The 55930-nt window shown below is 73.1% G+C and carries 52 protein-coding genes and 2 pseudogenes (2 of these 54 cut by a window edge); 31 read left to right on the forward strand and 23 right to left on the reverse strand.

Annotation, left to right across the window (positions count from 1 at the left end):
* Both AB0883_RS02530 and AB0883_RS02535 read right to left on the reverse strand, forming a co-directional pair.
* On the reverse strand, positions 1–372 hold the 5' portion of the coding sequence (locus AB0883_RS02530; RefSeq protein WP_366638832.1) for a Type 1 glutamine amidotransferase-like domain-containing protein. It extends 282 nt beyond the left edge of the window; the window shows 372 of its 654 coding nt (coding positions 1–372); the start codon lies at positions 370–372; the stop codon falls past the left edge of the window.
* Positions 373–521: 149 nt separating this feature from the next.
* The gene (locus tag AB0883_RS02535; protein ID WP_366638834.1) at positions 522–1448 is read right to left on the reverse strand and encodes an NmrA family NAD(P)-binding protein; all 927 of its coding nucleotides are present in this window, start codon (positions 1446–1448) and stop codon (positions 522–524) included.
* A gap of 104 nt (positions 1449–1552) precedes the next feature.
* Here AB0883_RS02535 and AB0883_RS02540 point away from each other — a divergent pair, with 104 nt between their 5' ends.
* Positions 1553–2122: a TetR/AcrR family transcriptional regulator gene (locus tag AB0883_RS02540; RefSeq protein WP_357875691.1), complete on the forward strand. Its 570-nt coding sequence runs from the start codon at positions 1553–1555 to the stop codon at positions 2120–2122.
* 411 nt (positions 2123–2533) lie between these two features.
* On the opposite strand, the gene AB0883_RS02545 is transcribed toward AB0883_RS02540, so the two are convergent.
* On the reverse strand, positions 2534–3649 hold the full coding sequence (locus AB0883_RS02545; RefSeq protein WP_366638836.1) for a MerR family transcriptional regulator: 1116 nt from the start codon (positions 3647–3649) through the stop codon (positions 2534–2536).
* Between the two features lie 266 nt (positions 3650–3915).
* Complete coding sequence (locus AB0883_RS02550) at positions 3916–4956, reverse strand: DUF4034 domain-containing protein (protein WP_366638837.1); 1041 nt, start codon at positions 4954–4956, stop codon at positions 3916–3918.
* Positions 4957–5091: 135 nt separating this feature from the next.
* On the opposite strand from AB0883_RS02550, the gene AB0883_RS02555 reads away from it, so the two are divergent.
* Entirely contained in the window at positions 5092–5697 is a 606-nt protein-coding gene (locus AB0883_RS02555) for a YdeI/OmpD-associated family protein (RefSeq protein ID WP_366638839.1), read from the forward strand.
* A 490-nt stretch (positions 5698–6187) separates the two neighbouring features.
* On the opposite strand, the gene AB0883_RS02560 is transcribed toward AB0883_RS02555, so the two are convergent.
* Entirely contained in the window at positions 6188–6832 is a 645-nt protein-coding gene (locus AB0883_RS02560) for a TetR/AcrR family transcriptional regulator (RefSeq protein ID WP_366638841.1), read from the reverse strand.
* A gap of 145 nt (positions 6833–6977) precedes the next feature.
* Here AB0883_RS02560 and AB0883_RS02565 point away from each other — a divergent pair, with 145 nt between their 5' ends.
* The 3 genes and pseudogenes from AB0883_RS02565 to AB0883_RS02575 all read left to right on the forward strand — a co-directional run bounded on the left by AB0883_RS02565 (position 6978) and on the right by AB0883_RS02575 (position 9721).
* Positions 6978–7757 (forward strand): glucose 1-dehydrogenase, encoded by a 780-nt coding sequence (locus AB0883_RS02565; RefSeq protein WP_366638843.1) that lies wholly within the window; start codon positions 6978–6980, stop codon positions 7755–7757.
* Entirely contained in the window at positions 7754–8230 is a 477-nt protein-coding gene (locus AB0883_RS02570) for a nitroreductase/quinone reductase family protein (protein ID WP_364221283.1), read from the forward strand. The genes AB0883_RS02565 and AB0883_RS02570 overlap by 4 nt, the downstream gene beginning before the upstream one ends.
* A gap of 164 nt (positions 8231–8394) precedes the next feature.
* Positions 8395–9721, forward strand: a pseudogene (locus AB0883_RS02575) (ISL3 family transposase).
* A gap of 172 nt (positions 9722–9893) precedes the next feature.
* Here AB0883_RS02575 and AB0883_RS02580 read toward each other — a convergent pair.
* Together AB0883_RS02580 and AB0883_RS02585 are read right to left on the reverse strand one after the other, a co-directional pair.
* Complete coding sequence (locus tag AB0883_RS02580) at positions 9894–10769, reverse strand: alpha/beta hydrolase (RefSeq protein ID WP_366638845.1); 876 nt, start codon at positions 10767–10769, stop codon at positions 9894–9896.
* A 402-nt stretch (positions 10770–11171) separates the two neighbouring features.
* Entirely contained in the window at positions 11172–14477 is a 3306-nt protein-coding gene (locus AB0883_RS02585) for a CHAT domain-containing protein (RefSeq protein ID WP_366638846.1), read from the reverse strand.
* A 45-nt stretch (positions 14478–14522) separates the two neighbouring features.
* Here AB0883_RS02585 and AB0883_RS02590 point away from each other — a divergent pair, with 45 nt between their 5' ends.
* Both AB0883_RS02590 and AB0883_RS02595 read left to right on the forward strand, forming a co-directional pair.
* Positions 14523–14897, forward strand: a complete 375-nt coding sequence (locus AB0883_RS02590; protein ID WP_366638848.1) for a hypothetical protein — start codon at positions 14523–14525, stop codon at positions 14895–14897.
* A 1-nt stretch (position 14898) separates the two neighbouring features.
* A complete protein-coding gene (locus AB0883_RS02595; RefSeq protein ID WP_366638850.1) occupies positions 14899–15840 on the forward strand; it encodes a hypothetical protein in 942 nt (313 codons plus the stop codon).
* On the opposite strand, the gene AB0883_RS02600 is transcribed toward AB0883_RS02595, so the two are convergent.
* Positions 15794–16369 carry a TetR/AcrR family transcriptional regulator gene (locus tag AB0883_RS02600; protein WP_366638851.1) on the reverse strand — a complete coding sequence of 192 codons (576 nt, stop codon included), beginning with the start codon at positions 16367–16369 and terminating at the stop codon, positions 15794–15796. The two genes, AB0883_RS02595 and AB0883_RS02600, sit on opposite strands and share 47 nt — an antisense overlap.
* Positions 16370–16484: 115 nt before the next feature.
* Between AB0883_RS02600 and AB0883_RS02605 the strand changes: the two genes are divergently transcribed.
* From AB0883_RS02605 to AB0883_RS02620, 4 genes are all read left to right on the forward strand, one after another.
* Positions 16485–18020, forward strand: coding sequence for an MFS transporter (locus tag AB0883_RS02605; RefSeq protein WP_366638853.1), 1536 nt, complete (start codon positions 16485–16487; stop codon positions 18018–18020).
* Between the two features lie 179 nt (positions 18021–18199).
* Complete coding sequence (locus tag AB0883_RS02610) at positions 18200–18685, forward strand: GNAT family N-acetyltransferase (protein WP_366638855.1); 486 nt, start codon at positions 18200–18202, stop codon at positions 18683–18685.
* Between the two features lie 276 nt (positions 18686–18961).
* Positions 18962–19813 carry a hypothetical protein gene (locus AB0883_RS02615; RefSeq protein ID WP_366638856.1) on the forward strand — a complete coding sequence of 284 codons (852 nt, stop codon included), beginning with the start codon at positions 18962–18964 and terminating at the stop codon, positions 19811–19813.
* A 109-nt stretch (positions 19814–19922) separates the two neighbouring features.
* Entirely contained in the window at positions 19923–20363 is a 441-nt protein-coding gene (locus AB0883_RS02620; protein WP_366640246.1) for a hypothetical protein, read from the forward strand.
* Positions 20364–20467: 104 nt separating this feature from the next.
* Here AB0883_RS02620 and AB0883_RS02625 read toward each other — a convergent pair whose 3' ends face one another.
* Positions 20468–21214: a hypothetical protein gene (locus tag AB0883_RS02625; RefSeq protein WP_366638858.1), complete on the reverse strand. Its 747-nt coding sequence runs from the start codon at positions 21212–21214 to the stop codon at positions 20468–20470.
* Positions 21215–21383: 169 nt separating this feature from the next.
* On the opposite strand from AB0883_RS02625, the gene AB0883_RS02630 reads away from it, so the two are divergent.
* From AB0883_RS02630 to AB0883_RS02640, 3 genes are all read left to right on the forward strand, one after another.
* Entirely contained in the window at positions 21384–21959 is a 576-nt protein-coding gene (locus tag AB0883_RS02630; RefSeq protein WP_366638859.1) for a TetR/AcrR family transcriptional regulator, read from the forward strand.
* Positions 21956–23584 carry an isovaleryl-CoA dehydrogenase gene (locus tag AB0883_RS02635; protein ID WP_366638860.1) on the forward strand — a complete coding sequence of 543 codons (1629 nt, stop codon included), beginning with the start codon at positions 21956–21958 and terminating at the stop codon, positions 23582–23584. Before AB0883_RS02630 ends, AB0883_RS02635 begins: the two co-directional genes overlap by 4 nt.
* A 218-nt stretch (positions 23585–23802) precedes the next feature.
* Positions 23803–25386, forward strand: coding sequence for a DHA2 family efflux MFS transporter permease subunit (locus AB0883_RS02640; RefSeq protein WP_366638862.1), 1584 nt, complete (start codon positions 23803–23805; stop codon positions 25384–25386).
* A gap of 126 nt (positions 25387–25512) precedes the next feature.
* Here the strand turns inward: AB0883_RS02640 and AB0883_RS02645 are convergent.
* Together AB0883_RS02645 and AB0883_RS02650 are read right to left on the reverse strand one after the other, a co-directional pair.
* Positions 25513–26733, reverse strand: a pseudogene (locus tag AB0883_RS02645) (ABC transporter ATP-binding protein); the annotation flags it as partial.
* Between the two features lie 222 nt (positions 26734–26955).
* Entirely contained in the window at positions 26956–27855 is a 900-nt protein-coding gene (locus AB0883_RS02650; RefSeq protein WP_366638864.1) for a bile acid:sodium symporter family protein, read from the reverse strand.
* Between the two features lie 172 nt (positions 27856–28027).
* On the opposite strand from AB0883_RS02650, the gene AB0883_RS02655 reads away from it, so the two are divergent.
* The 7 genes from AB0883_RS02655 (at position 28028) to AB0883_RS02685 (ending at position 33330) form a co-directional block, all read left to right on the forward strand.
* A complete protein-coding gene (locus AB0883_RS02655) occupies positions 28028–28105 on the forward strand; it encodes a putative leader peptide (RefSeq protein WP_366640248.1) in 78 nt (25 codons plus the stop codon).
* A gap of 198 nt (positions 28106–28303) precedes the next feature.
* Positions 28304–29266, forward strand: a complete 963-nt coding sequence (locus AB0883_RS02660; RefSeq protein WP_366638866.1) for an ABC transporter substrate-binding protein — start codon at positions 28304–28306, stop codon at positions 29264–29266.
* A complete protein-coding gene (locus AB0883_RS02665) occupies positions 29263–30117 on the forward strand; it encodes an ABC transporter permease (protein WP_366638868.1) in 855 nt (284 codons plus the stop codon). The genes AB0883_RS02660 and AB0883_RS02665 overlap by 4 nt, the downstream gene beginning before the upstream one ends.
* Entirely contained in the window at positions 30114–30830 is a 717-nt protein-coding gene (locus tag AB0883_RS02670; protein WP_366638870.1) for an ABC transporter ATP-binding protein, read from the forward strand. Before AB0883_RS02665 ends, AB0883_RS02670 begins: the two co-directional genes overlap by 4 nt.
* The gene (locus AB0883_RS02675; protein WP_366638871.1) at positions 30827–32392 is read left to right on the forward strand and encodes an FAD-binding protein; all 1566 of its coding nucleotides are present in this window, start codon (positions 30827–30829) and stop codon (positions 32390–32392) included. Before AB0883_RS02670 ends, AB0883_RS02675 begins: the two co-directional genes overlap by 4 nt.
* On the forward strand, positions 32389–32733 hold the full coding sequence (locus AB0883_RS02680) for a ferredoxin family protein (RefSeq protein WP_366638872.1): 345 nt from the start codon (positions 32389–32391) through the stop codon (positions 32731–32733). Before AB0883_RS02675 ends, AB0883_RS02680 begins: the two co-directional genes overlap by 4 nt.
* 18 nt (positions 32734–32751) lie before the next feature.
* Positions 32752–33330 carry a thioredoxin family protein gene (locus AB0883_RS02685; protein ID WP_366638873.1) on the forward strand — a complete coding sequence of 193 codons (579 nt, stop codon included), beginning with the start codon at positions 32752–32754 and terminating at the stop codon, positions 33328–33330.
* Positions 33331–33614: 284 nt separating this feature from the next.
* Here AB0883_RS02685 and AB0883_RS02690 read toward each other — a convergent pair whose 3' ends face one another.
* From AB0883_RS02690 to AB0883_RS02700, 3 genes are all read right to left on the reverse strand, one after another.
* Positions 33615–34877 carry a family 16 glycosylhydrolase gene (locus AB0883_RS02690; RefSeq protein WP_366638875.1) on the reverse strand — a complete coding sequence of 421 codons (1263 nt, stop codon included), beginning with the start codon at positions 34875–34877 and terminating at the stop codon, positions 33615–33617.
* 91 nt (positions 34878–34968) lie between these two features.
* Positions 34969–36366, reverse strand: a complete 1398-nt coding sequence (locus AB0883_RS02695; RefSeq protein WP_366640250.1) for a ricin-type beta-trefoil lectin domain protein — start codon at positions 36364–36366, stop codon at positions 34969–34971.
* 395 nt (positions 36367–36761) lie between these two features.
* Complete coding sequence (locus tag AB0883_RS02700; protein ID WP_366638876.1) at positions 36762–37538, reverse strand: IclR family transcriptional regulator; 777 nt, start codon at positions 37536–37538, stop codon at positions 36762–36764.
* 54 nt (positions 37539–37592) lie between these two features.
* Between AB0883_RS02700 and eda the strand changes: the two genes are divergently transcribed.
* Positions 37593–38258 carry a bifunctional 4-hydroxy-2-oxoglutarate aldolase/2-dehydro-3-deoxy-phosphogluconate aldolase gene (eda, locus tag AB0883_RS02705; protein ID WP_366638877.1) on the forward strand — a complete coding sequence of 222 codons (666 nt, stop codon included), beginning with the start codon at positions 37593–37595 and terminating at the stop codon, positions 38256–38258.
* A gap of 3 nt (positions 38259–38261) precedes the next feature.
* Positions 38262–39356, forward strand: coding sequence for a sugar kinase (locus AB0883_RS02710; protein WP_366638879.1), 1095 nt, complete (start codon positions 38262–38264; stop codon positions 39354–39356).
* A gap of 150 nt (positions 39357–39506) precedes the next feature.
* Here AB0883_RS02710 and AB0883_RS02715 read toward each other — a convergent pair whose 3' ends face one another.
* Complete coding sequence (locus AB0883_RS02715; protein ID WP_366638881.1) at positions 39507–40307, reverse strand: crotonase/enoyl-CoA hydratase family protein; 801 nt, start codon at positions 40305–40307, stop codon at positions 39507–39509.
* 214 nt (positions 40308–40521) lie between these two features.
* Here AB0883_RS02715 and AB0883_RS02720 point away from each other — a divergent pair, with 214 nt between their 5' ends.
* From AB0883_RS02720 to AB0883_RS02740, 5 genes are all read left to right on the forward strand, one after another.
* The gene (locus tag AB0883_RS02720) at positions 40522–41553 is read left to right on the forward strand and encodes an MBL fold metallo-hydrolase (RefSeq protein ID WP_366638883.1); all 1032 of its coding nucleotides are present in this window, start codon (positions 40522–40524) and stop codon (positions 41551–41553) included.
* An 82-nt stretch (positions 41554–41635) separates the two neighbouring features.
* A complete protein-coding gene (locus AB0883_RS02725; RefSeq protein WP_366638884.1) occupies positions 41636–42271 on the forward strand; it encodes a hypothetical protein in 636 nt (211 codons plus the stop codon).
* A 503-nt stretch (positions 42272–42774) separates the two neighbouring features.
* Positions 42775–42921, forward strand: a complete 147-nt coding sequence (locus AB0883_RS02730) for a hypothetical protein (protein WP_366638886.1) — start codon at positions 42775–42777, stop codon at positions 42919–42921.
* Positions 42921–44174, forward strand: coding sequence for a putative sulfate exporter family transporter (locus AB0883_RS02735; protein ID WP_366638888.1), 1254 nt, complete (start codon positions 42921–42923; stop codon positions 44172–44174). Before AB0883_RS02730 ends, AB0883_RS02735 begins: the two co-directional genes overlap by 1 nt.
* Positions 44175–44266: 92 nt before the next feature.
* Positions 44267–45454, forward strand: a complete 1188-nt coding sequence (locus tag AB0883_RS02740) for an LLM class flavin-dependent oxidoreductase (RefSeq protein WP_366638890.1) — start codon at positions 44267–44269, stop codon at positions 45452–45454.
* Positions 45455–45529: 75 nt separating this feature from the next.
* Here the strand turns inward: AB0883_RS02740 and AB0883_RS02745 are convergent, their stop codons facing one another.
* The 3 genes from AB0883_RS02745 to AB0883_RS02755 all read right to left on the reverse strand — a co-directional run bounded on the left by AB0883_RS02745 (position 45530) and on the right by AB0883_RS02755 (position 48772).
* Positions 45530–46723 carry an endonuclease gene (locus AB0883_RS02745; protein WP_366638891.1) on the reverse strand — a complete coding sequence of 398 codons (1194 nt, stop codon included), beginning with the start codon at positions 46721–46723 and terminating at the stop codon, positions 45530–45532.
* A 103-nt stretch (positions 46724–46826) separates the two neighbouring features.
* Positions 46827–47495 carry a response regulator transcription factor gene (locus tag AB0883_RS02750; RefSeq protein ID WP_366638893.1) on the reverse strand — a complete coding sequence of 223 codons (669 nt, stop codon included), beginning with the start codon at positions 47493–47495 and terminating at the stop codon, positions 46827–46829.
* Entirely contained in the window at positions 47483–48772 is a 1290-nt protein-coding gene (locus AB0883_RS02755) for a histidine kinase (protein WP_366638895.1), read from the reverse strand. Before AB0883_RS02755 ends, AB0883_RS02750 begins: the two co-directional genes overlap by 13 nt.
* Positions 48773–48935: 163 nt before the next feature.
* On the opposite strand from AB0883_RS02755, the gene AB0883_RS02760 reads away from it, so the two are divergent.
* Complete coding sequence (locus AB0883_RS02760; RefSeq protein ID WP_366638897.1) at positions 48936–50018, forward strand: PIN domain-containing protein; 1083 nt, start codon at positions 48936–48938, stop codon at positions 50016–50018.
* 123 nt (positions 50019–50141) lie between these two features.
* Here the strand turns inward: AB0883_RS02760 and AB0883_RS02765 are convergent, their stop codons facing one another.
* The 5 genes from AB0883_RS02765 to AB0883_RS02785 all read right to left on the reverse strand — a co-directional run bounded on the left by AB0883_RS02765 (position 50142) and on the right by AB0883_RS02785 (position 54537).
* Entirely contained in the window at positions 50142–51011 is an 870-nt protein-coding gene (locus AB0883_RS02765; protein WP_366638899.1) for a S1 family peptidase, read from the reverse strand.
* Between the two features lie 110 nt (positions 51012–51121).
* Positions 51122–51637 (reverse strand): 2'-5' RNA ligase family protein, encoded by a 516-nt coding sequence (locus AB0883_RS02770; RefSeq protein ID WP_121395712.1) that lies wholly within the window; start codon positions 51635–51637, stop codon positions 51122–51124.
* A 24-nt stretch (positions 51638–51661) separates the two neighbouring features.
* The gene (locus tag AB0883_RS02775; protein ID WP_366638901.1) at positions 51662–52708 is read right to left on the reverse strand and encodes an NAD(P)-dependent alcohol dehydrogenase; all 1047 of its coding nucleotides are present in this window, start codon (positions 52706–52708) and stop codon (positions 51662–51664) included.
* Between the two features lie 120 nt (positions 52709–52828).
* The gene (locus AB0883_RS02780; protein WP_366638903.1) at positions 52829–53542 is read right to left on the reverse strand and encodes a Pr6Pr family membrane protein; all 714 of its coding nucleotides are present in this window, start codon (positions 53540–53542) and stop codon (positions 52829–52831) included.
* Positions 53543–53652: 110 nt separating this feature from the next.
* Positions 53653–54537 (reverse strand): hypothetical protein, encoded by an 885-nt coding sequence (locus AB0883_RS02785; RefSeq protein ID WP_366638905.1) that lies wholly within the window; start codon positions 54535–54537, stop codon positions 53653–53655.
* 277 nt (positions 54538–54814) lie between these two features.
* Here AB0883_RS02785 and AB0883_RS02790 point away from each other — a divergent pair, with 277 nt between their 5' ends.
* Both AB0883_RS02790 and AB0883_RS02795 read left to right on the forward strand, forming a co-directional pair.
* Positions 54815–55726, forward strand: coding sequence for a DUF72 domain-containing protein (locus tag AB0883_RS02790; protein WP_366638907.1), 912 nt, complete (start codon positions 54815–54817; stop codon positions 55724–55726).
* Positions 55727–55818: 92 nt separating this feature from the next.
* Positions 55819–55930, forward strand: the 5' portion of a protein-coding gene (locus tag AB0883_RS02795; protein ID WP_366638909.1) for a hypothetical protein. 80 nt of this gene lie beyond the right edge of the window; 112 of the gene's 192 nt are visible here — the first part of the coding sequence; its start codon is at positions 55819–55821; its stop codon lies off the right edge, out of view.

The raw sequence follows: 55930 nt of genomic DNA on the forward strand, positions 1-55930 counted from the left end.
GACGGTGTCCCGCAGTGACGGCAGGAGGTCCGCCAGCCCGGATTGCCGCATCCAGTGGCACAGGTACGTCGCATCACCGCCGGCCACGAGGATGACGTCAGCCTCCCGGACCCAGGGGACCCACCGCTCCTCGCCGATGCTTGGCAGCGCTGTCAACTCGAGGACGCCCAGCGACTTCCAGCCCAGACCACACATGGGTAGCGGCGTCTGCCCGGTGATGAAGCGCCAGGCCGAGGCTGGCCCGCCCATGGGGTGGGCCGCCGTAGGGATGCAGAGGGCACTGGAGTCGGAGATCGGCTTGCCCAGCAGGTCGACCAGCGCATCGCGGATGCTCGGGTTCGTGACGCCCGCGGAGGTGAGAAGAAGCTTCACGCTTGCCTCCGGTGCGTAGCGCTCATGACGTTCTCCTCGAGAGGCGCGAGATCGGGTGTATGGAATACAGACTGGACACCGTAACGCGCGCCCGGGAGCGCTGAGGATGACGGCTGGACCGGTGGACAGAGCGAGTGCCCCGGACCGGGTCAGGCTGTGGCCCGGAGGTGTTCGTGCGTCCATTCCTCGAAGGTCGTGAGGGGGATGCCGAGGGCTCGGGCGAATTCCGGGCGGGCGGGTTGCCCGGCCACGTTCATGTGTGCGTGTGAGACGCCTGCCCACACCGGCATCCCCGCGGCGATCGCTTCCTCCTCGGTCATCTCCGGCGCGGTCAGCTCGGTGCCCAGTGCATGGGACAGGATCTTGGAGATTTCCGTCATGGTCAGGTAGTCGCTGGCCAGTTCCAGCTCGACCCCGTTGAACCGATCGGGTTCGGCGATGGCTGCGGCGGCCGCACTGCCGATGTCATCGACCGCGACGAGGGAGAGCCGGGTCTGCGGCTTCAGCACAGTCGCCAGGCCGCCCTCGACGCCCCGGGGGAAGAGGTACGCCGAGGAGGGCAGGAAGTTCTCCATGAACCAGCCCGGCTTGATGAGCGTCCAGTGCGTGAAGCCCGCCTCGCGTACCCGGTTCTGGATGCTGGTCTTGGTGGCGTAGTAGGGCTCCAGGGGCGCCCAGCGCCCTTCGGCCCAGCCGGTGGTCTCGGTGTGCTGTCCGGCGCCGGAGACGGACGTGTGCACGAACTGCGGCACTTTCGCGGCCAGCGCGCCCTCGATCAGGTTGACGGCCTGGATCAGCTCACCCTCGAAGTCGATGGAGGCCCCGTTCATCGCGGGCATCTGCACCGAGAAGACGGCTCGGGCTCCTTGCGCGGCCCTGACCAGCGAGTCGCGATCGTCGAGGTCGCCGATGACCAGTTCGGCACCGAGCGCTTCGACGGCCCTCGCCCGGTCGGTGGCGGGGTTGCGGACCAGCGCCCGGACGGGAACGCCCGCCGCGAGCAGGGCACGGGTGGTGGCGCCACCCTGCTGTCCGGTGGCGCCGATGACCAGGACGGGTGCGGGATCGGTGGGCATGAGGGCTCCTCCGGGATTGCGCGGCCATTAAACGGCGGGGCCCACCGTTTGCGCTTGGCTACTATACGGAGGGCCCCGCCACTTAGCAAACCTCGAGGTGCCCAATGCCAGTCCAGCGTGCAGACGCCCGGCGCAACTACGCGCGCCTGCTCGCCGTGGCCGAGCAGGAGATCGCCGCGCACGGCGCCGACGCATCCCTGGAACAGATCGCCCGCCTTGCGGGAGTCGGGTCAGCCACGGTGCGCCGGCACTTTCCCAGCCGCCACGCACTGCTGGAGGCGGTCTTCCGTGAACGGATCGAGACCCTGTGCGCGCACGCCCGCAACCTGGGCGGCAGAGCCGATACCCGGGCCGCGCTGCTGGAATGGCTCAGCGCCGTCACCGCGTCCGCCGCGACCATCCGAGGACTGGCCATCGCACTGACCCGCGACAGCGCGGCGGACCCCGCCGAGGCGCACGAGCACTGCGCTTCGGCGCAGCTCACGGAGGCGGGCGAACCACTGGTACGCCGCGCAACGGACGATGGCGCGCTGACGCCCGGCGTGACCATCACCGACCTGATCATGCTGATCACCGGTATCGCCCTGGCCACGGAACACCATCCGGACCCCGCTACCGAGGCGGACCGACTACTCGCCCTGACCGTGGTGGGAGTCAGTCCCCGTCAGAGGTGAGCGCAGAGCGTACGGGTGTTGGTTGGCGCACGCCGCGAACCTGTCAAGGCGGTGCCCTCACACAGATGTCAGAGGGCGCTTCGGAAGTTCCGGAGGTCGTACTCGCCTGGTGGCCCGAGACCGAGACGCGCTTGGCCTTCCATGCCTCCAGGAACGGGCCGATCAACGACCACTGCTCGTCGGTGACATCGCTGGGATACGGCTTTCGATCACCCATGCCTGGCCTAACGCCGCTACCGCCCGGCGGTCACGACGGAGATTCACTTTCCGCGGTTCAGTGATCGACATCCATGGCGAACCGCTCCGAACGATCTACAAGCGGACCCCCCGCGCGTTTCCTCGCTGAATGCCCGGACGGCGGCATGAGCGTGCGCGGGAGCTGCGTCTCGCGCCCGGATGCCGCACGGCGGTTCAGGCTACGAGCAGGCGGAGGCCGAGCTCTGCCGTGTCGAGGGCGACGAGGTCGCGGTTTCGCTCGGCCCACCGGCCTGAGGCGAGGTCTTCGCGGAGAGTGCTGACGGCCCGTTGCTCAGCCTGCGGTCCGACTCTGGTCCATACCGAGACCGCGCGGCGGACACGTTCGTCCAGGTATGCCTCGGGCCGGCGCCAGTGCGCCTCGAAGAAGCCGTCGGCGCAGTCCCACGGGACGAGCAACGGCTCCGCGCGTCCTCCGATCGCGCCGGTCAGGTCGGCCAGTGAGGGCCAGCCGACGAGAAGGTCCGCGAATTCGGGCAGGTAGTCGCGGGTGAGCCAGAACCGTTCACGCCAGCCGGTGTCGTCGGCGTCGTACGTGAAAACCACCACGCGGCGGGCCACCCGCCGCATCTCACGCAGCCCGGCGACGGGGTCCGGCCAGTGGTGGACGGTGCTGACGGCCATCGCGGCGTCGAAGGACTGGTCCTCGAACGGCAGGTTCTCCGCATGGGCGGCCACGCACGGCGCCGCGCCCACGGGACGCTGCGCCCGCATGACCGCCGACGGTTCCACCGCCGTCACGTCCCGGTCGGGTGGTTCGTAGGAGCCGGTGCCGGCCCCGACGTTCAGCACCGTTCGTGCGTCCCCCAGCGCATCCCAGATGCGTGCGGCGATCCGCGGCTCGGTGCGCCGCGTCGCTGGGTAGGCAGATCCGATGGCGTCGTACAACTGTGCGCCGAACACCTTCAGCTGCTCCTCCGGGGTCGTCCTGATCCCCATCGCCCGTGCCTCCAGTTCCCTGTCTATGGCCGTCACCATGGCGGCAGCGCGGTCGCGCTGGTCCATCAGCAGGCCGCGCAGCCGGCACAGGTGCGCGACCGCGTCGGTGGCCGGATCGTCGACCAGATCCGCGATCTCCCGCAATCCGAAGCCGAGCCGCCGGTAGGCGAGCACCTCCCGCAGCCGCTCCACATCGCGCGGGGAGTAGGCCCGGTGCCCGGCTGCGGTCCGCGTGGACGGCTCCAGGAGGCCGATCTCGTCGTAGTGATGCAGGGTGCGGACGCTGACGCCGGCCAGTTCCGCCACACGCCCCACGGTCAGGTGCTCCTCCACGCCCCCGACTATGTGGCATGACGTCGCGTGAGGAGCAAGCGCTTCGCTGCCGGCGGCTGGCGGGCGGCGACTCGCACGGCGGCCGTCGGCGTTCGCGCAGCTGGCTGCCGTGCCGGCGGCCCGGCCCGGCTGGCGCGGCGGCCGGCCGTCTCCAGCGGCGAACCGTCGGACGCGGGGATGCTCGCCCGCGGGAATCGACCGCGACGGCGGCAGCTGCCCCGGATCAGCGGGGTGAACTGACGTAGCCAGGGCGGTGTCGCCGGGGGTCAGGCAGCGCGGCGGGCGCGGCGGCGGGCTCGGAGGAAGGCGGTGTCGCCGCGTACGCGGTCCCACCAGGACCACGGCACGCTGGTCATGTACCGGCCGATCGACGCGAAGACCGGCGCGGCGTCGGCGTCGCGGCCGGTGCGCGCCAGCCCGTACGCCAGGAAGTTCGCGTCGTTGAGCCAGTCGGCGTGCCGGGTGGCCGGCTGGTGGAACCACCGGGACAGCGCGTTGTCGAGGTCGGACTGCATGACCGGATCCTGCCGCCACCGCTGGCCGATCTCATCGCCCGTGCCGCCCTGGGATGCGCGCTCCTGCTCCCACAGGGCCCACTCGGCGGCGGCCCGCACCGGCAGCACGTGCAGCGGCGAGCCCGCGGGCGCCGCTTCGGCGACCGACCGGGCGAAGCCGAACATCGCCTCGTGCGAGCCGCTCCACTTCCTGCAGTGGTAGGTCAGCTTGAGGATGTGCCCCTGGTGGTGCCGGGGGTCGCGCCGGGTCAGCTCACGCCACGTCTCCTCGACGTCCTCCGGTGGCGCACTCTGGTCGATCATGAGGTCCAGCCGGCTCACCCACGGCGTGGGGTCCTCGGGCGCGAGCCGCATCGCCAGGTCGTTCACCTGCCGGGCCAGTTGCAGCAGGCGGTTGAACTCGGTCCACTGCTCTGGACGGACGCTGGCGGCCCAGTCCCCGCCGCGCACCTCCCAGGCTCGTGCCATCAGGGAACGAGCCCGTACGAGCTGGGCGTCCGGATCGCTGGGCGAGCGCGCTGCCCAGCGGTCGGTCCAGGCGGCTGCGGTGTCGACCCGACCGGTCGTACGGTCGACCCGGGATCCCAGCCCGCCAGCGGTCGATTCGGCCAGCACGCGGACGTAGCGTGCCCGACGGTCGTAGTCACCTCGGGTGGTGGCCAGAGCCTTCCGGGCCGGTTCGATGTCGGAGCCGTACCGCGCCTGCGTGCATGCCTCGCGCAGCACGGTGTCGTCCTGCGCCAGGTTGGTGTCGATCTGGCGGGTGAGCAGCCGCCACACGGTCGAGATCATAATCAGCGATGGTAGGCGTGGGCTGGCGTCCGCCTCAGGCCCGGACCGGCGAACGACCTGCGCGCCGGCAGCCCGACGAGCCGGAGCGTCCCATGGGCAGAGGCTGCGGCCACGGCGCAGCGATAGCCTGCCGTCATGGCGAGCGCTGAACTGGATGAGTTGATCGTCGCGGACGCCGACGCGCTGCGCGCGTGGTTGTCGGCCAATTACGCCACGTCGCCCGGCGTCTGGCTCGCCCTGAGCAGGAAGGGCGGCACGGTCACGACGCTGACCTGGCAGCAGGCGGTCGACGAGGCCCTGTGTTTCGGCTGGATCGACGGGCAGGCCCGTAAACGGGATCAGGAGACCTCCTGGATCCGGTTCACCCCTCGCCGGCCCCGCAGTTCCTGGTCACAACGCAACGTCGCCCACGTGGCCCGGCTGGAGGCGCAGGGGCGGATGCAGCCCTCGGGCCGCGCCGCGGTGGAAGCCGCAAAGGCGGACGGGCGGTGGGCAGCCGCCTACGCCCCGCCGTCGGAAGCCGAGGTGCCGGCCGACCTCCTCGCCGCCATCGCTGCCGACCCTGCCGCCCAGGCCATGTTCGACGTACTCACCAAGACCAACCGGTTCGCCCTCATCCACCGCGTCAACGCCGTCAAACGGGCGCAGACCCGCGAGCGGAAGATCGGCGAGTTCGTCGCGATGCTGGCCCGTCACGAGACGATCTACCCGCAGAAGGCCAGGCCTCCGCACTCGTCGTGATCGGCGTCCTCATGATCATGTGCGCCCACCTGCCGCCGGCTCGCCGGCTACCAGCGAGCCGTGCACGTACAGGCCCAGGAGCCTGCCGGCCAGCGCGGGACCCCATGCTTCACGAAGATCGGACAGAACCATCCCGGGCGGTGTCACCAGGTCATCCTGCGCTGCGGGCCGGAAGCCCGCCACGGAGTAACGCGGGGTCGCCGCCGAAACGGGCTCTGCACAGATGAGGGTGTAGCTGCGGGGGCTGGGCTTGCGGGTCTTGGGTCACCCCTCTTGCTGCCGTCGGGAGTCTCCACCCCGAGAGGGCAGCCTTGCACGTTTGGGCCCGCTGCTGAGACCTCTTGTCGGGCCGTGCTGATGCCAGGCTGATCGAGGTGGGTCAACACATCGACACTCCCTCCTTCGGTGTCCGCCCCGGGATGCCCCGCGAACGCCCTTGGTGCCGACGGCCTCGATTGCTAGGCATCAGCTCCTTTAGTGGCGGCGGGACTCAGTCGTTGGTGGACGCCCCTGGTCCAGTCGCGGCGTACCGGGCGGCGATGGTGCGGACGGCCTCGTCGACTACCTGAGCGACGCGTTCGGCGCTCACCTCCCAGCCCGGCACTAGGAGTGTTGGCCAGAAGACGTAGTTGGAGATCATGCCCAGGAACTGGGTGGCTGCGAGGTCCACGTCCTCGACCCGCACCGTTCCCGCCTCGTGCTCAGCCAGGAGGTAGCTGCGTACGGACTCGAAGTAGGGCATCTTCCCGTGCGAGAACTGCGCATGGGCCAGCTCCGGGAACCGCGGCAGCTCGGCGATGACGATCCGGAACAGGTCGGTCATCTGGGCACGGCCTAGCAGCTCGGCGTAACGGCGACCGATGGCGCTGAGCCCGTCAACGACGTTGCCTGCCGGCGGAGGATCCTCCTCGTCAGCGGTTGACCAGGACTCGGTGACGATGGCGTCGAACAGGGCAGCCTTGCTCGGAAATTGCTTGAACAAGGTGGCCCGCGAGACACCCGAGCGCTCTGCGATCCGCGCCAGCGATGTCCGGTCGTAGCCCAACTCGAGGAACAGTGCGGTCGCGGCCGTCACGATCAGCGCGCGCTTTTCCTGGGCGACGCGCTGGTGGTACGTCGGTACGACCCTGCTCATGGACTGAGCATACGAGGTGAGTGGCTTGACTCGCCACTGCCGCCAACCTAGTGTCAACGCAGTGGTGAGTCGCTCGGCTCGCCATCGGCCGGCCGTTCATCGCCGATGATCCCGGTCAGTCACCCACGTACCGAAGGAACATCTGATGAACCGCTTCGACAACCAGACCGTGCTCGTGACCGGTGGGACCGGTGGCCAGGGATCGAGCCACGTGCGCGCCTTTCACGCGGAGGGAGCGAACGTGGTGATCGGCGACATCGACACCGAACGCGGCGCCGCTCTCGCCGACGAACTCGGGACCCGCGCTCACTTCACCCGCCTCGACGTCACCGACGAGAGTTCGTGGTCCGCCGCTGTGCTAGCCGCCGAGAGCGCCTTCGGCGCCCTGAACGTGCTCGTCAACAACGCGGGCGTCCAGAACCCGCCGGCGCCGATTGAGAACACGGACCAGGCCACGTGGTCGCGCATCCTCGACATCAACCTCACAGGGACCTTCCTCGGCATCAAGGTCGCCGCCCCCGCTCTGCGCCGCGCAACAGGGGGAGTAATCGTCAACATCGCCTCGACGATGGGCTTGGGCGGCACGGCGCACTACGCGCCGTACGTCGCCAGCAAGTGGGCCGTGCGAGGCCTTACCCGAACGGCAGCGCTCGAACTCGGCCGGGACCACATCCGCGTGAACACCATCCACCCCGGCGTGATCGCGACCCCCTTCATCCAAGAACCAGCAGCCGGCGCCACCGCGGCAATCGCCGACTTCTACTCACCCGAGCCGTTCGCCATCCCCCGACTTGGAGAGCCGACCGACGTCACCCGGCTTCTCCTGTTCCTCACGTCATCAGACGCGTCGTTCATCACGGGGTCGGAGTACGTCATCGACGGTGGACTCCTCCTCGGGCCCGCCCTTCAGACCGAGACCGCATGAGCAGTCCAGACACGACCGGATGGAACGACTCCGCACGTGACGCGTCTTTGTCGCACCTGCCCGATCACATCCGGCGAGCCATCGAGATCACACCCGCCGCAGGCACCAGCGAACGGATCATCGACATCACGACGCTGGGGCGCCGCACCGGCCGGCCACGCCGTATCGAGATCTTCTTCTACCGAGCTGCGGGCACCACCTACCTGTGTAGCGGCGCCGGCGGTGCCGCGACCGACTGGCATGCGAACCTTCTCGCCAATCCCAACTTCACCTTCCACCTCAAGAACGGGATCCGCGCAGATCTGCCTGCACGGGCCACGCCTGTCACCGACCCAGCTGAACGTCAGGCCGTGCTGGCGGAGATCGTCGCGGATCTCAATCAGCCCCACGACCCCGGCACCATCCGGCCGACTCGGCTCGAAGACTGGGCTGACAGTCGGCTGATGCGCATCAGCTTCCGCCATCGGCCGTGATCGCGGATCCCTCGACAGATGACCTACTCCCAGGGACTGGGGTGTAGTCGCGGCTAGGGCAGCTCATCGCCAGATGAGGGTGTAGCTGGCGCGGCGGTCCCAGATGGATGTCGAGGTTTCCAGAGGGAAAGTCTCCTACACGCTCATCCTGAAAGAACCGCCACGTGTCCGACGCTACCGCCGGCGACCGCTCGCACGCGTTCGCCCACCAGATCTAACGACCTTCTGCAGACTCGACGAGCTCGGCCTCGTCGTCACCGGGCAACGCCTCGAGCCCGACCGCGCGGTCCTCGCGTGCCGGGTCCTCGAACCCGACCAATGGTGCCGCCGCTGCGGCTGCGAAGGGACCCCCCGGGACACGGTCACCAGGCAACTTGTCCACGAGCCGCTCGGCTGGCGGCCCACGACGCTGCTGGTCACGATCCGCCGCTACCGATGCGGTGGCTGCGGGCATGTCTGGCACCAGGACACCTCCCAGGTGGCCGAGCCCCGGTCGAAGTTGTCACGGCGCGGGCTGCGGTGGGCACTCGAAGGGATTGTGGTCGGACACCTCACCGTCGCCCGGGTCGCCGAAGGTCTCGGCGTCGCGTGGAACACCGCCAACGACGCAGTCCTCGCCGAGGACAAGCGGGTCCTGATCGACGACCCGGCACGGTTCGACGCCGTCCGGGTCGTCGGCGTCGATGAGCACGTCTGGCGCCACACCAGCCGTGGTGACAAGTACGTCACGGTCATCATCGACCTCACCCCGATCCGCGACAAGACGGGCCCAGCACGGCTCCTCGACATGGTCGAGGGCCGCTCCAAGCAAGTGTTCAAGACCTGGCTGGTCGCCCGCACCGACGCCTGGCGTGACGCGGTCGAGGTCGTCGCGATGGACGGGGTCAGCGGCTTCAAGACCGCCACCACCGAAGAGCTCCCTGACGCGGTCGCGGTGATGGATCCCTTCCACGTGGTCCGCTTGGCCGGCGACGCGCTCGACCGGTGCCGACGCAGGGTCCAGCAAGCCATCCACGGTCACCGCGGCATGAAGGGCGACCCGCTCTACTCGGCGCGGCGGACCCTGCACACCGGCGCCGACCTCCTCACCGACAAGCAGCGCAGTCGTCTGCGGGCGCTGTTCGCGGTCGATGACCATGTGCAGGTCGAGGCGACCTGGGGGATCTACCAGCGGATGATCGCGGCCTACCGAGAGCCCGACCGAGCTCGTGGCCGCGTGTTGATGACCGCGCTGATCGATTCGGTCAGCGCCGGCGTCCCGGCCGCGCTGAGCGAGGTCATCACGCTGGGCCGGACGTTGAAGAAGCGTGCCGACGACGTGCTGGCCTACTTCGACCGGCCCGGCACATCCAACGGCCCGACCGAGGGATCAACGGACGGCTCGAACACCTCCGCGGCTCCGCGCTCGGATTCCGCAACATCACCAACTACATCGCCAGGTCCTTGCTCGAGACCGGCGGCTTCAGGCCACGACTACACCCTGGTCTGTGAAGAGCCCCGAAACGACCCGCACCGACCAACGGCCTCACCCCGATCACCCGACGATCCGGCGGCAGTATCACTGAAGCCTGGATCCGGAGTCCGGCGCGGCCATCGGCGATCCTCGGAGGCGCAGTCGTCAGGGATCTGATCCGACGCCGTAGGCGTGAAGCGGTGGATCAGCTCAAGCGTTGTCGAGCACGAACGCCCGCATGAGCTCGGCGCACTCGGCCGCGTGTGTCTCCAGTAGGAGGTGCCCGCCGTCGTAGATGTGCGCGTCCATGCGGTCGAGGGCGCGGTGGTAGGCGATGACCTCGTCCACGTCGAAGTACGGGTCGTGCCGTCCCCACAGCACGAGCGCTGGCGGCTGGTGGGCGCGGTGGTATTCGGCGAGCTCATCGAAGCGGGCGACGTGGTTGGCGTAGTCGGTGAACAGCGCGAACTGCGCGTCGATGTTGCCGGGTCGACTCATGCGCTCCCAATCGAGGTGCCACGACTCGGGAGCATGCAGGGTGCGCAGGTGCTCGGGCAGCCCGGCCAGGTACTGGTCGCGGGTGCCGGCGAAGTTCAACCAGTCCGGCAGTCCGGCGCGCTTCTCGTCGGTCGGATCGGCCCAGTAGGCCCGGGCGCTGTCCCACTGCTCGCCGAGGCCGTCCTCGTGCGCGTTGCCACTCTGCACGATCAGACCGCGGATGCGAGCCGGGGCCCGGGTGGCCAGGTGGTATCCGACTGGTGCCCCGAAGTCGTGCAGGTAGACGAAGAAGCGCTCGATCCCAAGCTGGTCGAGCAGGGTCTCGATCGTCCGCGAGAGGTTCTCGAAGGTGTAGTCGTAGTCGCCGGTGGTTGGCGACGAAGACATGCCGAAGCCGGGCAGATCGGGTGCGACCACGTGCGCCACCTCGGCGACTGCGGGCATGATCTCGCGGAATGTGTGCGACGAGCTGGGGAACCCGTGCAGCAGCAGTACCGTCGGCTGGCCGGGGCGCCCGGCCTCGCGGAAGAACACCCCCAGGCCGTTGACGTCGGCCCGTCGATGCCGGACCTTCTGGTCGGCCTGCATCTCGTTTCCTCCTACTTCCTGGCCAGGGTCACCCGCCGGTATCGGCTCAGCTCACACACCAGCCCCATCGTGCCGGACCCGAACCGGGATCGTCCGACCGTCTCGACATCAGACGGGCGTAGCGAAGCGGCAAGGCGCCGCGCGACGGAGCCGTGGCCACCCCGGTGGACACCACGGCACCAGCCGCCGCCACGGCCCATGCCACCACCCGCCGCCACATCCCCTTCGGCGGAGACCGCAGCGCAGCAAAGGCCACCTGGCCCGACGGCGAAGGCTTCGGCGGCGGCACCAAGTGCCCCACCGGCCACACCCACCCCTGCGCCGCGAGTGCGACCCGCCACCGGCCGTCTCGCGGGCGTCGTCACCGCCGGCCGGAAGCTGGCGCCGGAGATGCTTCAGGCGTCAACGCCCGGCACCGGCGTGGAGATGGGCCGCCCACAGCGAGGGGGTGTGCGGGAACCGGTCGCGGAGTCCGCGTACGGTCACGTGCAGGGCACGGGCCGCGCCCACCTGACCGAGGGCCCGGTAGAAGTCGGCGGAGACCTTCGCCGCGATCTCGTCCTGGATCTCCCACAGCGTGCCGATGACCTGGGTGAAGCCGGCCAGCTGGAAGGCCGAGGTCAGGTGGATCGCCTCGTCGGCGAGGTCGGCGACGTCGATGGCAGCGGTACGGCAGGCCGACAGGTAGGCCAGGTCGGCGTCGTCCAGGCGGACGGCATGCAGATCGGCCACGCTGAGCGGTACGTCGAGCCGCAGGTGGCTGCGGGACGGGTCGACGGGGTCGCTGTGGCCGTGGCAGGCGAAATGGGCGATCCGGTAGGACGCGAGCTTCGCGAGGACGTCCTTCCTGACGGCGGGAACGGTCACCACGCCGGGCAGGTGCTCGCGCAGAGTGGACACCTCGGCCTCCGCGTGAGGCAGGCCCGGGTCCGCGACGGCCAGTGCGCGTTGTGGACCGACTCGTAGCGGGCGGTGCAGCGCGCGCAGGGTCGGTGTGTACGAGGAGACCACGCGATCCAGCACGGTCCGCCCTGAACCGTCGTGGTGGTGGCCGGCCGCGTGCAGCGGGAGCAGACCGAGGAGGCCGCCCGGCGCCCACCACAGGCGCGGCCATTCGTCGTCCAGGCTGCGGTGATGTCCGAGCGCCAGGAGGATCGGCTCGGCGACGCTGTCCCACAGCCATTCCAGGGTCGAGGTCAGCCGGCGCTGCGCCTGCTGGCGATCGGCGATGGTGCGGCCCGCCCGTGCCTCGGCGAGCGACGCGTGGAAGTCGGCGACGCGATCGATCAGGTCGTCACGGGTCATCCGGGTCAGTGGCACGCAGGTGACGCCTGCGGAACCGACCAGTAGGGCGTCACTGCGGTAGGAGGTGATGTTGCAGACGGCGACCGGTCCCCGGTCGAGCAGATCCTCGATCGCGGGCGGCAGGCCGAAGCGGGCGAATCCGTCCTTGGCGCGGATCTGGGTGAGGACGGCGGCGAACTCGTCGGCCAGGTCGTGCCGGTCGTCGGCCTGCCGCGTGCCGCCGAGCAGGGCCAGCAGTTCCGGCGACACGGCCGGTTCGTCCAGCCGGTCGCGCAGTTTCTCGTAGCGCGCGGCGAGGGCGGGCTGGGCCACGCGCAGGTCGGTGAGGTCGTCCCGGGTGTTCAGCGCCTGGCTGAGCAGCACGGCCCGGCCTTCCTCCAGCAGCCGCAGCGCGTCCCGTGCCCTGGTGGCCGGATCGCGCTCGGGATCGTCCAGCGTGAGGGCCGCCGCGTCCGAGGCGAGGCCGCTGAAGGCACCCAGCGCGTGGTAGTGGTCGTCGCGGGTGAACCGCGCCGCGGCGAGTTCGGGCAGCAGGTGCACCGCGGTCTCGAGCAGCCGGGCGGCCTGGCCCGGGGCGCTGGGAGCAACGATCGTGGCGGCGGTGCGGGCGGCTTGGATGCGCCAGGTGGGTGCGGCGGTCGCCAGCGTCGTCGCCCTGAGGAAGTAGACCATCGCTTCGGTGAGGTCGGCCTCGTCCCGGGTGCGCGCGTACCGGGAGCCCAGGAGGTTGCCGAGAGCGGTGAGGCGCGGCCCCAGGTCGGGGCCGCCGCCGAGATCGACGCGGGAGGCCGCGACCGCCTCGTCCAGATCGGACAGGTTCCCGGTACGGGCGTAGCGCGCCTTCAGCAGCAACCCCAGCAGCATGCCGATGACGTGTCGGTTGGGGTCGTCGTCCGGGATCGCCAGGGCCGTCCGGCAGGCGTCGATGCCCTGATCGACGTCCGCCAGGTCTCCGGTCAACTCGGACCGGAGGCGGAGGCTGTTGCCGTAGAAGGCCAGTGCCTCGTTGCGGGCGGGCTGGCCGGGGTGCCACCCGTCGATCCCGGTGCGGAAGGCCGCAATCGACGCGTCGAGGTCGGCCGGGTCACTCGTGCGCTGGTATCGGAGCTGAAGCGCCGTGCCCAGATCGCTGAAGAAGCTGCCCCGGCTCGGATGGTCGGGCGGCCCGGTGTCGACTGCGACGCGGAGGGCGTCGATCGCGGCGTCGAGGTCGGCGATCGCGCCGACATAGCCGAAGCGGAGCATCAGGGCGTTGCCGAGGGCGGCCTGCGTCATCGGGTCGTCCGGGTCCAGGGCCACGGCCTCACGGCCGGTGGCGACGCTGCGGTTGAGGTCGGCGCGGTCACCGGCGGCGAGGAACCGCATTCTCCACGTACGGGCCAGGTCGATCAGGTGCGTCGTGCGCTCCGGCGTCCTGGCGTCGGCCGCGCCGGTCAGCAGCGTGACGGCCTCGTCCAGGTCGGCGCGGCGGTCGACGCGAACGTACCGGTCGGTGAGGACGCGTCCGAGGTCGCCCTTCAGCTCTGCCTTGCGGCGGGCGGACGCGATGCCGACGGCCTCACGAAAGTGCTTGATCGCCTCATCGAGATCCTGACTGCTGCCGTTGACGCTGGCCCGGATGGCGAGCGTCCGGGCCAGCGTCTGGAGGCGGGTGGCCCGCTGCGGATCGCCCGGCGGGGTGGCATCGAGGACTCGGCGGTAGGCGGCGACGGCCCGGTCGAGGTCGGCGATGCTGCCGGTCTCGGTGAACCGTGCTCCGGCCGCGTCCCCGGCCCTCGCCGCGGGATCCACCGGCGTCTCGCGCTGAACGGCCAGGGCCGCGTCGAGGCGGCGCACCATCGCCGCACGGGAGGGAAGCTTGGCGTCCGTGAGCTGCACGGCGCGCCGGTAGGCGGCGATGACGTGCTCGAGGTCGGCGGGATCTCCGCCGGCGGCGTAGCGCCAACCCAGCAGGTCGCCGAGGGCGGCCTGGCAGTTGGCCGCATTGAAGCCGGGAGACGTTCGTGCCGCCTCCAGCGCCGCCCGGCAGGTCTCAATCGCCTCGTCGAGGTCGGCGGTGTTCCTGGTGGCCTCGTATCGCCGGCCCAGCAGGATCGTCAGGTGTTCGAGGTGCGAGGCCCGGCGCCGGTCGCCGACCGGGGTGGCGGCGACGCCCTGCCGGCAGTACCCGATCGCCTCGTCCAGGATCGCCGGACTGCGGGTCTGCTCGTATCCCGCCATCAGCAGGTTGGCGCCGAGGTTCATAAGCGCGTTCGCGCGGCCCGGGTCACCCGGCGGCGGAAGCAGCGGAACCAGTTCGTTACGGATCAGGTCCAGCACCGGTTCCGATGCCTGCTGCCCGCCTTCCTGCTCCTTGCGTTCCCGCTGTCTTCGGCCCTGCCGGCGCCAACCGAACATGACCATCTCCCCACGGTGGACACCCCCACGATACTGAAGAACGTGGACATCATGAGTCAGCGTGACGACAAGGTGCCATCGATTCGGGACACACTCGCGTACGTCTGCGCCCACGCGGACGAGATCCGCACGGTGCCGGGTGCGGCCGCACTGCTGGACGAGGTCCGGGCCGGCGCTGACGTGGCGCACAAGCTGGACCGCCTGCACACCACGCTACAGCGCGCCGGTGACGCACTCGGCGTCCACGGCGCGACCGAACGCGGACTCCACCCGACCGGCGTGCCACGCCGCTCGATCCCCGCCGCGGACGAGGTCGTCTACCTGTGCCCGGCCGACGTCTGCTCCCGTTACTGGCTGCCGCAGGGCGACTCCGACCCGCCCCGCTGCGGACTGCACGGCAGCGCCCTGCGCAGGGACCGTCTCTGACGTGGGTGGCCTCTTCAGCGAGCTGGCCAAGCAGTTGGCGGAGCGGTGGCTTTCCCTGCTGGTGCTGCCCGGTGCCCTCTATCTGGCGGTGGCGGGGGCCGCGCACACGCTGGGGCACGCGCACCCGTTCGCCGTGGGCCTGCTCGTCGAGCACATCACGGCCGTGGCTTCCGTGGACGGCGCGGGCGCCCAGATCGCGCTGCTGCTGGCGACTCTGGCCGGTGCGGCCGTCGTGGGCGCCATCGCGCAGGCCGTGGGCTCCGGCATCGAGCGGGTCGTGCTCGCGGCCGACTGGCACGACTGGCCGACTCCCGTTCGGCGCCTGGCGCAGTGGGCGGTGCGGCGGCGGCAACGGCGGTGGGAGGCGGCAGCCCGCGTCTACCTGGAACGGCGGACCGAGGCCGCCCGGCAGCGTGGTCAGGGCGAGCACCCGGATCCGGCGCCGCGAAGCGACGCATGGCGACGGATGACGCGCATCTCGGCGGAACGACCGGGCCGTCCCACGGCTCTGGGCGACCGCATCCACGCCGTCGCCACACGGCTCGACCGCGATCTGCGCGTCGACCTGGCGCTGGTGTGGCCGTACCTCTGGCTGACCCTGCCGGAGACGACCCGTACGGAAATCACGGCCGCTCGGCAGAACGTCACCCGGGCCACGGTGCTCGGCGCCTGGTCCGTGCTCTACCTGTCCCTGACGGTGTGGTGGTGGCCGGCCGCACTCGCGGCCCTCGTGCTGGCAATCGTCGCCGGCGTACGCCTGCGCTCCGCGACCGACACGTACGCGCTTCTCCTGGAGGCCGCCACCCGCCTGCACCTCGGTGACCTCACCCGGAGCCTGGGCCTCGACCCCGGCGGCCCCGTCACCGCCGAGGTCGCGGACCAGACCATGCAGCTGCTCAGCCCGGGTCGACGAGCGGACCCTCGCTGCGGGACAGCCGGATGAGCAGGTCGCGTAGGCGGCGCGTGTCCTGCGGGTCCCTGCCGCCCCCGTAGAGGCTGGCCACGGCGGCTCCGTCCGCGGCGAGTGTGATCAGCCGCGCGCGGTCGGGGTCCAGCCCGTCGGCGTCCAGGGCCTCGGTCCAGCGCCGGTCGTCCTCCTGCAGGAACTCGGCCACGCCCGGTACGCCGGCCAGCGAGGCGGCCAGGATGACGTGCTCCGGAACGGTCGACCCGTCGCCCAGCCCGTCGAGAGTGGCCCTGACGTAGCCGCGTACCAGCCGGCCCCGGGCGTGGTCGCGCGGATCGACGGCGGCGTGCACGGCGGCGGTGAACTGCTCCGCCAGGTCGCGGGCCAGCTCCAGCAGCAGCTGTTCCCGGCTGCGGAAGTGGTGCAGCAGCCCGCCCTTGGAAACCCCGGCGGTGCGGGCGATGAGGTCCAGACTGACCCCCGCGCCGTGTACGACGACGGCACGGGCGGCAGCATCCAGCACCGCCCGGCGGGTCCTGGCGGTGTCACGCTCGCGAGGCGGCATGCCCGTGTCCTTTCGTTCCTGGGCCGGCCGTGCCGGCGGGGGTGTCGGGCGCATCACCACCTTAACCGACCAAGCGGCTTGCACAGCCGACCATATGGTCCGTAGCGTGGGCGGCGTGAGCGACGCGGATCTGGCCCCTGACCCCGCCACCGCCGGCGCCGGCCCCGCCGGGCTGCGGCAGTGGGCCGCCCTGTCCGCGTTGACCCTGGCCGTCACTCTGCTGGCCGTCGACGGCACCGTGCTGGCGCTGGCCGTCCCCGCGCTGGTCGCCGAGTTGCAGCCCACGGCCACGCAACTGCTGTGGATCGGCGACGCCTACTCCTTCGCCCTGGCCGGCCTGCTGATCAGCATGGGCACCCTGGCCGACCGCATCGGGCGCAGGCGGCTGCTGCTGATCGGCGTCACCGGCTTCGGCGCCGCGTCGCTGCTGGCGGCCTTCGCCCCCAGCGCCGGCTGGCTGATCGCCGCCCGGGTCCTGCTCGGCGTGGCGGGCGCGACGCTCATGCCCTCGACGCTGTCGATCGTCCGGAACATCTTCACCGACGCGCGTCAGCGCACCCACGCCATCGCCGTCTGGTCGGCCGGCGCCTCCGGCGGCGCGGCACTGGGCCCCCTGGTCGGTGGTGCCCTGCTGGAGCACTACTGGTGGGGCTCAGTCTTCGTGATCAACGTTCCGGTCATGCTGCTGGTGCTCGTCAGCGTCGCCGCCCTGGTGCCCGAGTCGCGCGACCCGCGTCCCGGGCGGTTCGACCTGCTCAGCGCTCTGCTGTCGGTGGCGGCGATCGTGGCACTGGTCTGGGCCGTCAAGCACGCCGCCAAGGCCGGCGTCGACCTGGCCGGCGTCAGCGCGGCCGCAGCCGGCCTCGTCGGCGGGGTGCTGTTCGTGCGCCGCCAGCGTCGCCTGCCCGCCCCGCTCGTGGACATCACGCTGTTCGCCCGTCCGGTCTTCACCGGCACCGTCGTCGCCAGCCTGATCGCCATCTTCGCCTTCAGCGGCCTGCTGTTCTTCTTCTCCCAGTACCTGCAACTCGTCCGCGGCTACTCCCCGCTCCAGGCGGGCCTCCGGGAACTGCCGCTGACCCTGGCGTCCATCGCGGTCGTCGCCATCGCCGCCGCCGCGCTCAACCGCCTCGGCGTCGGACGTGCCCTCGGCGCCGCGCTGCTGACCGCGGGCGCCGGCATGGTCGTCCTCGCGGTCGGCGAGGGCCACGCGGGCTACGCACCGCTGGCGCTGGGCCTGGTCGTCATCGGCCTGGGCGTCGGCCTCGCCTTCACCGCCGCCACCGACGCGGTGCTCTCCGCGGTGCCGAAGGACCGGGCCGGCTCCGCCTCGGCCATCTCCGAGATGGCGTACGAGTTCGGCGTCGCCTTGGGCATCGCGCTGCTCGGCACCCTGCACACCGTCCTCTACCGGTCGGCCCTGCCCGACCTGTCGCCCCTGCCCGGCCCGACCGGCGACGCGGTGCACGAGTCACTGGCCACCGCCGACCGGGCCCTGACCGGCACCGGGCAGCAGGGCGCCGAGATCCTGGCCGCCGCCCGGGACGCCTTCGTCCACGCCATGCAGACGACCTCGCTGATCGCGGCGGGCCTACTGGTCGCCGCCGGCGTGGTCGCCTGGAAGCTCGTACCGTCACCCCGCGACCGGTGACGCGGCACCGCGGCCGGCGTCGGCTCGGCCACCCGACCGGCGGGCGCCCGCGGCGACCGCGCTCCGGCCGGCCGTGCGCCGCCCCCTGCCCGCGCGGCGGGGCGGCCTCCGCGCGCACCGCCGGCCGGCCGGCGACAAACCCGGTCGCCACCGGGACGTGGCGTCGCCAGACTGTGCCGATGAGCGACGTGCGGGTGCGCCCGACCACCGACGAACGGCACATCGACGAGGCCGCCAGGATCTGGGCGGCGGCGACCGCGGCCCGCGACGGCGACACCGAGATCGCGCCGCTGCGCCTCGCCCGGCCCCTGATCGAGGCGGTGGTCGGCAGCACACCCCGGTCGTTCCTGCTCGTCGCTCTCGACGCGGATCGGGTCGTCGGGTTCGCCGCCGTCGAGCCCGTGCCGACGGACGGGTCGACCGCCGAGATCCGGTACCTCGGGGTCGCGCCCGACAGCTGGGGCCGGGGCGTCGGCCGGCACCTGCTGAGGGCCGCGCCCAACCACCTGGCGGGCGCGGGTTTCGACGGCGCCGAGCTGGGCGTCTACCTGGACAACCCGAGAGCGGTGCGACTGTACGAGAGCGCCGGCTGGCTGCCGTGCGGCGAGGCCGCACCGCACCCGGGCAGCGGTCGTCCGGAGCGGCGGTACCGGCTCGACTGGTGAGCCCACGGTCGCCGTCGTGGCCACCCTCCGGGGGCGTGACCGGGCTGGCCGCCGGTCGTCGAGACCGTGCCGCCGCCGTGCGCCTCGAAGGTGGACACCACCGATCGCCGTACGGGGATAGGGTGCTCGCGACCGGCCCTCACGATCGGACACCCGGATGAATCCCGCCAGGACGACGGCCTCCCCGCCTTGCGACCGCCGATGATCGACCCGCGACAGGCCTCTGCCGTGGCTCACGCGGTCGCCTCGGCGGTCCTGGGCCGAGACCCCGGCCCCATGACCGTCGCTGACAGCCTTTCGCACCACGTCTACCTGGGCGCGGATGTCGTCGTGAAGGTCATCGACGCCGGCCGCCACTCGCGACTGGACCGGGAGATCGCCCTCGCGCCCCACCTGCCCGCCGGCATCACGGCGCCGCTGCTCGACAGCGGGCTCTACGAGCTGGAGACCCGCGAGGTCCGCTACGCCTGCTACGCCCGCGCGCCGGGGGCGACCCCCGGCATGGACATGCCCGGCGTCGACGAGGCGACCGCGTGCCAGCTGGCGGAGGAGGCGGTCCAGCGGCTGCACGTACTGCACAACTGGACGCCTGCGGCCCCCGCCCGGCAGACGCTGGGGGAGACGCTCGACCACGGCGGGTTCGTCAGCCGGGCCGCGCTCGTCGCCGAGGTGGGACAGATCGCCGCCCTGGACCGGGACGGCATCGTCCCCCGCCCGGTGCTCGACGGCCTGACGGCGATAGCGGAGGGCGCCCCGTCGCAGGCACGCGCGGACGTCCCGGTCCACGCGGACTGCCACTGGGGGAACTGGCTCGCTCGCGATCGCGGTGTGACCGCGCTGCTGGACTTCGAGTGGGCGCGCTTCGGCGAACCGATGGACGACTGGTTCTTCCTGGTCCGGTTCAGCGGCCCGCACATGGAGGCCGTCCTCGACGTCGTCGCCGACGCGACGGCGACGTCCCCGACCACCCTGCGCCGGGAGTGCGAGGTGCGCGAGGCGAGCTACCTCGCCGCGGACCTCCGCGTCGCGCTCCAACGCCCGGACACCCCCGCGCAGACGGTTGCCGAGAACGTCCGTGACCTCGAGGAACTCGTCGTCGCAAGCCCCTGGTGGCGCCACGCCCCGTGACGCCGGCCGCGGCAAGCGCGGGTGTCCGCGCGCCTGCGGCCGGGGCGCCGGGGACGCGTCGTGCGATCATGATCCACATCGGAAGACAGTCGACTGTGGATTGGTGACCATGAAGAGAGTGTTCTCGGCCCTGATGGCACTGGTGACCGCCGCGTCGGTCATGACGATCGGCGCACCCGCCGCTCAGGCTGCCGGCTCCTGCTCGGGCACGATCATCTACAGCCAGGTGCAGTCGTCGGGCCTCGGCGAACTGGTGATCTACTACAACAGCAGCAGCGGGGGCACCAACAGCGCGTGCTTCTACCACCGCGGCGCGGCCTACGGGAAGTCGGCACCGACCTTCGTGCAGATCTACCGCTGCGCCGAGCGTTCCGGTGAGGGCGCGCACTGCACCCGCTCGGGTAGCGCGGACACCGACTCCGGTGACTTCAGCTACCACGCCGGCCCGGTCGGCGTCACCGGCACGGCGTCCTACTGCGTCGAGGCGGTCGGCTACATCGGGTGGGCGGGCCAACGCCACCAGATCTACAGCCGGCGGCAGGGCTGCTGACCGCAGCTCATCGGGCCGCGTACCGGCCGCCGCGACAGGGGCACCTCCCGGAGACGGGGGTGCCCCTGTCGCCGTTCGTGGCAGTTCCGCGTGGCGGCCGTGCCCTAGCCGCGCTCGTCCCATCGGTCGGCGTGGGGGAGGGCGAGCCGCCGTACGACGTCGCTCAGTTCGCCGGACGCGTCGTGCTCCCGCAGCACGGGCGGCGCGTGCCGTAGCACCCACATCGACAGTGCGAGGCACGGCGTGTCCTCCTCGTCGCGCCAGCTCGACCAGGGCAGGCGTTCGCTGAGCAGGTCGAACATCCACTCGTCGGCCGCCGCGCCCAGCCGCCGCCGCGCCGTCGGGCCGGCCAGCAGCTGCGCCCAGGTGTTCAGCCACGGGGCGAGCTGACCGGTGACCTCGGCGACGAAGGCCAGGGCCTCGTGGGCGGGGACCTTCGCCTCGGGGTCCATCAGGGTGTGCTGCCACCAGGCGTCCAGGAACTCCCGTACCACGTCGCGTTGCGCGGCGGGCCGGTCCAGCCAGCGACCCCTGACGAACAGGCGGGACAGGGGGTCCATCCCGCAGACGACATCCACCTCACCCGCCACGAGGCGTCTGGTCACCGGGGGCAGGATGCGGCGCAGCAGCGGTCCCGGGTAGCGCCAGTCCGTGGTCCAGTACGTGCGGCGGAGCAGGTCCTCGTCGAGCGGCGCGTCCGGGGTCTTGAGTAGCGCCAGCTCCTCGGCGCTGCCCCAGTGGCACTCACAGTTGGTCTCCCGCCGGTGGGCGGTCATGCCCCGGAAGCTGGCGGCCACGCCCGCCAGCGCCGCGTCCAGGCGGCGGTTCACGTCGGTGAGGTCAGGGGTCACGGCGGGATCGCCTTCAAGGACTCCGGGGGCGTACGCCTGCCGGAGAGAAGGATCCTAGACCGCGTCGCGGGCGGGTCGTCCGCCGGCCGGAGCGCCTGCGGCGGCGCCCTTGCCGGCAAGGATTGAATGATGGTTCAATCCTTGCGTGGTCTACCGGAGCACCGATCGCGTGAGGGCTCGGCTGAGCGCGTCCCGGGAGCGGATCATCGCCGCCGCGCTGGAGATCATGGCCGAGCACGGGTACGCCGGCTGCTCGGTCGCCGCCGTCGCCGAGCGGGCCGGGATGGCGACCGGCAGCGTCTACCGGCACTTCCCCACCAAGGCCGACCTGGTCGCCGAGGTGTTCCGCACGGCCTCGCAGCGCGAGGTGGACGCGGTGGCACGCGCGGCGGCGCTGGAGAGCACCGTCGCCGAGCGGGTCACCGCCGTCATCGAGACGTTCTCCGGCCGGGCGCTGCGGTCGCCACGGTTGGCGTACGCCCTGCTCGCCGAGCCGGCCGACCCGGCGGTCGACGCCGAGCGGCTCGTCTTCCGCCGCGCGTACGCCGAGCTGATCGCCGGCCACGTCGCGGAGGGTGTCGCGAACGGCGAGCTTCCCCCGCAGGATCCCGAGTTGACCGCCACCGCGCTGGTCGGCGCCCTGGCCGAGGCGATGGTCGGCCCCCTGGCGGCCGGGGTCGCCGGGCCGCGCACCATCGAAAACCTGATCACGTTCCTCCATCGCGCGCTGGGAGTGTCGCCGTGACGACGCACGAGGTCCTCAACCAGGTTCCGCCGCTGGTCGGTCACGACGCGGCCGACGATCCGGCACTGCTCGACGCGCTCCACCGCGAGGGCGCCGGCTGGGCCGCCGCCGAGCTGCACGAGCTCGGCCGGCTCGGCGGCGACGAGCAGGCGATCGAGCACGGGCGGCTGGCCAACGAGCACCCGCCGGTCCTGCGCACCCACGACCGGCACGGCAACCGCGTCGACGAGGTGGAGTTCCACCCCGCCTGGCACGAGCTGATGCGGACCGCCGTCACGCACGGCCTGCACGCGGCGCCGTGGGCGGACGACCGGCCGGGCGCGCACGTGGCCCGCGCGGCCAAGTTCTACACCTGGCGTCCCGACGCCGGGCACGGCTGCCCGATCTCGATGACCTACGCCGCCGTGCCGGCGCTGCGGCACGCCCCGGAGCTGGCCGCGCGGTACGAGCCGCTGCTCACCGCCACGTCGTACGACTTCGGGCTGCGCCCGCCGCTGGCCAAGCGGGGACTGCTGGCCGGCATGTCGATGACGGAGAAGCAGGGCGGCTCGGACGTACGCGCCAACACCACCACCGCCCGCCCCGAGCCGGACGGCACCTACCGGCTCCTCGGGCACAAGTGGTTCACCTCGGCGCCGATGTGCGACGTCTTCCTCACCCTCGCCCAGGCGCCGGGCGGGCTCACCTGCTTCCTCGTCCCGCGCGTCCTGCCGGACGGCACGCGCAACCCGATGCGGCTGATGCGCCTCAAGGACAAGCTCGGCAACCGCTCCAACGCCTCGGCCGAGGTCGAGTACGAGCACGCGGTCGCCTGGCGGGTCGGCGACGAGGGCCGTGGCGTGCGCACCATCATCGACATGGTCAACCTGACCCGCCTCGACTGCGTCATCGGCGCGGCGGCCGGGATGCGCCAGGGCGTGATCACCGCCGCCCACCACGCCGCCCACCGGCAGGCCTTCGGCCGGTACCTCGTCGAGGCGCCCCTGATGCGCAACGTGCTCGCCGACCTCGCGGTCGAGTCCGAGGCCGCCACCGTCCTGATGATGCGCCTCGCCGGGGCCACCGACCGGTCCGCGCGCGGCGACGCCGGCGAGACCGCGTTCAAACGGCTCGCCCTCGCCGTCGGCAAGTACTGGGTCTGCAAGCGCTGGCCGGCACACGCCGCCGAGGCCCTCGAATGCCTGGGCGGCAACGGCTACGTCGAGGAGTCGGGCATGCCGAGGCTGTTCCGCGAGTCCCCGCTGAACTCGATCTGGGAGGGCTCCGGCAACGTCGCCGCGCTGGACGTGCTGCGCGCCCTCACCAGGGAACCCCAGGTCATGGAGGCGTTCCGGGCCGAGGTGACCGCCGCCGCCGGAGCCGACGCCCGACTCGACGCCGCCGTACGCCGGGTGCAGGCCGACCTGTCCGACCACGACGACGTCGAGCTGCGGGCCCGCCGGGTCGTCGAGCGGCTCGCCCTGGTCCTGCAGGGCTCGCTGCTGGTGCGGCACGGTCACCCCGCCGTCGCCGACGCCTTCTGCGCCTCCCGGCTCGGCGGCGACCACGGCCAGGCGTACGGCACGCTGCCCCGCGGCGTCGACTTCGCCGCGATCATCGCCCGCGCCGTGCCCAAGGCGGGTTGACCGGAGGCGGCGGGGCCCACGGGCCCGGGCCCGCACGCGGGGAGAACGCCCACACCGGCGGTCGACCCGCTCGCCGGCGTGGCGTCGCCCACACTCCGGCGGTCGGAAATCATACGCCGATCGTCGGTGCCGCTCGTTAGTCTGCCGACGGACACTGCCGGTACGCGACAGGCCGAGGCACGGCTCGCGCCGGCCACCACGGGGACCCAGGAGAATCAGTGACACAGCAATCCATCGCGACCTCGGACAAACTCGACGCCTCGGTGCTCAAGGTGGCCGGGGTCGTCGTCCTCGGCGCGATCATGTCGATCCTCGACGTGACGGTCGTCACCGTCGCCCTGCCGACCTTCCAGCGCGAGTTCGACGCGTCGTACGCCGAGGTCGCCTGGACGATGACCGCCTACACGCTGGCGCTGGCCACGGTGATCCCGCTCAGCGGCTGGGCCGCCGACCGGTTCGGCACCAAGCGGCTCTACATGATCGCCATCGCGCTGTTCACGATCGGGTCGGGGCTGTGCGCCAACGCCGACACGATCGGGCAGCTGATCGGCTACCGCGTGCTCCAGGGCCTCGGCGGCGGCATGCTCCTGCCGCTGGGCATGACGATCATGACCCGGGCGGCCGGGCCGCACCGGATCGGCCGGCTGATGGCCGTCCTGGGCATCCCGATGCTGCTCGGTCCCATCGGAGGGCCGATCCTCGGCGGCTGGCTGATCGACGTCGCGAGCTGGCACTGGATCTTCCTGATCAACCTGCCGATCGGCGCCGTGGCGCTCGTCTACGCCGCCCTGGCACTGCCGAAGGACGCCCCCGAGCCCTCCGAGTCGTTCGACTTCCTCGGCATGCTGATGCTCTCGCCGGGTCTCGCCCTCTTCCTCTACGGCGTCTCCACGCTGCCCGAGACCGGCACGTTCGCCGACACCGAGGTGTGGGTGCCCATGCTGGTGGGCGGCGTGCTCCTCGTGGCCTTCGTCCTCTACTCCTTCCGGACCCTGCACCCCCTGCTCGACCTGCGGCTGTTCGCCAACCGCAACCTCACCGTCGCGGCGGTGACCATGTTCGTGTTCATCATCGCGTTCATGGGCGCCGGCCTGCTGTTCCCGAGCTACTTCCTGCAGATCCGCGGCGAGACGACGCTGGCCGCCGGCCTGCTGATGGCGCCGCAGGGCATCGGCGCGATGGTGACCATGCCGGTGGCCGGGATGCTGGCCGACCGGGTCCCCGTCGGCCGTACCGTGCCGTTCGCGCTGGCACTCATCGCCATCGGGTTCTTCACCTTCACCCAGGTCGACCCGCAGACCTCGTACGTCCTGCTCTGCGGGTCGCTGTTCATCATGGGCCTGGGCATGGGCGGCACCATGATGCCGATCATGACCTCGGCGCTGAAGACCCTGAAGGCCCACGAGGTGGCCCGTGGCTCCACGCTGGTCAACATCCTCCAGCAGATCGGCGGGTCCGTCGGCGCCGCCATGATGTCGGTGATCCTCACCAACGAGCTGAACGGCTCCCGGCCGATCCCCGGAGCGACCGACCCGAGCGGGGAGCCGGTGACGGAGGCCGGCCTCGCCATCGCCGTCCAGCAGCAGCCGGAGCTGGCCGGGCAGTTCCCGGTCGAGCCGTCGCTCATCCAGCGCGGCCTCGACTTCGCCGCCAGCTCCTTCGCCACCACGTTCTGGGTCGCGTTCGCGCTGGTGCTGGTCACGTTCGTCCCGGTGGCGTTCCTGCCTCGCCGGCGGGAGCCGTCGCACCTGCTCGACGGCCAGCAGGAGGGACAGGCGAAGACGCCCGTCATCATCCACTGACCCGACGCGTTGGCCCCCGGCCCCCGGACGTCGTCCGGGGGCCGGGCCGTAGCGGGGTGGGCTCCGAACGACGGCACCGGCGAGAAGGGCTGCCGGTGGGGCGTGCCGTCCTCCGGCCGCAGCGGGTCAGCGCTGCCGTGGCGCGGGGGCGTGGTCGTCGTGGTAACCGGCGGCCTGGAGGGCGAACAGTTCGGCGTACCGGCCGCCGGCGGCGACGAGTTGGGCGTGACTGCCGGCCTCGACCAGCGCGCCGTCGTGCAGGACGAAGATCCGGTCGGCGTGCCGGACGTTGGCCAGCCGATGGGTGATGAGGATGGTGGTCGCCCGACCCCGCCGGTCCCGGATGGCCTGGAACAGGGCGTCCTCGGCGCGCGGGTCGAGGGCGGAGGACGGTTCGTCCATGATCAGCAGTTCGGCGTCGCGGAGGAAGCCGCGGGCGGCGGTGATGCGCTGCCACTGGCCGCCGGAGAGGTCCTGGCCCTTGGCGAACGTCCGGTCGAGCAGCGTCTCGTACCCGTCGGGGAGGTCCTGGATCATCTCGTGCGCGACGGCACGGGCGGCGGCGGCCTCGATCCGGTCCTGCCGGGCCTCGCTCTCGGCGTCGCCGATGGCGATGTTCGTCGCGGCCGTGAAGGGCCACTTGTGGTACTCCTGCGTGACCACCGCGATGCGGGCCCGCAGCCCGTCGAGGTCCCACTCGGGCAGGGGCCGCCCGTTCCAGCAGATGACGCCGTCGGTGGGAGCGCGCAGGGTGGCGATCATCGCGGCGAGGGTGGTCTTGCCCGAGCCGTTCTCGCCCACGAACGCCACCGTCTGCCCCGCCGTGATCGTCAGCGTCACGCCGTCGACGGCGGGCGTGTCCCGGTCGGGGTAGCGCAGGCTGGCCTCCCGCACGGTCAGCTCGCGCAGCGGACCGGGGGCGGCGCCCGCGCTGCCCACGGCCGGGTCGGGCAGGTAGGCGGCGGCGCGGGTCATGAACCCGGTGTAGTCGCCGAAGTGCTGACCCTCGGTGTAGACGCGGTCGACCTGGAAGGTGGTGACGGCCAGCGAGCGCTGCGCGGCCTGCACCGCGACCACGCAGGTCGCCGCCGCCGCGAGCGGGATCCGACCGTCGACGAGCAGCAGTCCGAGCAGGAGGTAGACCGCGGCGGTGGCGATTCCGCCGATCACCGCCCCGACCGTGGTGGTCGTGGTGACCCGGCGGGCGAGGGCCAGCTCGATGTCGGTCTCGACCTCCATCACCCGGTCGTACTGGTCCAGCAGGAAGCGGCGCAGCCCGTAGGAGCGCAGCTCCGGCGCCGAGTCCCGCTCGGCCATCAGCCGGTGCAGCAGCCACAGCCGCCGTCGCTCGCTCGCGGTGACGTGGTCGTCGGTCGCGGCCCGGTCGTGGCACGGCGGCGGCGGGAGTAGCCTCCCACCACCGCACTTCCACTCAGGGCATTCGACCAACTACCAATGGTCACCGCCGGTGACGCGCCGGTCCATCCCCTGGGCGGGGAGAATGGCGCGGATCGCGGCCGGTGCCGCCCCGGCGCCGGGGGCGTCCTCCACCCCCGGCAGCCGGGCCGCTCACGCCGCCGCGGTCGGCTGTCGCGTGGGATCGGCGGCGGCACTGCCGCGCCGTGCGGCGACGAAGCCGAAGACGGCGGCGGTGAAGAACATCAGGGTGCCGTAGATGGCCGACGGCATGGCGATGTCGCTGTTGTCGAGCAGGGCCGGGCTGAGCGCGATCGTGATGGCCAGGGTCGCGTTGTGGATGCCGATCTCGAACGAGGACGCGACGGACTCCCGGTGCCCGACGCGCAGCAGCCGGGGCGCCGCGTACCCGATGGCCAGGCTGATCAGGTTGAACAGCAGGGCGATGAGGCCGACCGCGCCCACGGTGGCGGCGAGTTCGTCCTTGATGCCGATCACCGCGCCGGTGAGCACCACGACGAGGACCACGATGGAGAGGACCTTCACCGGTCGCTGCATGCGGACGGCGAACCCGGGACGGCGCCGGCGCACGGTCATGCCGACCGCGATCGGGATGAGCACCAGGGCGAACACCTGGAGCACCTTGTCGAACTGGAGCCCGAGCGAGCTGTCCGAGCCCATGAACGCGGCGACGGACAGGTTGACGATCAGGGGCAGGGTGAACAGGGCGAGCACCGAGTTGATGGCCGTCAGGGTGACGTTGAGCGCGACGTTGCCCTTGAACAGGTGGCTGTAGAGGCTGGCGGTGCTGCCGCCGGGGGAGGCGGCGAGCAGCATCATCCCGACGGCCAGCTCCGGGCGCAGGTCGGCGGCGAGCACGAGGCCCAGGCAGACGGCCGGCAGGATCAGCATCTGGCAGACCAGGGAGACGAGCACGGCCCGGGGGTAGGCGACGACGCGGCGGAAGTCGTCCACGGTGAGGGTGAGCCCGAGGCCGAGCATGACGATGCCCAGGGCGACGGGGAAGAGCACGATCGACAAACCGGAACTCACGGCGGCGGCCTCCTGATCGCGTACGCCAAGGACCACCGGATCCTCACACCGCGACGGTGCGCCGGACACCTCGTGACGTGCGCAGCCCGCGCCCGACGGGAGTTGCCGGGCGCCGCAGCCGCTATGTGGGACGGCTGTTGCCTTCTCCTATAGGACAAGTAGGGTTTGCGCCATGACGGCGACGAGGGTTCTCATCACCCGACGCCACGTGGACCTCGAGCGGACCGCCAGCAGCCTCTGTAGCCGCTGACGAGGCGCACCACCACGACGGCCGCCGCACGAGACACGGTCCTCACGACGGCCGCCGCACGAGACACGGCCACCGCACGGCAGTCGCCGCGCGACGGCCCGCCGCCTGCCCCGTTACGCGCCAGCCGCTCGCCGACGAGCGGCTGGTCGCCACGCCATGCCCCGTCGACCCCTCGACGCGTCCCCAGGGAGCCTTCGCATGCCCAAGATCAGACTATTCGCGATCCTGTCGACCCTCGTCGTCCTCGCCGGCTGCGGCGGCGAGGCCGCCGGCGCCGGCGGCAGCCAGCAGTTCGTCCTGCGCGTCGGCATGACGTCGGTGACCGGCACCGTGCAGGGCAACCTCGGCTGGGCGGAGGAGCGCGGGCTGCTGCGCGACCGCCTCAGACCGAGCGGCGTCAGGGAGGTGCGCTTCTCGTTCTTCCAGTCCGGCGCCGACGTCAGCTCGGCACTGCTGTCCGGGGCGATCGACGTGGCCGTGACCGGAGACATGCCCGCGCTGCGTACCCGGGCCAAGGGCAACCCCACCCGGTTGCTCGCCCTCACCACCGTCAACGCCGACATCTGGCTGATCGGCCGCAAGGGCGGCCCGTCCGACATCGACGCCCTGGTCGGCGGGACGGTGACGGCCCCCGAGGGCACCATCCGCCACCGCGTGGCGTACGGGCTCCTCCACGCGGCCGGACTCACCGACCGGATCCAGATCAGGAACGTCCCCACGCCCGAGTCGCTGGCCGGCCTGTCCAGCGGCTCCATCGACGCGACGGTGGTCGGCGGTACGCAGGCGTACGAGTTGGAGCGCAAGGGCTTCGTGGTGATCGACAAGGCGTCGCACCACCCGCACCTGCTGAGCACCGAACACAGCACCGCGCTCCAGTCCTTCCTGGACGCGCACCCGGGCTTCGGTGAGGCGTGGGGCACGGCGATCGCCGCCGTCAACCAGGACGTCCGCGACAACATCTCCGCCTACTGGGAGTACGCGGCGAAGAAGGACGCCGTCGACGTGACGCTGGCCGCGAAGGCGGAGCCGGCCGGGCACTTCAACGTCGAACCGTTTCCGGCCGACGGCGTCGCGCAGGTCAGGGCCACGTACGAGTTCCTCCGGCAGCAGAAGCTCATCGACGCCGAGTTCGACATCGACTCCTGGCTGGTGACGTCGTGACGCTCGTACTCGACAAGGGCACCGCGCCCACGGCGGAGCCGGCGCTGCTCGACCTCGCCGGCGGCCCCCGGCGCCGGGCCCGCCCGCGGCGCGTGCCGCGCTGGCTGCGCGCGCTGTCCGGCCCGGCCCTGCTGATCGCCCTCTGGTGGCTGGCCTCCGCCACCGGCCTGCTCGAACCCCAGCTCTTCCCGCCGCCGGCCGCGGTGGCCGCGACCGCGGCCCGGCTCGTCGCCGACGGTGAGCTGCAGACCCACGTCTGGGCGTCGGTGTGGCGGGTGTTGCAGGGCACCGCCTACGGAACGGTGGGCGGGGCGGCCGTCGCCGTGCTCGCCGGCCTGAGTCGCGTCGGCGAGGACCTCATCGACTCCACCATGCAGGTGGCCAAGGCCGTGCCCAACTTCGCCCTCACGCCGCTGCTGATCATGTGGATGGGCATCGACGAGGGGCCGAAGGTGCTGCTGATCGCCCTCGGCGTCGGCATCGCCATCTACATCAACACCTACAGCGCGATCCGCGGCGTCGACGCGCACCTGGTGGAGGCGGCGAGCACGCTCGGCGCGGGCCGGTCGGCCATGGTGCTGCACGTGATCCTGCCCGGGGCGCTGCCCGGCTTCCTGGTCGGGCTGCGGCTCGCGCTGTCCAGCGCGTGGCTCAGCCTGATCTTCGCCGAGACCATCAACACCACCGAGGGCATCGGCTTCCTGATGTCGCGGGCGCAGACGCTGCTGCAGTTCGACCTGTCCGTGCTCGTGCTGCTGCTGTACGCGGTGATCGGCCTGCTGAGCTACGCGCTCGTGCGGTTCCTGGAACGGCGCCTGCTCGGCTGGCGCCACGGATTCGAGGGCGTATGAGCGCCGCGATCGACGTACGCGGCGCCCGGCGACGCTTCGGGGCCCGCGCCGTCCTGGACGGGCTCGACCTGCGCGTCGCGCCGGGCGAGTTCGTGGCCATGCTCGGGCACAGCGGCTCCGGCAAGAGCACCCTGCTGCGCGCGCTGGCCGGGTTGGACCGCGACATCGAGGGCGTCGTGCGGATCCGGCCCCGGCGCTCGGTGGTCTTCCAACAGCCGAGGCTGCTGCCGTGGAAGCGGGTCCTGGCCAACGTCACGTTCCACCTGGGCGGGCCGCAGCCGCGCGAGCGCGGGCTGGCCGCGCTCGCCGAGGTCGGCCTGAGCGGGCACGCCCGCGCCTGGCCCGTCACCCTGTCCGGCGGCGAGGCGCAGCGGGTGGCCCTGGCCCGCGCCCTGGTCCGGGAACCGGACGTGCTGCTGCTGGACGAGCCGTTCGGCGCGCTCGACGCGCTGACCCGGCTCAGGATGTACGCGCTGCTGCGCGAGCTGTGCGCCCGGCACCGGCCGGCCGTGCTCTTCGTGACCCACGACGTCGACGAGGCGGTGCTGCTGGCCGACCGCGTCGTGGTGCTGGGCGGCGGCCGCATCTCGCTGGACCGCCCGGTGGACCTGCCCGGCCCTCGGCAGCGCACCGACCCCGGGTTCGCCGCGCTGCGCGCGGCACTGCTCGGCGAGCTGGGCGTGTCCGAACACCCCGTGGAGGTGACGTCGTGACGGCCGACCGCGCGGTGCGCGACGCGGACGTGCTGGTCGTCGGCGGCGGTCCGGCCGGCGCCTGGGCAGCCTGGAGCGCCGCCACCCACGGCGCCCGGGTGGTGCTGGCCGACAAGGGATACCTCGGCTCCAGCGGCGCGACCGCCCCCGGCGGCTCGAACCTGCTCTACCTGCCGCCCGACGCCGAACTGCGCGAACAGGCGGTGGCCAGGCGGATGGTCGGCGGCGGCGCGCTGTGCGAGCCGCGCTGGATCCACCGGGTCCTCGACGACGTCTACGAGAGCCTGAAACTGGTCGAGCGGTGGGGCTACCCGTTCGTACGCGACGATGACGGCCAGCCGCTGCGCAACCACCTCCAGGGACCGGAGTACATGCGGCTGATGCGCCGCGTGGTGCGCCGGGCCGGCGTCACCGTGCTCGACCAGTCACCGGCCCTGGAACTGCTCGCCGACCGGCACGGCGTCGGCGGCGCGCGGGGCGTCGACCGGCTCAGCGGCGCGGAGTGGGAGGTCCGGGCGCCGGCGGTCGTACTCGCCACGGGTGGGTGCGCCTTCCTCAGCAAGGGGCTGGGCTGCAACGTGCTCACCGGCGACGGGCTGCTGATGGCCGCCGAGGCGGGCGCCGAGCTGTCCGGCATGGAGTTCAGCAACTCCTACGGCACCAGCGCGGAGTACGGCACCGTCACCCGCAACCGGCTGCTGTCGCTGGCCACCATCACCGCCGTCGACGGCACGGTCGTCTACGCCGGGGACGGCGCGTTGCCGCGCGACGGCATCGCCCGGGCGCTGCGGGACGGCCCCGTGCACGCCGTGCTCGACCGGGCGGACACGCCGGAGAAGCGGGCGCTGCTGCGCACCTCGCACGCGGTGTTCTTCCTGCCCTACGACCGGCGCGGCATCGACCCGTTCACCCAGCCGTTCCCGCTGACCATGCGGTTCGAGGGCACCGTGCGCGGCACGGGCGGGATCCGCCTCGTCGGCGACGGCTGCGAGACGTCCGTGCCGGGTCTCTACGCCGCCGGCGACGCCGCCTCGCGGGAACGCAGCCACGGCGGCCAGAGCGGCGGGGGCGCCTTCAACGCGTCCTGGGCCATCTGCTCCGGTCGGTGGTCGGGTGCCGCCGCGGCGGCGTACGGGACCGCCGTCGGCCCGCGCACCCGCCGCCTGGCGCCGGTCGGCGGTGCCGGCGTACGCGCGGACTCGCCCGTCACCGTGGACACCGCGGCGGTGGTCGCGGCCGTCCAGCGGGAGACGCTGCCCCTAAACGTCAGCTACTTCCGCACCGTCGCCCGGCTGCGGCGCGCGCTGGCCGGCACGGACGCGCTGTGGCCCGTCGTCTCGGGCCGGCCGGAACCGGGGGTACGGGGACGCGTGCGCTCCCGCGAGGCCGCCGCGATGGTCGCCACGGCGCGGTGGATGCACGTCGCCGCGCTCGCGCGCACCGAGACGCGGGGGATGCACGTGCTCAGCGAACATCCCGCGCCCGACCCGCGGCAGCGGCACCGCCTGGTGCTCGCCGGGCTGGACCGGGTGACCGTACGCACGGAGGAGGTGCCGGCGTGATCGAGCTCGTCAGCGCGAGCCGCTGCACCGGCTGCGGCATCTGCGTCAAGGTCTGCCCCACCAACGTCTTCGACGGCGTGGTCGGGGAGGTGCCGGTCATCGCCCGGCAGAGCGACTGCCAGACCTGCTTCATGTGCGAGGCGTACTGCCCGGCGGACGCCATGTACGTCTCACCCCTGGCCGACGAGGTCGAACGCGTCGACGAGGACGCGCTCGCCGCAGCGGGGCTGCTGGGCAGCTGGCGGTCGCGGCTGGGCTGGCACAAGGGCGAGACCCGGCTCGCCGCCATCGACACCACCCCGTTCCTGCATCGCGTCGAACCCGTCCGGCTGGACGGCTGAACACCCGAGGAGAGCCACATGCCACCCGTGAACTCGCAGCTCGTCGCGTTGGGCACGCCGCTGCCCGCCTTCGACCTGCCCGACCTCGACGGCAAGCCGGTCACGTCCGGGGACCTCGCCGGGCCCGCCCTGCTGGTCGCCTTCCTGTCCAACCACTGCCCGTTCGTCCGGCACGTCGAGCGGCGGCTCGCCGAGGTGACCACCGAGCTGGCCGGGCGTGGTCTGGCGGTCGTCGCCATCGCCAGCAACGACACCGGCATCCAACCCGACGACGACGTCGACGGCCTGCGCGGGCAGGTCGGGCGGGTCGGCTTCACGTTCCCGTACCTGGTCGACGCCGCCCAGCAGGCCGCCCGGGACTTCCACGCCGCCTGCACCCCCGACTTCTTCCTGTACGACGCCGACCGGAGGCTGGCCTACCGCGGCGCGTTCGACCGGGCGCGGCCCGGCAACGACGTCCCGGTGACCGGCGACCTGCTGGCGACGGCGGTCGACCGGGTGCTGGCCGGCCGCGACGTGCCCGAGCCCCACACCCCGAGCCTGGGGTGCGGCATCAAGTGGTCGCCCGGCAACGAGCCGGACGTCGTCGTCCACTGAGACCGGAGAGCCACCGGTGGAGCCGGCCGTCCCCACGGGGCACGGCCGGCTCCGTCCGTGCCCGCCGACGACCTGGCCGAGCTGGGCCGGATGAGACACCACCAGCCGTCTCGGGGCCTCCCGAGGGCCGTCGCCCCGGTGCGCCCGGTGCGCCGGCACGGACGGGGGCCGGCGGGCGTCGTGCCTGGTCCGTCGGCGGTGCCGGCAGGGCCGGTCGGGGCTGGACGCCCCGACCGGCCCGGTCGGCGGTCGGGCCGACGAGGTGTCGGCCCGCGAGGTTCCGGTCAGACGCGCGACCACTTCTGGTTGGCGTCACCGGTGCAGTCCCACAACTGGAGCTTGCCGCCGTTGCTGGTGTTGCGGTCCCGTACGTCGACGCAGCGGTTCGCGCTGAGGTTGACCAGGTCACCGGCGGCGTTGAGCGTGAAGCGTTGCGCCGGGTTGCCGTTGCAGGTGACGAGGTTGACCTCGGTGCCGTTCGCCGTGCCGGCCCAGGCCGGGTCCATGCACTTGCCCATCGCCCGGATCGTCCCGTCGGCGGCGAACGTCCAGGCCTGCGCGGCGGTGCCGTTGCAGTCCCAGATCTGGAGTTTGGCCCCGTCGACCGGGTTGGCGCTGGGGATGTCGATGCAGCGGCCACTGAGCGCGCCCCGGATCGCGGTGGTGCCCGGCGGCGGGTTGCCGCCCGAGGTGTAGCCCGAGACCCGCACGTAGTCCACGAGCATCTGCTGCGGGAACTGCGTGGAGCCGTCGGGGTAGCCCGGCCAGTTCCCGCCCACCGCCACGTTCAGGATCATGAAGAAGGGGTGGTCGAACACCCAGCGGTTGCCGCCCAGCCGGCCCGGGTCGACCCGGTGGTACTCGACGCCGTCGAGGTACCAGATGATGGAGTTCGGTTCCCAGTCCACCCGGTAGGTGTGGAAGCCGTCGGCGAGCGGCTGGCCGATGGTGCGGCTGCCGGTGATGCCGCCGCCACCCGAGTAGCCCGGGCCGTGGATGGTGCCGTAGACGGTGTTCGGCTCGCGGCCGATGTTCTCCATGATGTCGATCTCGCCCGCGTTGGGCCAGCCCACGCTGTTCATGTCGTTGCCGAGCATCCAGAACGCCGGCCAGATGCCCTGACCGCGCGGGATCTTGATGCGGGCCTCGAAGCGGCCGTACGCCTGGGTGAACGTCGCCGCCGTGAGCAGCCGGGCCGAGGTGTACTCGCACCGGCCGTAGTGGCACTGGTAGTTGGCGGGGTTCTCCCGGCGGGCGGTGATCACCAGGTTGCCCTGGCCGTCGTGCGCGGCGTTGCTCGTGCTGTTGGTGTAGTACTGCCGCTCGTTGTTGCCCCAGCCGCCACCGCCGATGTCGAAGCGCCACTTGCTCTGGTCGACGGGCGTGCCGGCGGCCGCGTTGAACTCGTCCTGCCAGGTGATCCCCCCGATGGCGGCCTGCGCCGGTTCGGGGTGGACCGGCACGGCGAGGGCCGTGGTGGCGCCGATGATCGCGGTCGCGGCGAGGGCGAGCGCCCACGGCCGGCGCCGGGTACGGAATCTGAACATGTAGAACCTCCTTGGCATCTGCGCCGCCGCGGCGTGTCTCGCGGCGTCGATCGGCCGTTCGGTGCGGGCGCGCGGGCGGACGGATGTGGGCTCAGCCGCGACGCCACTTCTGGTTGGCGCCGCCGACGCAGTCCCACAGGTGCAGGCGGGCGCCGTCCGAGTTGATCCACTCCTTGATGTCGACGCACTTGTTCGCCTGCGGGTTCACCAGGTCGCCGGCCGCCGAGAGGACGAACTGCTGGGCCGGGTTGCCGCTGCAGTTGGCGATCTGGATGGTCGCGCCGTTGGCGGTGGACCCCCAGGCCACGTCCATGCACTTGTTGTTCTGGGTACGCAGCGTGCCGCCGGTGAAGGTCCACGACTGCGCGGCGGTGCCGTTGCAGGTCCAGGTCTGCAGGGGAACGCCGTCGGAGAAGTTGGAGTTCGGCACGTCGATGCAGCGGTTGTTCCAGTTGCTGATCAGCCGGTCCCCGCCGCCGCCACCGGTGGTCACCAGGGACAGCCCGTAGACGCTGAGGATCTCGTTGACCGGCTGGAACCAGGTCGTGCCGCCCGTGGAGCAGTTGCCGGAACCGCCGGACGTGACGCCCTGGGCCTGGTTACCGGAGATCCAGGCCCCACCGGAGTCGCCGCCCTCGGCGCAGGCGTTGCTGCGGGTCAGGCCCGACACCGCACCCTGCGGGTAGTTGACGGTCTCGTTGCGGCCCAGGATGGTCCCGCAGCGCCAGCCGGTGGTACGCCCGGAGCGGCAGACCGAGCTGCCGATCGCCGCGTCCTGCGAGCCGGCGACCGCCACGTTGCCGCCGGAGTAGTTGTTCACCCAGGGCTGCGGCGTCCAGGAGCCGTTGGTGCGTACCCATCCGTAGTCGTTGCCGGGGAACGACGACCCCGCGAACGTGCCCTGGGAGACGTTGTTGAAGCCGAGGGTCGGGCTGCCGACGCCGCCGCAGTGGCCGGCGGTGACGAAGCCGCCGACGACCGCGAAGCCGACCGAGCAGAGGGTGTTGCCGTTGATCACGTACTGGTCGCCGCCGCGGATGTCGTAGAGCGGGCGGGGCGCGTCGGCGGAGGTGACCACCTGGATCGCGTCGGCGGGCGCGCCGCTGGCCTTGGCGTACGCGATCGCCTCGTCGGCGGCGCCCGGACGGGCCGTGACGACAACGCTGTTGCGCGCGACGTCGACGCGCCAGCCGTGGACGTCGCGGGGGTCGGCGTCGGCGGTGCGCCGGTCGAGGGCGCGCTTGATTGCGTCGAGGGCGCGTTCGCTGCGGGCGACGACCGTGACGTCGGCGCCCTCGGCCCGGACGGCCGGGGCCAGCGCGCGGTCCGTGACGGCGACGGTCAGCCGGTGCCCGCCGGAGGGGATCCACGCGCCGGCGAACGCCGGGCCGAGCTTGGCCCGCAGGCGCCGCTCGATCACCGGCGCCGCCGCCTCGGTACGCAGGCGTTCGTCGACTTGGGCGGGAGTGAGGCCGAGGTCGCGGCGCATCGCCTCGACCAGGGCGGGGCTGAGGTCGGCCGTGGCCGCTGCGGCGGGGGACGGGACGGCGGAGGCAGTGTCGCTCGCGTGGCCCGCCGCCGGGGTCAGGCCGAGGAGCAGGAGGCCGGCGGCGGGGACGAGCATGCGCAGTCTTCGAGACAAGAGGATCTCCCGGTGCGGCGAGGGTGGCAGACGGAACAAGAGAGCGCTCTCTGAAAGAAGTCTGTCGATATCTCGACACATCTGTCAAGAAGGTTGCCAGTTGTGGTCCGCGCGTCGCCCTCGGCGACGATTGGCAGCCGGGGCGTACGCGTCGCCAGTGCGCCCGGACCCGGGCCGCGCCCACCTGCGGTGCGTACCCGGGCCCCTCGTCGGCGGGCGGCGGGGTGCCGGAGCGGCGTCGGTCAGGCGGTGGACAGGAGGCCGCGCGCCGCCCGGACCTGGTCGACCGCCCGGCGCAGCGCGGCCACGATCCGGTCCTCGCCGGCGGCGTCCAGCCGGGCCACCGGCACCGACAGGCTGATCGCATCGGACGCCGGCGACCCGAGGGGTACGGCCGTCGCGAAGCAGACGATGCCCTCGGTGTTCTCCTCGCGGTCCACCGCGTATCCCCGCTGCCGGACGGCGGCGAGCTCGGCGCGCAGCGCGTCGGGATCGGTGACGGTGTGCGGGGTGAGCGCGGGCAGCGGCCAGGTCAGCAGCCCGTCGAGCGCGTCGTCCGGACGCTCGGCGAGCAGCGCCTTGCCCAGGGCGGTGGCGTGGGCCGGCAGTTGCCGGCCGATCGCGCTGTAGAGCCGCAGCGGGTGCACCGACTCGCGTTTGGCGAGGTAGACGATGTGCGCGCCGTCCAGGCGTCCCAGGTGGACGGTCTCGCCGAACTGCCGGGACAGGTCGTCGAGCACCCCGCCGAGCAGCCCCACGGTGTCGTCGCTGGTGAGGTACGCGGCGCCGACCTGGAGCGCGCGCACCCCCAGCCCGAACCGGGTGCCGGTCGGGTCGCTCTCCACCCAGCCGCGCTGGGCCATGGTGCGCAGGATGCCGTGCAGGCTGCTCTTCGGGATGTCCAGCGCGCGGGCCAGGTCGACCAGCGAGCGCCGCTGCGGCGAGGCGGCCAGCGCCTCCAACACCTCCAGCGTCCGGGTGGAGGACTTCACGGGCTGGAACCCGCCGGACAGCGTCATGGGCGCCACTCTAGCGGGGTTGACAGGCCGGACGGCACGGCTAGGGTCACATATGTGACTGGCGTACAGAATGATGAACAGAGACCTGCGGTCGTCGCGGCCGTCGGCGCGGCCCGGATCCTGCCGGTGGTCGTGCTCGACGACGCCCGCGACGGCGCCCCGCTGGCCGACGCGCTGGTGCGGGGCGGCCTGCGCTGCGCCGAGGTGACCTTCCGCACCGACGCCGCGGCCGAGGCGATCCGCGTCATGTCCGAGCGACCCGACCTGCTCGTCGGCGCCGGCACCGTGCTGACCCCGGCCCAGGTCGACCGGGCCGTCGAGGCCGGCGCCCGGTTCGTCGTCACCCCCGGGTTCTCCCCGGCGGTCGTCCGGCGCTGCCAGGAGCTGGGCGTGCCCGTGTTCCCCGGCGTCGCCACCGGCACCGAGATCCAGATGGCTCTCGACGCCGGGCTCGACACGGTCAAGTTCTTCCCCGCCGAGCAGCTCGGCGGCGTCGGGATGATCAAGGCGCTCGCCGCGCCGTACCGCTCGGTGCGGTTCATCCCGACCGGCGGGGTCAACACCGCCAACCTCTCCGACTACCTGGCCCTGCCCGCCGTGCTGGCGGTCGGTGGCACCTGGATGGTCGCCCCGGACCTGCTCGCCGCCGGGTGCTGGGACGAGGTCGCCGCCCGCACCGCCGCGGCCGTCGAGGCCGCCCGACCCGCCGTGGAGGCCTGAACCGTGCTGTCCATCCGACCGGCTAGCGAGTGCCGGTACGACCTGGTCTCCCTCGGCGAGATCATGCTGCGGCTCGACCCGGGCGAGGGCCGGGTCCGCACCGCCCGCACCTTCCGGGCCTGGGAGGGCGGCGGCGAGTACAACGTGGCACGCGGCCTGCGCCGCTGCTTCGGCCTGCGGACCGCCGTGGTCACCGCGTTCGCCGACAACGAGGTAGGCAGGCTGCTGGAGGACCTCGTGCTCCAGGGCGGGGTGGACACGTCGCTGGTGACCTGGCTGCCCTACGACGGGGTCGGCCGCTCCGTGCGCAACGGGCTCAACTTCACCGAGCGCGGCTTCGGCGTCCGGGGCGCCGTCGGCACCTCCGACCGCGGCCACAGCGCCGCCAGCCAGCTCCGGCCCGACCAGGTGGACTGGGACCATCTGTTCGGCACGCTGGGGGTGCGGTGGCTGCACACCGGCGGCATCTACGCCGCCCTGTCCGAGACCACCCCGGAGACGATGGAGGCGGCGATGGCCGCCGCCGCCCGGCACGGCACCGTCGTGTCGTACGACCTCAACTACCGGCCCAGCCTGTGGAAGGCGGTCGGCGGGCAGGCCCGCGCCCAGGAGGTGAACCGCCGGCTGGCCCGCTACGTCGACGTGATGATCGGCAACGAGGAGGACTTCACCGCCTCGCTGGGCTTCGAGGTGCCCGACACCGACGCCTCGCTCTCCGAGCTGGAGGTGGCCAACTTCAAGCGGATGATCGAGGCGGCCACCCGGGAGTACGACAACTTCAAGGTCGTCGCCACCACCCTGCGTACCGTCCGCACCGCGACCGTCAACGACTGGGGCGCGATCGCCTGGGCCGACGGGAAGTTCGTCGAGGCGACCCACCGGCCCGGTCTGGAGATCATGGACCGGGTCGGCGGCGGCGACAGCTTCGCCTCCGGCCTGATCTACGGGCTGCTGGAGAAGGGCGACCTGGGCACTGCCGTCGAGTACGGCGCGGCGCACGGCGCGCTGGCGATGACCACGCCCGGCGACACCTCGATGGCCAGCCTCCGGGAGGTCGAGGCGCTCGTGCGGGGCGCCGGCGCGCGCGTGCAGCGCTGACCGACGGCGGGGCCCGCCGACCGGCCCGGGAGCGATGCGCCTCCCGGGCCCCGGCGGCGGGCCACCCGACGCGACGCGGTCGGCCTCCCGAGGGCGGCCGGCCCCGGCGAGGGGGCCGTCACCGGCACCACCCGCCGGCCGTCGATCCGCTCACTCCCCGGTGAAGTGCGGTTCGCGCCGGTCGAGGAAGGCCTGGACCGCCTCGTCGTGGTCCCGGGTCTGGTGCGCCAGCGCCTGCATCGCGGCGGAAAGCTCCAGGACGCTGTCGAGGCTCTGGTGCTGGGCCTCGCGCAGCAGCTTCTTGGCCATCCGTACGGCGTGCGGAGGGTTCGCCGCCACCCGGTCGGCCAGCCGGCGCGCCTCGGTGAGCAGCTCCTCGTGCGGCACGACCCGGGAGACCAGCCCCCACTCCAGGGCGGTCGCGGCGTCGACCCGGTCCCCGGTCAGCGTCATCTCGGCGGCCCGGGCGGCGCCGACGGCACGGGGCAGCAGCCAGGCGCCGCCGTCGCCGGGGATGATGCCGAGCTTGACGAAGCTCTCCGCGAAGAACGCCCGCTCCGAGGCGATCCGCAGATCGCACATGAGCGCCAGGTCGCAGCCGGCGCCGACCGCCGCCCCGTTCACCGCCGCGATCAGCGGCACGTCGCACGCGTACATCGCCCGGGGGATCCGCTGGATGCCGCGGCGGTAGCCGTCGCGCAGCTCGTGCGGGGCGCCGCCGAAGAGGCCGACCCGGTCCGCCATGTCCTTGACGTTGCCGCCGGCGGAGAAGGCGCTGCCGGCGCCGGTGAGGATGACCGCCCGCACCGCCCGGTCGGCGTTGACCGCGTCGACCCGGGCGACCAACGCGTCGATCACGTCGTCGCCGGAGATGGGGTTGCGGGCCTCCGGCAGGTTGATCGTCCACGTTTCCACGGGACCGTCCCGCTCGACGAGAACCGGGTCGTCCACGCGCGTCTCCTCGGTGTGCCGTTGATCTGGTCTGTCCCCGAAACCAACCACACGCCCGTCCGGCCGGCAAGACGGGGTACGCGACGGCTGACCGTGGCCCGACCGGGCCACCCCGTCGGGCTGCGGCGCGGCGTCCCTGGTCGCGGCGATGATCGCGTCCCGGACGCGCTGGGCCGCCGGGGGAGCCGACACGAGCCGGAACTATGGTCGGGCCATGACCTCGGACACCGGCAACCACGACGACTGGACCACGCCCGGAACGTTCGAGGTCGCCCCCGGCGTCCACCGGGTGCCGCTGCCGCTGCCGAACGACGGCCTGCGCGCCGTGAACGTGTACGTCCTGCGCGACGACGACGGCCTCGTGCTCGTCGACTCCGGGTGGGCGGTCGCCGAGGCGCGCTCCGCGCTCGACGCGGCGCTCAAGGAGCTGGACTGCTCGCTGGGGGACGTGCGCCGGTTCCTCGTGACGCACGTCCACCGGGACCACTACACGCAGGCCGTGCACCTGCGCCGCGAGTACGGCATGCGGGTGAGCCTCGGCGCCGGCGAACGCGAGAGCCTGGCGGTGTCCATGACGCCGCACCGCAATCCGCTGGCCGAGCAGCTCGACCGCCTGCGGCTGCTGGGCGCCGGCGAGCTGGCCGACACCCTGGCGGGGCTGACCGGGAAGCGGCTGGGCACCGAGGACTGGGAACTGCCGGACGACTGGTTCCACGACGGTGAGCAGATCAGGCACGGCGAGCGCACCCTGCACGTCGTCGAGACGCCGGGCCACACGCGCGGGCACGTCGTCTTCCACGACACCGGCGGGCGCCTGCTGTTCGCCGGTGACCACGTGCTGCCCACCATCACGCCCTCGATCGGCTTCGAGGCCGCGCTGTCGGCGGATCCGCTCGGCGACTTCCTGGCATCGCTCGCGCTGGTCCGGCGGCGACCGGACGCGCGGCTGCTCCCGGCGCACGGGCCGGTGACCCCCAGCGTGCACGCGCGGGTCGACGAACTCGTCGCGCACCACGGCGCGCGGCTCGACGAGACGGAGGGCGCCGTCGCCCGGGGCGCGGTTTCCGCGTACGAGGTCGCCGCGCAGCTGCGCTGGACCCGGCGGGAGCGCCGGCTGGGTGACCTCGACGTGTTCAACGCGATGCTCGCCGTCACCGAGACGGCGGCGCACCTGGAACTCCTGGTCGCGCAGGGTCGGCTGACCCGGTCCGACGTCGACGGGCTGCGCCGCTACGCCACCGCGTGACCCGCCGGGCCCGCTTCCGTCGGGCGCGTCGCGTGGCGGTCGGGTCAGCGCGGGGCACGGCCGTACCCCTACGATGCGGCGTATGGCGCTGCTGTACCGGGCGGAAATGCACCCCACGAAGTTCGCACTCCTGGCGGCATGGCTGCCCGGCCGACCGTGGTACCAGGGGCCGGCCGACGCCGACGTCGCGCGCGTGGCGGCCTACCGGTTCGACGATCCGGCCGGCGCCGTCGGCGTCGAGACGCTGCTCCTCAGGGCCGGCGACGGGCCGATCCACCAGGTTCCGCTGACCTACCGCGGCGCACCCCTCGACGGCGGCGACGACTGGCTCGTCGGCACCACCGAGCACTCCGTGCTCGGCCGCCGCTGGGTCTACGACGGGTGCGCGGATCCCGTCTACGCCGCGACGCTCGCCGCGGCCGTGCTCGCCGACGCCGGGCAGGCGGAGGAGTTCTTCGAGGTCGACGGCCGGCGGGAGTACCGCGAGCTGTCGATGGCCATCGCCGGCAGCGGCACCCGGGGCGCCGAGGGCCCGCCCGTCGGCGCCGTGCGCCGCGTGGTCGAGGAGGGCGACCTCACCCTCGTCGTCACCGATTCGGTGGAGCTGGCCGTCGTCCGCCGCCCCGGCGGCGGCACCGCGTCCGACGGCGCCGTGCTGACCGGCACGTGGAGCGGCCAGCCGAGCCCGCTGCCGCTGGCGTACGCCCGCCGGCGCTGACCGGCCGCACCGCGCCGGCCGTGCAGTGGTTCACCCCGCGGCCCGGGTCGACCTCGTCCCGCGTACCACCGGCGGCGCCGACCCTTCGGCCCATCCGCGGGCGAAGGGTCTTGTAATCCTACTGATCCGGTAGGAAAATGGGGTCATGCCGCGCGTACCGCTGCTCACCTCCCGCCGGGTCGTCGACCTGATGCGGGTCGCCTCGCAGCTCTGTCCCGGTCCGCGCCCGACGGCCTGACCGCCGATCGCGCCGCGCCGACGGCCTGACCGGTCGGTCCCACCGGGCCGGGGGCCCGACCGGCCCTTTCCCGTCGTGCCACCCGATCCGGTGTCCTCACCCGGCGCCGTCGACGCGGGTGGCAGCCGGGCGCACCCGTGGCGTCGCCCCGCGTACGCCGGCCGCCGCGCCGGTACCGGGATCCTCCGTTCCCCTCCCGCGCCTCCGCGCGCCCCTCCTCCCGTCGACCCTGCCCGCGCGCGGTCGCCCCCTCCCAAGGAGCGTCATGAGCAGCGATCCGAGACCCCAGACCCCACCCACCGCCGACGAGTCCCGGCTCGCGTTCAACGAGGACTGGGCCGCCACCGTCCTCGGCCTCGTGCTGATCGCCCTGGTGCTGGTCGGCGTCGTTCCCGCCGGGCTGGTGCCCTGATGGCCGCCGCGCAGGAGCCCACCTCGCCCGGTGCCCGCACGACGGCGGGGGAACCGACCCGCTCCGGCGCCCTGACGGCGGGCGAGGAGCCCGTCCGCTCCGGTGCCGGCACGGCCACCCGGCAGGGCGCCGCCTCCGACACCGCCGCGCCGACCAGGGAATCCGTCCCCGCCCGGCCGGGCGCGTTGCGGGCCTGGACGGGGCTGGGCCTGCTCGTGGTGCTGGCCCTCGCCGCGCTCACCCGCATCCTGGAGCAGAACGTCCCCGCCTGGGCCGAGGGCAGCGCCGTCGAGGACGTTGCCGCGGCGGTCGAGTATCCCGTGTACGCGATCCTGCTCGGTCTGCTCGGCAACGTCGCGGTCACCCGGCTCGGGCTGCGCGACCGGATCGCCGCCGCGTTCCGTACCGAGTTCTTCATCAAGACCGGCCTGGTGCTGCTCGGCGCCTCGATCAACCTGGCGGTGATCGCCAGCGCGGCCGGCCCGGCGATCGCCCAGGCGGTCCTGCTGATCAGCGGGGTGTTCCTGTTCACCTGGTGGCTGGCCGGCCGGCTCGGGCTCGACGACAAGCTGCGCGCGCTGCTCGCCTCGGCGGTGTCGATCTGCGGGGTCAGCGCCGCGATCACCGCCGCGGGCGCGGTACGGGCCCGCCGCGAGCAGCTCGCCTACACGGCCAGCCTGGTCATCGTCTTCGCGTTGCCCTCGATCTTCGTCCTGCCGTGGCTGGCCGACCTGCTCGGGCTGTCCGACGCGGTGGCCGGCGCCTGGATCGGCGGCAACATCGACACCACCGCGGCGGTGACCGCGGCCGGGGCGCTGGCCGGGGAGGAGGCGCTGCAGATCGCCAGCATCGTCAAGGTCACCCAGAACGCCCTGATGGGCGTGGTGGCGGTGGCGCTCACCGCGTACTTCACGCTGCGGGTGGAACGCCGGCCCGGGGCTGCCCGGCCGGGCGTGGGGGAGCTGTGGCGCCGCTTCCCCAAGTTCGTCCTCGGCTTCGTCGCCGCCTCGGTGATCGCCACCTGGTACCTCGACGCGGCGGGCGCGGACGGCAAGGCCACCATCGCGGTCGTCAACGACCTGCGGGTGTGGTTCCTGATCCTGGCCTTCGTCAGCATCGGTCTCGAGGTCCGCGTGACGGCGCTGCGGGAGGCCGGGTGGCGCCCCGTCGCGGTCTTCGCCGGGGCCACCGTGTTCAACCTGGCCCTGGCGCTCGGGCTGGCGTCGCTGCTCTTCCACGGCTTCGTCGCCTGACCCGCTCCGGAGGGTCCGGCGCGACACCGATTCCGCCGCCGGCCGCACCCTCGCCGCACCCGTTCCCGCCGCGTACTGGAGGAAAGACCCGGATGGCCCTCACCTTCCACTGGTTCCTGCCCACCTACGGCGACAGCCGGGACATCGTCGGCGGCGGCCACGGCGTGCCGATCGGCACGGCCGGCGGCGCCCGCCCGGCTACCGTCGCCTACCTGGGCCAGATCGCGCGGACCGCCGAGCAGCTCGGCTTCGTCGGCGCGCTCACCCCGACCGGCGCCTGGTGCGAGGACGCCTGGCTGAGTACGGCGATGCTCACCGAGGTGACCGAGCGGCTGAAGTTCCTGGTCGCCTTCCGGCCCGGCCTGCTCACGCCCGCGCTGGCGGCGCAGATGGCCTCGACGTTCCAGCGGCTCTCCGGCGGCCGGCTGATGGTCAACGTGGTCACCGGCGGCGAGTCGCAGGAACAGCGTGCCTACGGCGACTTCCTGGACAAGGACGCCCGGTACGCGCGCGCCGACGAGTTCCTGCACATCGTGCGGGCGCTGTGGCGCGGCGAGACGGTGGACCACACCGGCGAGCACCTGCGTATCGCGCGGGGCCGGCTGAACCGCCTGCCCGACCCGGTCCCGCCAATCTACTTCGGTGGCTCCTCCGCCGCCGCGCTGCCGGTGGCGGTGCGGCACAGCGACGTCTACCTCACCTGGGGCGAGCCGCCGGCCCAGGTGGCGGGCAAGCTCGACCGGGTGCGCGCGCTGGCCGCCGAGGTCGGCCGGGAACTGCGCTTCGGCATCCGGCTGCACGTCATCACCCGGGACACCGCCGAGGAGGCCTGGGCGCAGGCCCGCCGCCTGCTCGACGGCATCGCCGAGTCCGACCTGCGGGCGGCCCAGGAGGGGCTGCGCGGCAGCGAGTCCGAGGGGCAGCGTCGGATGCTCGACCTGCACGGTGGCTCCCGCGACGGCCTGGAGGTCGCACCCAACCTCTGGGCCGGCTTCGGTCTGGTCCGGGGTGGCGCCGGCACGGCCCTCGTGGGCAGCCACACGGAGGTGGCCGACCGGATCGCCGAGTACCACGCGCTCGGCCTGGACGAGTTCATCCTCTCCGGGCATCCGCACCTGGAGGAGGCGTACTGGTTCGGCGAGGGCGTACTGCCGATCCTGCGCGAGCGCGGGCTCTGGCGGCACCCGGCCGGCGGGCACCGGCCGGTGGAACCGAAGAACCTGCCGTTCGTCCCGGAGCCGCCGGGTCGTCCCGTGACGGTCGCCGGGTCGGCCGGCTGATCGGCACCGGCGCGATCCGTCGCGTCGCGCGGCCGGTCCCGGGCGAGGGACCGGCCGCGGCGTCGGTGCGGCGGGTCAGCCCCAGATGGCGGTCGCCCACTCCGGGTGGTCGACGAACGGGTTCCGGTTGCCCTGCCAGCGCTCGTAGATCCGCTGGTTGCGGCGCTTCTCGAACGCGTCCGGCGGGTCGGCCTGGTTCCACTGGAGCAGCACCGACATCTTGCCGTGGTACGGCGCGGTGCCGTTGTTGACCGACTGGTTCAGCTCGAGGTTGGGCCAGCCGTCGGTGCCCTCGTACCGGATCGCCATGTACATGATCATGCGTGCCACGTCGCCCTTGACCGCGTTGCGCGGCTCCCACGAGTCGGCGTCGGTGTAGCAGCCCGGCGCCTCGGCGACGGGGCTGCCGCCGTTGTCGAAGTCCTTGTTGCCGCGCGTCGAGTTGACCGACACGTCTTCCGGCCTCAGGTGGTGGACGTCGGTGCCCGGGCCGGTCGCGGTGCCGAAGTCGCCGTGCGACTTGGCCCAGACGTGCTCGCGGTTCCAGTCGTCCACGCCGCCGCCGTTGCTGGTCTTGCTCTGGGACCGCCCGGTGTTGAGCAGGATGACGTTGTTGCTGTTGGCCGGGTCCTGGTCGGTGTCCTTCAGCGCCTCCCACACCTGGTCGTAGGAGAGCTTCGTCTGCACCTTGATGATCGAGTGCAGCGAACCGCGCAGCGCCGTGCCGGACTTGCCGATCGCGTCGGCGTAGTAGGTGGAGTCGTAGTCGCCGCCGGGTACCGGGCTGGTCGTCGGGGCCGGAGTCGGCGACTGGCTCGGCGAGGGCACGGTGCCGCCGAGGGTCATCGCCGTCGGGTTCTTCAGGCCGCCGTGGCTGAAGTAGGCGGTGAGCACACCGGTGGCGGTGATCCGCTGGCCCCGCAGGCCCGGGTTGGTGAGCAGCCCGAACGTGCTCCGGTAGGCGGCGGTGACCTGGACGTAGAGCATCCTGCTCGCGCCGGTCTCGGCCGCCGTGTCGGCGATCGCGATCGCGGTGTCCGAGGTGAAGCCGGACCTGAGCACCGTCGTGCTGCTGGTCGGCTGGCCGATGACGTAGCCGGTCACGGCGGCCGTCCGGCCGTCCTGCGCGGCGAGCGCCTGGGCCACGGTCAGGGTGACGGCGGCCGACGCCGCGGCCGTCACCGCCACGGGCGCCACCAGGACGACGGCCAGCGCGAGCGCCGTCGCCAGCCTTCTGGGCCCCGAGCGGGTACTGCTCCTCGTATTCATGAGCAGCGATGCTATCGGTGCGCGGGTGAACGTCGGGAGATCGGGAGCGCAACTTTCGGCGGGGCGGCCGGACCCGCCCGGCACGTGGGCGCGCCGGGGCCGGCTACCGGGGCGACGCGCCCGCGCGCAGGTGGGTGAGGGCCGCCAGCACCCGGCGGTTGGTGTCGTCGCTGGGCAGCAGGCCGAGCTTCGCCAGGACGTTGCCGATGTGCTTGCCGATCGCCGCCTCGGTGACGTGCAGCCGCGCGGCGATCGCCGCGTTGGAGCGCCCCTCGGCGAGCAGCGTCAGCACCTCGCGCTCCCGGGCGGACAGGGCCGCGAGCGGGTCGCGCGGGCGGTGCAGCAGCCGCCGCACCACGTCGGGATCGACCACCGTGCCGCCGCCGGCGACCGTGCGCAGCTGCCCGGCGAACTCGGCGACCTCCGCGACGCGGTCCTTGAGCAGGTAGCCGACGCCCCGACCGTCGCCGCTGGCGAGCAGGGCGGAGGCGTACTCGGCCTGCACGTGCTGGCTGAGCACCATGACGGCGAGCCGAGGCCGTGCGGTGCGCAGGTCGACGGCGGCCCGCAGCCCGTCGTCGCGCAGGCCGGGCGGCATCCGGATGTCGGTCACCACCAGGTCCGGCTCGTGCGCCCGGACGGCGTCCCGCAACTGCGGCGCCGTGCCGACCGCGGCGACCACCTCGAAGTCGAACCTGGCCAGCAGGCCGGCGAGGCCCTCGCGCAGGAGGACCTCGTCCTCGGCGAGCACGACGCGCGTCATCGGTGGCACGGCAACTCCACCCGGACGAGCGTAGGGCCCCCGGGCGGGCTGGCGAGCAGCAGCCGCCCGTCGGCCGCGGCGACCCGGTCGGCGAGGCCGGTCAGGCCGGTGCCCCCTGCCGGGTCGGCGCCGCCGCAGCCGTCGTCGGAGATCTCCACGACGAGTTCGCCGTCGGCCTGGACCAGCCGGACCTCGGCGCGGGTCGCCCCGGCGTGGCGGACGACGTTGCCCAGCGCCTCCGACACCACGAAGTAGGCGGTGCTCTCGACGAGTTCGGGCAGCGGCTGCCCGAGGTCGGCGTGGACGGTGACCGGAACGGTGGCCTCGCCGGCGAGTTCCCGTACCGCGCCGGCCAGGCCCAGATCGGTGAGGCTCTGCGGGCGGATGCCCTGCACGATCTGCCGGAGCTCGACCATCAGGCTCTTGGCCTGGTCGTGCGCGACGGCGAGCGGACCGGCGGCGGGGGAGTCCTCGGGCACGTCCAGCCGGGCCAGGCCCAGGTGGAGGGTGAGGCTGGTCAGCCGGGGCTGCGCGCCGTCGTGCATGTCGCGCTCGATGCGGCGGCGTTCGGTCTCGTACGCGTCGACCAGCCGGGCCCGCGAGCGGCTGACCTCCCGCAGGGCCGCCCCGTCGGCGGGCCGGCCGAGCAGCCACCGCGCCACCGCGTTCTGGACCGCGGCGAGCGCGCCGAGCCCGTACCAGAGCACCGGGAGGAGCAGGACCCCGAGGACGGCGTACGGGACGGCCTCGCCGGCCGTGTCGACGGTGGTCCAGACCACGATGACCTCGTCGGCGTCGCCGGCCAGCCAGGGGCTGGCGACCAGCGTGAGGTCGAGCAGCACGAGCAGGGTGAACACGGCGTACCCGAGCGGCACGACGCCGCCCAGCCAGAAGGTGTGGGCGACCTCCCGCCACGCGGCGGCGCCGGTGTAACGCGCGGCCAGGCCCCGCCACCGGTACGCCGGCAACGGCCGCCCGTCCACGAGGCCGAGCCGCTGCCGTTCCACCGCGGTCACCGCGACGCTCACGATTGGGGCCGACGCCAGCACCGTCAGCGCGCCGACGGCCAGGAACAGCACGAGGGGAAGCTCGACCGGGCGGTCCTGCCGGGCGGCGTTGACCGCCGCCAGCAGGGGCGCCCCGACGACGAGCAGCCCGACGGCGAGCACCCCGGCGACCGGGACGGTGGTGAGCAGGTAGGCCAGCGCGCGCCACGGCCACGGCGAGAGCAGGTATCCGGGCCGGCGCAGCGCCTCGGCCAGGCACAGGGGGCGGGCTGTCGTCATGCCGCTGACGCTAACCGTGGCCGACCCGCCGACCCAGCCGTCTGGAGGTAGTCCCGGGGTAGGGCCAGCACTACCTCGGTGCCCGGCCCACCACGGTGGACACGGCGCCGGACGGCGGCGGACCGGAACGGTGCGGCGCCTCGCCGGGGGTAGGCTGACCTGCGTGGATCACGAAGACCGCATCGCCCTCTTCCTCGACTACGAGAACCTCGCGCTGGGGGCCCGCGATCACCTCGGCGGCGTGGCCTTCGACTTCCGGCCCATCGCCGACGCCCTCGCCGAGCGCGGCCGGGTGGTGGTGCGCCGGGCGTACGCGGACTGGTCCTACTTCGACGAGGACCGGCGGATGCTCACCCGGTCGCACGTCGAGCTCATCGAGATTCCCCAGCGGATGGGGGCCTCGCGCAAGAACGCCGCCGACATCAAGATGGCCGTGGACGCGGTGGAGCTGGCCTTCGAGCGCGGTTACATCTCGACCTTCGTGATCTGCACCGGCGACAGCGACTTCACGCCGCTGGTCCACAAGCTCCGCGAGCTGAACAAGCGCGTCATCGGCGTGGGCGTGGAGAATTCGACCTCGGCGCTGCTGCCGCCCGCGTGCGACGAGTTCCTCTACTACGACCGGTTGGAGGGCGTCGACATCCCTCCCGCCCGGGTCCGGCGGGGCCGCCCGGCCCGCCTGCCCAGCCCCGACGTGCCGCGGGTGGAGCAGGAGCCCGAGCCCGAGCCGCAGCCGTCGGTCGAGGAGGCCGGCCGGGACGTCGACACGCTCGCGGTGCTCGTGGCGCAGACCGTCGCCGGCCTCCAGGGCAGTTCCAGCGGCGAGGTGACGGCCTCGACGTTGAAGCGCACCCTGCTGCGCAAGGACCCGACGTTCAGCGAGTCCGACTACGGGTTCCGCACCTTCGGGGAGCTCATGCGGCACCTCGCCCAGCACAACGTGGTCGAGCTGGCGGAGGGGCCCGCCAAGGGCGACCCCGAGGTCTCCCTGCCCGAGCACGGCGACCGGGAGGTGGCGTTCGGGCTGCTCGGCTCGGTGGTGGCGGATCTCGCCGGCGACGAGGGCGCGGTGGCCCTCTCCGGGCTGAAGAACCAGCTGCGCCGGGCGCGGCCCGACTTCAGCGAGAAGAAGCTGGGCTACCGCAGCTTCCTCCAGTTCTGCAAGGCGGCCGCCACCAGCGGCGTCGTCGACCTGCGGTGGAGCCCCGAGGCGGACGACTACCTCCTCACCCCCCGGGCCGCCTGAGCGGTTCCGGTCGGTGCCGGAGGGCGTCACCTCGTGGAGGACATCGCGACCACCGGTTGCGAGGGCTGACCCCGCCGTGCCCGGCCCGGCGCGCGGGGTCGGGCCGGGCACGCGGGTGGTCGGTCAGGGGATGGTCACGCCGTACGCGGCCAGGATCTCCATGATCGGTTGGTAGTAGGTGGTGCCACCGCTGGTGCAGTTGCCGCTGCCACCGGAGAGGATGCCGAGGATGGTGCCGGTGCCGGCGGCGTAGAGCGGCCCGCCGCTGTCACCCGGCTCGGCGCAGATGTTGGTCCGGATCAGGCCGGTGACGCTGCCCTGGGCGTAGTTGACTGTCGCGTTGAGCCCGGTGACCGTGCCGCAGCGCACCCCGGTCGTGGAGCCGCTGCGGCAGACCGCCTGGCCGACGTAGGCGTTGCCGGCGCCGTTGATGGTGAGCAGGCCGGGGTAGGTGTAGACGGCGCTGGGGTGGGCGACCAGGCTCGTGTAGCGGACCAGCCCGTAGTCGTTGCCGGGGAAGCTGCTGCCCGTCCGGCTGCCGAGGACGGTGGTCTGCGCGCTGTTGGCGTACCAGGTCGCGCCGGCGGTGGTGCAGTGGCCGGCGGTGACGAAGTAGTAGGTGGTGCCGCTGCGGACGTTGGCGCCGAGGGAGCACCGCCCGCCGCCGCCGTAGATCGCCTGCCCGCCGGCGATGAGGATGCGCAGCTCACCCGGCTCGCGGCGGAGCACCGCACCGGCCCGGGTGGCGGTCGCCCGCAGCGCGGCCACGTCCCGGGCGGAGACGGTGTCGTCGACGGTCAGGGTCATCCGGCCGGTGGCGGGGTCGAGTCCCCAGGCGGTGCCGGCGGTGTGGACCTGCGCGAGCGCAGCCGCGGCGCGGCCGGTGTCGTGGTCGGGGGCGGCCCCGCCGTTATCGGGGGTGGCGTGGGCGGGCGCCGGCAGGCCGAGCAGCAGCGCGGCGAGCAGGAGCAGGGCGGGCGGGAGACGACGCATCGAACCTCCATAGATTCGTTTCTGTCGATTCCCTACAGGATCCACCCCCGGATGCGACGCGGACAAGCGCCGGACCGCACCGCCTCGGTCGCGACGGCGGTGCGGTCCGGCTACGGCAACGGGTGGGAGATGCCCCGGGCGTGGTCGGTGAGGGCCGCGCCGACCACGGTCGCCTCCAGCGGCAGCACCTCCAGGCAACGGCGTACGGCGGCGGCCATCAGGGCGTTCGGCACCCGCATGGACAGCGTGCAGTGCGGCACCCAACGCCCCGGCTGGTAGTGCTCGACCAGCCCGATCCCCGCCTCGGCCAGCCGGCCGTGCACCCGCGCGTGGTGCGCGAGCAGCTCGGCGGTGGGGGTCGGGCCCAGCCACAGCACCCGGCCGACGAACTGTCCGGCGTGTTCGAAGCTCAGCCGCAGCGGCGCGGCCACCACCGTCCCGCGCAGCGCCGCCGCGACCCGCTCCGGATCGAAGCGGGGCGCGACGGCGAGCGAGACGTGCGGCCGGTGGCGCTGCTCCAGCAGCGACCGCATGCTCTGCACGCCCTCGGACTCCAGCGCGTCCCAGAGCACCCGGATCCGTCGGGTGGCGTCGGTGTCCAGGTAGAGCTCCAGCGCCGCGACCACATGATCACTCTAGGGTCGCGGCGGTCACGGCACGACGACGGCCCGGCCCTCCAGCGTGCCGTCGCGCATCTGCCGGTACGCGACGACCGCCTCGTCCAGCGAGAAGGTGCTGGCCTTCGGCTTGACCAGGCCCCGGACGCCCAGTTCGAGCACCTCGATGAGCTCCGGCCGGCTGCCCCAGTACGTGGTCTGGATGCTGACCTCGTACGGCACGGAGAAGTAGCTGACCGGCAGCGTGCCGCCGCCGATGCCGACGATGGTGAGGTCGCCGACGGTGCGGGCGGCGGCGGCGCCGAGCGCGAGGGTCGGGTCGACGCCGACAAAGTCCAGGACCACGTCGGCGCCCCGGCCGCCGGTGGCCCGGCGGATCTCCTGGGCGGTGTCCTCGCCGGAGAGCATCGTCAGGTCGGCGCCGCACTCCGCGCCGAGCTTCAGCGCCTCCTCGCGGGTGTCCACCGCGATCACCCGGGCCGCGGTGGTGGCCTTGAGGATCTGCACGCCGACGTGCCCGAGCCCGCCCACGCCGATCACCACGGCGGTGCTGGTCGGGCCGAGTTTCGCCCAGGAACGGCGGATCGCGTGGTAGGGGGTGAGCCCCGCGTCGGTCAGCGGCGCCGCCAGCACCGGGTCGAGCCCGTCGGGCAGCGGCACCACCTGCCGGGCCTGCGGCACCAGCATGTACTCGGCCATGCCGCCGTCCAGGCCGAGGCCGCCGCCCCCGCCGGGCACCGGCGCGTCGGCGGTGTTCTCGCAGTACGGGTCGACACCCACCCGGCAGCGGGCGCAGGTGCCGCAGCCCCACGGCCCGTACACGGCCACCGGCTGGCCCACCGTCAGCCCGCCCACCCCGTCGCCGAGCGCGTGCACCCAGCCGGCGTTCTCGTGGCCGAGGGTGAACGGCGGGTTCCAGGGCACCGCGCCGGCCTCGAAGTCGTGCATCAGGTGCAGGTCGGAGTGGCAGGCGCCGGCACCGCCGATCTTCACGACCACCTGACCCGGGCCCGGGGTCGGCTCGTCGACCTCGACCAGTTCGGGCTCCGACTTCCAGTTGGGCAATCGCAGCGCGCGCATGACGCCTCCCGTTCTCCCGCTTCCGGTCCGCCTGCCGGCTGCCCGTTCAGCGGCAGCCCAAACGGCCCACCACGGCGTCCCGGTTCACCCCGTGCGGGTGAGTCGCCGGGAGCGTGTCCGTCAGGGCAGGGCCGTCGCGTCGGGCCGGGCGACCTGCGGGGCGGTCGAGGGGGCGTCCGGGCTGGTCGAGGCGGCGTCGGGCACCGCGGCACGGCGGCCCAGGCCCCGGTCGACGGCGACGAAGAGCAGGCCCAGCAGCCAGAACGCGGCGGCGAAGAAGACCGCGCTGACGGCCACCCCGGCGTAGCCCAGCTCGCCCGCGTCGACGAACGGGTACGGATACCGGTCCACCACCAGCCCGCGGAGCAGCGCGAAGCCGAGGTATCCGAGGGGGAACGCCAGCCACCAGGCCGCGTAGCGCAGGCGGAGCCGGCCCCGGCGGTCGAACAGCGCCCAGTCCGCCACGGCCAGCAGGGGCACGACGGTGTGCAGGAACTGGTTGCCCAGCGCCTCGCCGAGCGTGCGGTCGGCCGGCGGCATCGCGAACGGGCTGGCCGGGTTGGCCAACACCAGGTGGTAGACCACGCCGGTGATGGTGATGTAGAGCGTGACCGCGCCCTTGAGCGCAGAGGGCGGCTCGGGCCGGTCCTGCCGGGCCAGCCAGGCGGCGTATCCGGCGAAGAGCCCGACGGCGAGGTTGCTCTGGATCGTGAAGTACGGCAGCAGGCCGGTGACCGTGGCGGAACCGAGCGCGGTGAGCACGATCCCGGCCAGCACGCTGATCACGATCGCCAGGCGGAACACCACCGCCACGCGTCGACGCCGCAGACTCATCGGGGCAAGCTACCAGCCGCCTCCGCCGGGGTCACCGGCCGACGACACGCGGGCCACGCCGCCGTGGCGCGGCGCGCCGGCGGGGGACGCGCCGCCCGCCGCCCGCCCGGTCAGCCCGGGTCGCCGCCGCTCGGCGCGGCGGTGTGGCGTCCCTGCGCCGGCGAGACGGGGACGGGGCCGGGCCGGGCCGATCGTGCGGCCGTGGCCGACGGCGACGCCGTGGGCGGCCCGGTCCGCCGGACGGTCGGGTCGACCCCGGGCCGGCCGGTCGGCGTGACCGCCGGGCGGCCGGTCGGATCGACCCCGGGGCGGCCCGTCGGGTCCGCTCCGGTGCGGCCGGTCGGCGAGACGACCGGCCCGCCGGACGGGCTGCCGTGCGGGCCCGGGCCCTTCGGCTCGTCGGCCAGCACCCGCTCGCAGTAGCCGGCCACCTCCCCGGGGCCACCGGCGGCGTCGATGAGGTCACCGAAGGTGGCGTCGTCCGGGGAACCGCCCGGCCGGTCGCCGGCGTCCGCCCGGTACGCCCGGCACAGCTCCCGCACCTCCGCGTCCGGCTCCGGCCGGCCGTCCGCCCCGCCCGTCGGGGCGGACGGCGGACGGCGGGTCGTCGTGGAGGAGGCGTCCGTGGTGGGGGCGGGCACGGGAGCGGCGGTGGTGGGCGCCGGACCCCGCAGCGGGTGGGGCAGCACGCCCCCGGTGGCGGCGAGGGCCACCCCGCCCGTGAGGGCGAGGGCGGCACCGGCCAGCGCGGCGCGGACGCCGAACCCCGCGAGGGCGGGCCGGCGGCGCGGCTCCGGCGGGCCGAGCGGGCTGCCGGCCCGGGCCAGCCGGTAGGCCCGGACGGCCGCCTCCTCGCCGGCCAGTTCGCCGGCCCGGCCCGGGGCGCGGACCGCCGTCAACAGAGACGTGACGGGCTGCGGGCCGTCCTGCGGGTCGAGGACAGGACCGTCGAGCAGCCGCTCGACGGTCTCCTGGTCCATCCGGTGTGCTTTCATCTCGTGTCCCTCAGCGCCACGGGCCCCCGGGTCGTCACACGTGCCGGGGTGTGACGTCGGACAAACGCCGGCTCGGGGAGGGGACGGGACCGGGTTTCCGGGGCGGCCCACGTCCTGGCGCCCGTCGTCGGCGTCCGGCAGGCTGCGTCGGGCGCGGGGTCGGTGACCGGCGGCGCTGCGGCACGTCCTCGACGGCGCAGGATGTCGGCGGGCAGCCCGGGTGCCGGTTTTCCGCCAGCGGTTGCCGATTCGTCCGGTCCGCGGTGCACTGGATCACATGGGTGTGATCAAGGTGGGCACGTCGTCCTGGGCGGACCAGATGCTGCTGCGCTCGGGCTGGTATCCCCGCGCGGCCAACACCCCGGCCGGCCGGCTCGACTTCTACGCCGGGCGCTTCCCGCTGGTCGAGGTGGACACGTCCTACTACGCGGTGCCCGTGCCCGAGACGACGCGGGGCTGGGTGGACGCCACGCCCGAGGGCTTCACCTTCGACGTCAAGGCGTTCAGCCTCTTCACCGGTCACCCGACACCGGTGGCGGCGCTGCCCCGCGACCTGCGCCCAACCGGTGGCCCGAGCCGGATCCGCCGCCGGGATCTTCCCGCGGCCGCGTACGACGAGCTGTGGGACCGGTTCCGGGCGGCGCTGGACCCGATCGCGGCGGCCGACCGGCTCGGTGCGGTCCTGCTCCAGTTCCCGCCGTGGCTGGCCCGTGGGGCCGCCGCCGAGCGGCGCATCGCCGAGCTGGCGGAGCGGTGCCAGCCGTGGCGGGTCGCCGTCGAGCTGCGCCACGGCTCGTGGTTCGACGGCACGGCGGCGCTGGACACGCTCGCGTTCCTGCGGGAGCGCGGGCTGTCGTTCGTCTGCGTCGACATGCCGCAGGGGCATCCGTCGTCGGTGCCGCCCATCCTGTTCGCCACGGCGGAGCTGGCGGTCGTCCGGTTCCACGGGCACAGCACCGCCTGGGAGACCGGGGACAAGCAGGAGAAGTTCCGCTACGCGTACGGCGACGAGGAACTCCGCCGCTGGTCGGAACTCCTGGCCGAGCTGGCCGGGCAGGCGGGGGAGCTGCACGCGCTGTTCAACAACTGCTGCGGCGACCAGGCCCAGCGTGACGCCGCCCGACTCGCGGACCTGCTCGGGGTCCGGCCGGTGGGACGCGACCGGGCGGGAGCCGGTTCGCCATCCTGAGCACGCGCCGGGACCCTCGGCGCGGCGGCGAGGTTTTCCCGTCGGCCGCCCGGGTACCGGCGGGGGCGTGAGCGACGGAAGGGGACGCGGTGATGGGTGAGCAGCGGCAGGAGCACCCCGGGGAGGCGACGCCGGGCGTGCCGGGGGACGCGGCGGCGCGCGAGACCCGGGCGGCGCAGGAGGCGCACGGCGGCAGCATGGCGC

It is taken from the genome of Micromonospora sp. NPDC047812, from assembly GCF_040704175.1.
Taxonomy (GTDB): Bacteria; Actinomycetota; Actinomycetes; order Mycobacteriales; family Micromonosporaceae; genus Micromonospora.

Excerpts from the sequence above, each read along its gene's own strand:
- AB0883_RS02535 (WP_366638834.1), bottom strand. The coding sequence starts at position 1,448 with ATGCCCACCGATCCCGCACCCGTCCTGGTCATCGGCGCCACCGGACAG.
- AB0883_RS02540 (WP_357875691.1), top strand. The coding sequence starts at position 1,553 with ATGCCAGTCCAGCGTGCAGACGCCCGGCGCAACTACGCGCGCCTGCTC.
- AB0883_RS02550 (WP_366638837.1), bottom strand. The coding sequence starts at position 4,956 with ATGATCTCGACCGTGTGGCGGCTGCTCACCCGCCAGATCGACACCAAC.
- AB0883_RS02555 (WP_366638839.1), top strand. The coding sequence starts at position 5,092 with ATGGCGAGCGCTGAACTGGATGAGTTGATCGTCGCGGACGCCGACGCG.
- AB0883_RS02560 (WP_366638841.1), bottom strand. The coding sequence starts at position 6,832 with ATGAGCAGGGTCGTACCGACGTACCACCAGCGCGTCGCCCAGGAAAAG.
- AB0883_RS02565 (WP_366638843.1), top strand. The coding sequence starts at position 6,978 with ATGAACCGCTTCGACAACCAGACCGTGCTCGTGACCGGTGGGACCGGT.
- AB0883_RS02570 (WP_364221283.1), top strand. The coding sequence starts at position 7,754 with ATGAGCAGTCCAGACACGACCGGATGGAACGACTCCGCACGTGACGCG.
- AB0883_RS02580 (WP_366638845.1), bottom strand. The coding sequence starts at position 10,769 with ATGCAGGCCGACCAGAAGGTCCGGCATCGACGGGCCGACGTCAACGGC.
- AB0883_RS02585 (WP_366638846.1), bottom strand. The coding sequence starts at position 14,477 with ATGGTCATGTTCGGTTGGCGCCGGCAGGGCCGAAGACAGCGGGAACGC.
- AB0883_RS02590 (WP_366638848.1), top strand. The coding sequence starts at position 14,523 with ATGAGTCAGCGTGACGACAAGGTGCCATCGATTCGGGACACACTCGCG.
- AB0883_RS02600 (WP_366638851.1), bottom strand. The coding sequence starts at position 16,369 with ATGCCGCCTCGCGAGCGTGACACCGCCAGGACCCGCCGGGCGGTGCTG.
- AB0883_RS02610 (WP_366638855.1), top strand. The coding sequence starts at position 18,200 with ATGAGCGACGTGCGGGTGCGCCCGACCACCGACGAACGGCACATCGAC.
- AB0883_RS02615 (WP_366638856.1), top strand. The coding sequence starts at position 18,962 with ATGACCGTCGCTGACAGCCTTTCGCACCACGTCTACCTGGGCGCGGAT.
- AB0883_RS02620 (WP_366640246.1), top strand. The coding sequence starts at position 19,923 with ATGAAGAGAGTGTTCTCGGCCCTGATGGCACTGGTGACCGCCGCGTCG.
- AB0883_RS02655 (WP_366640248.1), top strand. The coding sequence starts at position 28,028 with ATGACGGCGACGAGGGTTCTCATCACCCGACGCCACGTGGACCTCGAG.
- AB0883_RS02660 (WP_366638866.1), top strand. The coding sequence starts at position 28,304 with ATGCCCAAGATCAGACTATTCGCGATCCTGTCGACCCTCGTCGTCCTC.
- AB0883_RS02670 (WP_366638870.1), top strand. The coding sequence starts at position 30,114 with ATGAGCGCCGCGATCGACGTACGCGGCGCCCGGCGACGCTTCGGGGCC.
- AB0883_RS02685 (WP_366638873.1), top strand. The coding sequence starts at position 32,752 with ATGCCACCCGTGAACTCGCAGCTCGTCGCGTTGGGCACGCCGCTGCCC.
- AB0883_RS02690 (WP_366638875.1), bottom strand. The coding sequence starts at position 34,877 with ATGTTCAGATTCCGTACCCGGCGCCGGCCGTGGGCGCTCGCCCTCGCC.
- AB0883_RS02695 (WP_366640250.1), bottom strand. The coding sequence starts at position 36,366 with ATGCGCCGCGACCTCGGCCTCACTCCCGCCCAAGTCGACGAACGCCTG.
- AB0883_RS02700 (WP_366638876.1), bottom strand. The coding sequence starts at position 37,538 with ATGACGCTGTCCGGCGGGTTCCAGCCCGTGAAGTCCTCCACCCGGACG.
- AB0883_RS02720 (WP_366638883.1), top strand. The coding sequence starts at position 40,522 with ATGACCTCGGACACCGGCAACCACGACGACTGGACCACGCCCGGAACG.
- AB0883_RS02725 (WP_366638884.1), top strand. The coding sequence starts at position 41,636 with ATGGCGCTGCTGTACCGGGCGGAAATGCACCCCACGAAGTTCGCACTC.
- AB0883_RS02730 (WP_366638886.1), top strand. The coding sequence starts at position 42,775 with ATGAGCAGCGATCCGAGACCCCAGACCCCACCCACCGCCGACGAGTCC.
- AB0883_RS02735 (WP_366638888.1), top strand. The coding sequence starts at position 42,921 with ATGGCCGCCGCGCAGGAGCCCACCTCGCCCGGTGCCCGCACGACGGCG.
- AB0883_RS02740 (WP_366638890.1), top strand. The coding sequence starts at position 44,267 with ATGGCCCTCACCTTCCACTGGTTCCTGCCCACCTACGGCGACAGCCGG.
- AB0883_RS02745 (WP_366638891.1), bottom strand. The coding sequence starts at position 46,723 with ATGAATACGAGGAGCAGTACCCGCTCGGGGCCCAGAAGGCTGGCGACG.
- AB0883_RS02755 (WP_366638895.1), bottom strand. The coding sequence starts at position 48,772 with ATGACGACAGCCCGCCCCCTGTGCCTGGCCGAGGCGCTGCGCCGGCCC.
- AB0883_RS02765 (WP_366638899.1), bottom strand. The coding sequence starts at position 51,011 with ATGCGTCGTCTCCCGCCCGCCCTGCTCCTGCTCGCCGCGCTGCTGCTC.
- AB0883_RS02775 (WP_366638901.1), bottom strand. The coding sequence starts at position 52,708 with ATGCGCGCGCTGCGATTGCCCAACTGGAAGTCGGAGCCCGAACTGGTC.
- AB0883_RS02780 (WP_366638903.1), bottom strand. The coding sequence starts at position 53,542 with ATGAGTCTGCGGCGTCGACGCGTGGCGGTGGTGTTCCGCCTGGCGATC.
- AB0883_RS02785 (WP_366638905.1), bottom strand. The coding sequence starts at position 54,537 with ATGAAAGCACACCGGATGGACCAGGAGACCGTCGAGCGGCTGCTCGAC.
- AB0883_RS02790 (WP_366638907.1), top strand. The coding sequence starts at position 54,815 with ATGGGTGTGATCAAGGTGGGCACGTCGTCCTGGGCGGACCAGATGCTG.